Below are 56,269 nucleotides of genomic sequence, written 5' to 3' on the forward strand. Positions count from 1 at the left end.
GGATTGGTTCAACAATCGACGACTTCTGGAGCCCATCGGCAATATTCCACCAGCTGAAGCCGAAGAACGATACTACGCCATGCTGGACGAACCAGCCGTGGCCGCATAACTTAAACCAAACGGTCTCCGGCAAAGCCGGGGCGGTTCACAGGGTCAGCGGAGCTTGCCATCGACAAGGCCTTCGCCGACAGCGCGTACTCTGCATGTTACTCCTTTTCCCAGCGTGGTTTGTTCAGCAGGATGAAGGCATCGGCCGTCGTGGGCGCATAACCCGTCATCCTGGCGACACCATCGGTTACGCGATCTTCGCCGCCCTGCTCGATCTTTGCGTCCATCGCGGCGAGCATCTGCGCATAAGTTTCGTCCAAGCCGCCTTGCCGGTATCGGTCCGCGAGTTGCTCAACGGTCAGGTTGACATGCTCTATCCTGCGCCCGAGCGCCGTGGAGAGCTTGGCGGCCATGTCTGCATATGACAGCGTTTCCTGCCCGGTCAGAATGAAGTCCGCGTTCCATGACCTTTCGGCAAGAAGCGCGCCGACGGCCGCGTCGGCTATATCGCTCGCGTCAATGAATCCGACCCTCCCGGCACCCGTCGCAGAGTATATCGCGTTGTTGTCCCGGATGGTCGCAAGGTGCTGCTGCTCAGAGAAGTTCTGCATGAACCAGGTAGGGCGCAAGACCGTCCATTCCGGGGCCTTCCGTTGCAGATAGGCGTGAATCTGTCCCATCATCGGCCCACCGGCTTCAAGCGACGACGCGCTCAAAAGCACGAAACGCTGAACGCCAGCAGAGCGCGCGATGTCGAGAATGGGCGGAACGATTGTCCCGTGGTCGCTGCTGTTCGTCGGCGCGACGATGTAAGCGGCTTCAACGGAGTCGAATGCGCGCTGGGCAAGCTCCGGCTGCTGCCAGTCGAAGGCAATGTCTGTTTCAGTAGTTGGCGTTCGCGTGCCGATCCGGTGCGCGACGCCACGTTCCTTGAGCCCTTTGGCAACGAGGCGTCCGGTCTTTCCCGTGCCGCCGATAACGAGAACCTTAGCCGACATGTTTTGTACCCTCAGCCTGGGCTTCACCTGCTGCATACGCACCATCCAGAGCCGCCAGCACAATGAGCGGATTCCAGTAGTCGCGATAACGAGCGATCCGGCCGTCCTTCAGGTCAATTACGGAGACATAGTCCTGGTCATATCGAGCGCCAGTCTGATTGGCGTGCCCCTTGCAGCTGAACTCGATCACGGCTGCGTCGCGCTGGGCCGAAACAAGGACGCGGCCAAGCGTCATGGACTCAATCGTGATCAAACTTCCGACTGTCGGAAGATAGGCCTCGAGCGCCGCCTTGCCGTCGAGCCTCGCGGTCCCGCCATGCGGTGTGAAGGGGAATTCGAAGAGAATGTCGTCCGCACACATGTCGAGGAAGGTTTTGGCCTCAGGGGCGAGCAGGTCTCCCAGAGCTTGCCCCAACAGTGCCGAAAGACTGGGAAAGAGGTCGGTGTTTGTCGTCATGGTCTTTACTCCTTGCTTGTAGAACGATACCGTTCCGTCCATATAAGGAGATATCTGGATGGAACGCAATAGTATCGACGAAAAAAATAGAAGAAAGCCTACCGGGGCCGCCGTCATGCGATCCGAACTGACGGACGCGCTCTATCGCGCTTTCTTCGAAGAGTGGGCCGAACATGGATACACCGGATTGAGTTTGGAGCGTGTTGCGGCGCGGGCGGGTGCGGGAAAGGCCGCTATCTATCGTCGTTGGCCCTCGAAACTGGCTCTTGCCTCGGAGGCCGTCGAGCGGCTGGGCCTGGCCTTGACCGATGTTTCCGACCGGGGTGGGCTGGCGGAAGAACTGGAAGCCTATCTCCTGATGATGCGACGGGCGCTCAGGCATCGACTTATCAGGCGCATCCTTCCCGACATTTATGCCGAAGGAGCCCGCAGGAGCGAACTTGTCCCCCTGCTGGACAAGCTGGCAGGCGGACGACGCCGAGCCGGCATCGAAATGATCGAGCGTGCCGTCACACGGGGGGAGGTTCGCAAGGAGATCGATGCCGAACTGGCCTTGGACCTGGTCCCGTCAGCCCTCTACTGGGGAATGATCATTGTGCGGCGACGGATCACCAGAGAACAGATTGGAAGGCAGGTGGTAGCCCTTGTCGCAGGTTTGAAAGCGATATGAAGGCCAACGGCTGGCCATTCAGATTGAAGGCGGCCGCGCACCGGCTATGTGCCGAAGAATCTTGTGGAACGGCAGATGGCCGTGGGCACGCTCACACAGCTCCTCGAAAACTGGTGCCCAACAATCCAGCACGGACTTCACAAACGCGACAGCATCCTCCTGCAGCCCGAGATTTCCGGTAATCCAGGATTGAAAGCTTGGCATAATTCGAACGTGGAACACCGGGTTGGCCCATTGCGGACATGGGCAGTGACTGCACCGAGAATATCCCTCGGTGCAGTCGCTTGTCAGAAGGTGACAACCTCCACCGTCGTGAGCCAGTGCGAGCTACGACTTACTTCCGGCAACAGCACCGAACCGTAAACCGTCAATCAAGAGGCCGACCATGCTCGCCGTGTGCGCTACAGCGTCTTCACCGGAAGCTACAGTGAGGTTACCGATCGCACGGAGCAGATCGTAGGGCGCAATGTCGTTGCGAACATGTCCGGCTTCCGCCGCCGCGTTAAGCAGCGTTTTGAGAGCCGGTTCAAAACTCGACCTGAAATAGCCAGGCAGGGCATCGAAAGCCGGATCGCCTGAATGCAATGCGGCTGCGAGACCCCGTTTGGTGCTTATGAAATCCGTGTAGTGCTTCAGCCAGGCGATGAGTGCCTGGTCAGGGGAATGCGCGGACGCCAGCAAGGCAGCTTGCGCGGCACAGCTGTCAACTTCCCGGCGAAACACTGCTGCCACCAAGTCAGATCGATTTGGGAAACGTCGGTAAAGTGTGCCAACCCCAACGCCTGCTTTGGACGCGATCTCCCTGACTGGTGCATCGACCCCGGAGGTTTTGAATACCACCTTTGCAGCTTCCAGCACGGCATCCTCGTTGCGAAGGGCATCCGCGCGTATACGTCTGTGCTGCTGGCTGTTGTCAGCGTTCGCCGTCTCCACGTCTTCCGGCAGTTGTGCCTCCGTCATCGACTTTTTCACCAATGTCTTCGCCATGCACTTGTTAAGTGGATCAATGTTCCGTATATCATTTCATAATCGGAACGTTGATCCGCATATTTCCGGATCGCGGTTCCGATTATCATATATAGGCCGGCCGCTTCGGTCTCGCCACACGGAAACAGAGAGAATTTTATGAACAACCTGATCAACGAGGCCCGTCACATTCCCATCAATAACGCCGTTCCTACCGTCTCAGTGAGTCCTGTGACGCTGGCGGCCCCGGAACGCGGGCTGCCTCTCCAAATGCGTATCACCGCTCCGTTGTCGGGCAGCAACCTGCCCATCATTCTGCTATCACATGGACATGGGCCATCGCTCTATCTTCCATCGAAAGATGGCTACGGTCCTCTCGTCAATTTCTATGCAGAACACGGCTTCGTCGTTATTCAGCCCACGCATGCGAATTCAAAGGTAGCCGGACTTGGACCGGATGCACCGGGCGGGCCATTATTCTGGCGGTCGCGTGTCCAGGATATGAAACTTATCCTTGACCAGCTTGATGAGATCGAAGCTTCGGTTCCATTGATCGCAGGTCGCCTGGACCGGAGCCGGATCGCGGCGGTTGGACATTCTCTAGGAGGGCAAACGGTCGGCTTGCTCCTCGGTGCATTATTGACCGATACTAATGACGAGACGGCAACGAACGTAAGCATGATCGAGCCGCGTATCACAGCGGGTGTGCTATTGGCCGCACCCGGAAATGGCGGTGACAGTCTGAGCAAGTTTGCTGCCGATCACTATACGTCGATGAACCCCGACTACTCACACATGACGACAAGGACCCTGGTGGTCGTTGGTGATAGCGACGGTTCGCCGCATTTGACCGTACGCGGTGCCGAGTGGCACACCGACCCTTATTACCACGGTCCTGGCAGTGACGGCCTGCTTACCCTATTCGGCGCAAAACACGGACTGGGCGGGATCGCTGGTTATGACGCGAAAGAGACAGATGACGAGAACCCGGATCGACTGGCTGTGGTGCAGCGAATGACCTGGGCGTATTTGCATTCGGCGCTTTATGCAGAGGATTTTGCATGGTCGAATGCGTGCAAGGCACTCGAAATGTATGCAAGTTCGCAGGGTCGCGTCGAGGAAAAGTAACTATTTTACCCCGCGCCTTCGATCAGTCCAAAATGAAGGGAAGCAGGTAATCGGGCGGGACAGTTGCAGTCGGAGTGTGAATGCAAGACCAAGCGTGCACACGGCGTTGTCAGGTTGTCTGCAGCTTAATGGTTGACAGATTAATTGGGCTGCATTCGATCACAACTGTCGCTCCCACGATTGATCAAATCGGCATGCGGTAACCGTAGAATTCGTGGTCCTCATTGTAGCCGCCCTGCCCGGCGCCGAGGTCGGCAAAGTCATGAACGAACTCGATCGCCACGACCCATTTGACCATCTTGAAGCCGAGCTCGTTCTCGCAGCGTAGCCGCAGGGGCGCTCCATGCAGAATGCTGAGCGGCGCCCCATTCATCTCATAGGCGAGGATCGTCAGCTCATGCCGCATGTTCCCGATCTTATGAACGTCGTAGTATCGGCCGCCATCGGCGCCGTCAGCTAAGGAATAGAACACTGCGTAACGGGCATTCGGTGTCGGCTTCACCAGGTCGAGAATATCGCGCATGGGAACGCCACCCCATTCGGCGACGCCCGACCAGCCCTGAATGCAGAAATGCGTCGTGATTTGCTCCTGCTTTGCCATCGCCCTGAGGTCGGCCAACGAGAACTCCCGCGGCGCCCCAACAAGCCCGTCGACCCTTAGCTTGTAGCTCGCGAAGTTCTCGGCCACGAGATCGTCGAACTCTTTCGAGTTCGGCATGGTACCGTTCGGCCAGAAATAGGGTGAAATATCTTTCTTCGTGAGTTGGGAGCGTGGATCCCAGCCCTCGGTCAGCCCCATGAGCCAGCCGATCATGAAAGCGCCCGTACTCTGTACGAGACGTGCATGGCGGATGCTAAGAGGTGAGACAACAAGCCAGGCCGTTGTCATGATGGCCATCGCAAGTAGAAACAGGGGAAACCCCATCCAGGACGCATCATTGACGCCGCCGAACATATGATTGGTGTTCTGCCGAATACCGGTGACGAATACCATGGCGCCATGCGCCAGAATGAAGCCGACGAACCATGCGAACGAGATGAAGTGGATCGATCGCATCATCTGCCGGTTGAACAGCCGTCCGAACCAGCCCAACGCGTTGGAGATTGCCGGGCTCTGCATCAGCCCGGTGACGATCGAGGCGGGCGCCGCAACAAAAACGGTGATAAAATAGCTGAACTGCTGGAGGCCGTTATAGCGGGTCCAGCCTTCATCGACCGGAAAGTTTAGCGAGGCATATTGGATCGCCGTGGAGAGCGTCGCTGGGATGACCTCCCAGGTCAATGGCACGAGCCGGCGCCACTGGTCGGTTGAAAACAGCAGCGCATAAAACACGATGCCGTTGACCAGCCACAGCAGGTTGATCGAAAAGTGCCACCATCGTGACAAGCCGAGCGTATGGCGAAGGCCAGGAATGCCGAGCCAAGTCGGTAGTGTGACGGAATCATCCTTGGCGGTCCAAATCCGCCCCTTTGGCACCGGCACTTGGAAGCGGAACCAGTCGCTGCCCGGCGTGCAGTCACGACTCCAATAGAGTCGTGGGTGATCGGCCAGAATTTGCAGGCCGGCACGCATGATGAACATCATGAAGAACATGTTCAGGAAATGCTGGAGCTGCAGCCACCAGGGAAATCCCGAGTCGACCGACGGCGCCGATTGGGCGATGCCCGGATGGTTCTGAATGAAGACCGCGACGTTCGGAAGCTCGCGCAGGCTTTGCGCCAGCGCGATCAGGCAGAACAGCGCCGCCGCGCCAATCGGCAGTGCCCAGATCGTATTGAACCAATGGCTCCCGATCCGGATGCGCGGAAAAATCCCACGCTGCGGCGGCATCCAGTGGTCGAGATGGATGCGATTGTCCGCATCGCTGAGACGGGCACGAAGAGGTTCGGGCGAGGAAGGCCGGAAAGGCGTGGGCATGGGGCGATCGTTTCTGTCATCGATCACGCCTGGCAGGAGTGTCAGTCGCGAAGCTTGGTGAGCGCCGAGCTTGTGTGGAAGGCGACATGTTCGGTCTTGCTGCTCTTAATCTCATATTGCGGCGCGTCGACTGTCGCATGGTGCGTGTAGCCGTTGACATCGAACTCGCGCGCGTGGACGCGAGTGATTGTACCGCTGACGCGCCCGGCCTCGGAATTCCAGCCTACGCGGTCGCCGACTTTGAATCGATTCGCCATAAGTAAATCTCGCCAGCGCTGTCACGACGCGGAACATGTTACAGGCCTACCTGCTCAGTACCAACGTCCCCGACCATACAAGCCGCCGCCGCCAATTAATATAACTATGAGCACGATTACGAGAATTGTGGTGATATCCATGGAAGTCTCCTGGGAGTGAGCACTATCTTTTGCGCGGCTGCTCCAACTCAGATCAACGGTCGGCGTCTACTTTCGTTCCAGTCAAAGGGACAATTGCTCCTACGGAAATGCGTCCGTGCAGACCCGCCGCTTGCCGGACACCATCCAATGAACATATAGAGAACAAATCAAGTGCAATTTCGGCCGCGTTTCCGGCTATGGCATGAGGCTGCGTGACTTAATTTCAAATCGTGACCTGACGCAGGGTCTCCGACCGCGCAAGGAAAGAACCATGATCGCAAGCTGATCGTCTGTGCTCATCTGGCCGTCGTCGATGGCGAGACCCTCAAATGCGACGGACAGTTGGTGCGGCGGCTGCGCGAGAGTACTCCGTTCGTCTCCGGCATAGATACGCCTTAGTTGAGGACGTGGAAGTGCCAAAAGGAACGCAAGCTTGCGCATCTGGCCAGCAGAAGGGAGAGCGCGACGGGCAGCAGCAGCGCCGACCCGAGCAGCAATGCGCCGAGCACGGCGAGGCCTGCGATCAGTCCCGAGCCGAACTGGACGAGAATGGCGGCTGATGCCAGGAGGTGAGCGGCCGCGACAGCCTGCATCCGCCTGGTCCTGCCCGAGGCCATCGCCCATGCGCGAGGCCGCGCCGGCGCAAGCAGTGGCAGTCTCAAGACCTGCCACAAACTTCGCCCAGCGGGGCCCAAAGCGCCGAGAACCGCAGTGCCGAGCCCAGCCGCCGACCATTCCGGCCTGAGCGTCAACGTGCCCGGCAGCGTCGCTCCGTAGAGGCCCTGGAGCGTGGCGCCGCCGCCGGGTAGCAGGAGGGACGCATTAGATAGCCGAGCTCCACGCCGACCAGTCCTGCAAACACGGAGAGCACCAGCAGCTCGGCAATCGGCAGCCCCGTCAGCACCACCGCCGAAAGTCCGAGCGCGCGAAGCGTTCTGAATTTCGAGTAGCCTATTCCGGCGTGCGAACTGCCATCGATACCCGGAACGGCCGGCTTCGCCGCCTTGTTGAGAATTGATCGGTCGACCGGATGCTCTTTCAGAGCTGTTGACGGCAACACTTTTGACCGTTCATTCAACGCGATGGTTCCAAAACTGCGCTGCCAGGAGCATGATGCTTGAAAAGGAGATAGTCCATGGCCAAAGGATCGGACCTACTCGTCGGCGCACTTGAGAACGAAGGCGTCAAGTACGTCTTCGGAATTCCGGGCGAGGAAAATCTCGACTTCGTGGAATCACTTCGCGCATCCTCGATCAAGCTGGTGCTGACACGACATGAGCAGGCGGCCGCCTTCATGGCCGCGACCTACGGCAGGCTGACAGGCAAGCCGGGCGTATGCCTGGCGACCCTTGGTCCAGGTGCTCTCAACTTTACCACCGGAGCCGCCTATGCGCTTCTCGGCGCGATGCCGATGGTCATGATCACCGGCCAGAAGGGCATTCTTTCGTCGCGCCAGGCGCAGTTTCAGATCGTCGATATCGTCGCGACGATGAGACCACTTACCAAAGCTTCCCGTCAGATCGTCTCCGCATCAACCATCCCGACGGTCGTGCGTGAGGCGTTCAGACTTGCCCAGGAAGAAAGGCCCGGTCCCGTCCATCTCGAATTGCCCGAAGACATCGCTGCGGAGGATGGTGGTGATCCGAGCATGATTCCTCCACATGACCTCGAACTGCCGGTCGCCAGCGCCGCCGCGCTTGACCGGGCTGCCGCCATGCTGGCTGCCGCGGAACGACCGTTGGCAATGCTCGGCGCGGCAGCATCGAGGCCAAGATCGACCTCGGACCTTGCCGACTTTGTCGTGCGCGCAGGAATACCGTATTTCAACACGCAGATGGGCAAAGGCACGGTGCCGGGCGGCACTGAACTCTATCTCGGGACGGCAGCACTGACCGAAAAAGACTACGTCCACGAGGCGGTCGAAAGGGCCGATGTCATTTTGACAATAGGTCACGACACCGTGGAAAAGCCGCCCTTCATCATGGGATCCGGCGGTCCGAAAGTCATACATGTCGGCTATCAGCCGGCGCGCGTCGAAGAGGTCTACTTCCCGCAAATCGAAGTCGTCGGCGACATCGGCCCGTCGCTGAAGCTCCTCGGAGACCGTATCGACGGCAAGCTCAAGAATGCCCGGGCGCTTCTGTCCCTGCGAGAAAGAATCCTCGCCAGGATCGCTGACCGGGCGACCGAGGACCGGCCGACACCGCAGCGGCTCATTCATGACATCCGTGCAGTCATGCCCGACGATGGTATCGTCACGCTTGACAACGGAATGTACAAAATCTGGTTTGCGCGCAACTACCGTACGAGAATGGCTAACACCCTGCTGCTGGACAACGCATTGGCCACGATGGGCGCAGGCTTGCCGTCCGGCATGATGGCCTCCCTGCTTTACCCTGAGCGCCGCGTCATGGCTGTCTGCGGCGACGGTGGCTTCATGATGAACGCACAAGAACTGGAGACAGCAGTCAGGTTGAAGCTTAATCTCGTCGTACTGATCATCGAAGACAATGCCTACGGGATGATCCGTTGGAAGCAGGCTATCGACCACTTTCCCGACTTCGGCATGACATTCACCAATCCGGACTTCGTCGCCTTTGCCGAAGCACATGGAGCCAAGGGCACGCGCGTCAGCGATGTGAGGAATCAGAAGGCAGCGCTGGAGAACGCATTCGCCACTGGTGGAGTTCACGTTGTGGTCGTGCCCATCGACTATTCGGAAAACAAGCGCGTTCTGGTTGACGAACTAGCGGAACGCTTCGATCACCAACCGGCGGCAACCTAGAAAGTCATCGGCGAGCGACCCGCACTATGAAAGGTTCCATGCATCAAGCTTCCGAGGCGAAAACTGCGTGGTGGTGCAGTCCTTTGGAATGTTGGCTCAAGGATCTCGAGAGGAAATCGAAATGGACGACAGGGCAGTGCGGGAAGCGCTGGAGCGGCATTGGACGGCCGCCGATGAAAGCAACTTCGATGCCGAGCACAAAATCTACCACGAGGACGCCGTGCTCGATTATCCGCAGTCCGGCGAGCGCATCCGCGGTCGCAAGAATATTCAAGAGAGCCGACGCCTGCAACCAAACAAGAAGCGCTTTACGATTCGGCGGATCCTGGGCAGCGATGGTCTCTGGATAAGCGAATTCGTGCTGAGCTATGACGGCGTGCCCTCGTACGCGGTGAGCATCATGGAAGTCCGCAATGGACTGGTACTGCATGAGACGCAATATTTCGCCGACGCGTTCGAACCTTCGTCGACGCGTGCGCATCTGGTTGAACGCGGCGGTTAGATCACCGTGCGGCTGCCCGAGGTATCCAGACCGGAGCAGGCCCAACAGGTGACGCGCGATTGATCGACGTGGGAAAGATTGCCGTAACCGTTTGGCCGCATTGAAAATGAGAGCGTTCCTATCCAGGTCATCAGGCCAGACGTTTTGTTGTCCACCTCATCGTCGAGCGCGCAGTCAATCGTCTGATGACAGAGTAGCCGTGCAGCACCCCTCGACAAACGACATCCTCGACAAAGTCCAGCGCGCCACGATTTCCTACTTCTGGGAAGGCGGCCATGCAGCATGCGGGATGGCGTACGATCGTCGGCTCACGTATGGCCAACCGAGAAACGATCTCATCTCCATAAGCGGCTCGGGTTTTGCCCTCCTGGCGATAGTCGTCGGCACAAGCCGAGGATCTGGACGCCGTAATCCGCAGAAATTAACTCACCCGATTGCCCTGCGCATCGTGGAGGTAGCCCTCAAAATTGAGAAGGGAAAATTCGAAGCAAAACCCGGGAATGTGCGACTTTGGTAGAATAAGATGGAGATCTTCCTACTTGGAGCGACGTTCGCCACTTGACCGACAAACAATCGTTGGCAAAGCAAAACGTGACCAGCTCATAATGGCCCAAAATAATAGGAGGGAGTTTGAACCTTCGAACCTGCAATTCCTGCAACGAGCACCTGCAACCCATCATTCGACGAGAAATTTTTAGCGGTTGAAGGGAATCGAACCTGACGCCAATTTTGATCGACACCATCGAATTTTCAAGAATGCTCGGGTCTGGAGACTGAAGCGAAATTCCCGGGCGCTAATGCCACAATGCGGAAATTGGCACGGCGGATAGGCGTTCACCGAATGGAATCACCTTGTTATAGTCGTACAAGACAATGCCCGAAACAAAGCGCTCTCCAGATGCTTCGGCCAAAATTCGCAAACCCGAAAAATCGGAATTCGAGACGGATGCTGCCGCTTTTATCTCAATACCGACAATCCTCCCCCTTTGGTCTTCGATGACGATATCGACTTCGTTCTGTTGCTTGTCACGAAAGTGCGAAAACTCGAAGTGAGTTTGCCCCCCGCCCGCGAGTTTAAGGATCTCGCCAAAAACGAACGTCTCCAACAATGCCCCGAACTGACCCCTGTCGTCGCGCAGGCGGTCGAGAGAGAGGTCACGAAGGGATGCGAGAAGACCAGAATCGAGGAAATGTATTTTCGGTGTTTTGGTCAGGCGTTTCAGTTTGTTCGAAAACCAGGGTTGCACGGTTCGAGCGAGGAACAGGTTCTCGAAGATTCCGACATATTTTTGCGTTGTGATGTGGTTCATCCCGATAGCGGCGCCAATTCCGGAATAGTTCACGAGCTGTCCAGAATGCTCTGCCAGAATGCGTAGCAGGCGCGGCATTTGAGCAATCTGCTCGATTTGCGCGACATCGCGAACGTCGCGTTGAACGATCGCCTGGATATAATCCGCATACCAGTCCTGTCTGCGGCTCAAGGTTTTGCGGCCCAATGCCTCGGGATATCCACCGGCCAGAACCGCAGCCATCAGGTCGTCTCCGACGACGAGTTCTCCGGCCTTAGCTTCGTTTTGAAAGGCGTCGCGCAGGAAGCTGGCGCTGGCAGTTCTGATCTCGCTTTGCGCAAGCGGCAGCAATCGAACGACCTCTATGCGCCCTGCGAGCGAATCCGCCACGCGTGGCAGCATCATGAGATTGGCTGAACCGGTCAGGAGGAAACGCCCTGGGCGCTGGTCGGTATCCACGCTTTCCTTGATGGCCAGCAACAGCTCGGGAGCGCGCTGAATTTCATCGACGATGGCGCGATCCATACCTCTTACAAAGCCAACTGGATCCTGTCGCGCTGCGTCCAGGGTCGTCGCATTATCCAGCGTGTAGTACTCCATCCCCTCGTTAGCCATCTTCTTGGCCAACGTCGTTTTTCCTGATTGTCGGGGACCTACGATCAGTACGACTCGGGTGTCTGACAAGGCGTCGACAACCCGTTGCTCAACGAGCCTTGGATACAGCGCCACAGCTTCATTCCTTTCGATGACTGTTTGAAACTATGGTGATGACCGATTGAAAGTCAAGGCATGACCATTTGAAATCTAAACGGCGGCTGATTGAAACGAGAAACCAAAAGTAGGTGACATGCCAGATTGCGGCATGAGGGAGGCGAGAGGCCACGCAGGCGCTGCAGAACCTTTGCTATTTGGTCACCGGAACTGACCTACTGATGCTCAACGGAGGGGTATCTGATCAGGAGCGAAGCGAAAGCATATTTCCATCACACCGCCAACCCGACCAGCTCTTAACAAACGGGAGGAATGCAGCAGTTGAAGAGACTTGAACCGTCGACCTTGCCCCATTTATTCATATAGCACTGATTTCGTTCACGTTGCGGGAATAGCTGTGGGTTCAAGGATCGAACGCAGCTGTGTCGCAGCGACTGCCCGCTTTCTTTCATCAGGCGGAATTCCAAAATAAGGCGCGCCGGTCGGGGTGCGCGCGCACTCCGCTGGAGTCCAATCAGGATCCAGCAGGGCTAGGCGCTGCATTCGAACAAGCTCAAGCATTCGCGCCGACGTGAGCGGCATTGGCAGAGACTCTGTCGGCACGAAACAGAGATAGACCAGAAGCGGGTTCCGGCGCTCGCGGGCACGACTTCAGGATTCAGCATCTACTTGACAGGAAAGAAAAGTGATTTAACCTAATCGTACCGACCTGAGAAGAACGTTGTTGTGGAGGCAGCGCAGGTCGGAAACGCTCTTTGAGCCCTGGGAGGTATTCCATGAAGAGAAATGTATTGGCGCTCACCCTTGTCGCCGGCTCTGCCTTTTGCTTGCCGCTTGGCGCCCACGCGCAGGAAACCATTACCGGCGATACCGTCGGCCCGGCGGATGCGCCCAACAAGCTGGTGTTCCGCATGACCACCGACGGGCCGCGCAACAATGAACCCGTCTATGCGGCGGGCTATGCCAAGCTCTTCAACGCCTTCATCGCCAATCATCCGGGATGGCAGATCGAACTGCAGATGATGTCGGGCGATATAGGCCAGGAACAGGCCCGCATGTTGGAACAGGCAAAGGCCCGCACCGCTCCGGATTGTGCGGCGGTCGATTCCTTCGTCCTGCCGTTGTTCAAGAAAGCGGGCGTGCTGCAATCCTTCTCGCCCTATTTTAAGAAGGAGGAGATCGACCAGCTTTTCCCGTTCATTCGCGACGGCATTACTGGCACGGACGGCCAGATCTATGCTTGGTGGTGGTCCACGGACCTTCGCGTCCTCTATCGCAATACCGAAATCGTTCCGGATGCGCCGCAGACCTGGGACGAACTCAAGAAGGCAGCGCTTGCCTCGACTAAAAAGGGCATGGAAGGCGTGCTTTTCAACGGCAGCCGCTATGAAGGAACGACTTTCGATTGGCTCGCCAATTTCTGGGCCCAGGGCGGCAAACTCGTAGATGACGCCGGCAAGCCCGTCTTCGGCGAGGGTGCCAACCGCGACAAATTCATCAAGGCGGTCAACTATTACCGCGATCTGGTCGAATCCGGCGCCGCACCCAAGCGCGTTGCGACCATCGGCAATTATGACGACTTCAACGCCGCCGCCACGGCCGGAACCACCGCGCTATTCGTCGGCGGCAACTGGCAATATGCGCAGCTCAAGAGCGCGCTGGAGCCGGCGGAATTTGCAAAGTGGGCCTTTTCGCCCCTCCCCGGCCCGACGAAAGACGAGCGTTCGACCGGCACCGGTGGCTGGACGGTCGCCTCGTTCAGCAAAGACCAGGCCAAGGTCAAGATGTGCGCCGATCTGACCCGTGAGATCTATATGGGTCCGGCAAACGAGCTGCAGGAACAGCTTCCGACGCGGGCCGATTTCTATGAGAAATACAAGGTGTTTTCCACCGAGGCGAACAAAACCTTTGCGGCTGCGCTCAAGTTCGGCCAGGCTCGTCCCGGCGCACCCGTCTACCCTGAAATCTCCAACCAGATACAAATCATGATGGGCAAGGTGCTGACCGGCACCCAGCCGACCGACGCCGCCGTCGACGAAGCATTCAAAGCCTCGCTCGACGCCTTCGGCCGGTCGTAACAATATCCGGCGGCGTAGCGGATATTCAACCTGCGCCGCCGGGCTTCATGCATGTCTGATAATCGGATGGGCCGATGACGAACATTAGCGCCGAAGCTGCGAGTCCAGTCATGGTTTCCAGCATTGCGACCCGGCACACACCCGCCGTCATGCCTTGGCTCATGCCGCTGATCCTGGTTCTGGGGATCTTCTATCTCTACCCGATGCTCGACGTGTTTCGCTTGGCCTTCACCAACATGACGCTGCTTGGCGGCGACGGGCGATACACGCTGAATACCATCGTCGATACGCTGATGCGGCCTGAACTGCCACAGATTCTTGGGGTGACCTTCGTCTTCACCTCGGCAAGCGTCATCATCCAACAGGCGTTCGGACTCGCCATCGCCCTGGTGGTGGTGCGTTCGGAAGCGCGGCTGCTGTTCGGTACGACCATCGTGCGCACGACCGCGCTAATTGCCTGGGTCGTGCCGGGCATTGCGGGCGGCATCATCTGGAAAATGCTGTTCAACGAGGCGCCGTTCGGCGGGCTGAACAGCATCCTGCGCGCCGTGGGCATCGCGCCGGTTCAATGGCTGTCCGATCCGGACATGGTGATCTGGTCTGTCGTGCTCTCGAATGTCTGGCGTGGCACGGCTTTTTCAATGGTCGTCATGTATGCGGCGATCAAGGCGATCGATCCGGTCCTTCACGAGGCCGCCGAGGTGGATGGTGCCAGTTCATGGCAAAAGCTCGTTCATGTGACGCTGCCGCAATTGCGTGCGGCCATTCTCGTCAACATGATCCTGATCACGATCCAGACGCTGAACACGTTCGACGCCATCATTTCCCTGACCGGCGGCGGACCAGGCCGGGCGACGGAGGTTCTTTCGCTTTACACATTCAACGCCGTCTTCCGCAATTACGACCTTGCCGTCGGCTCGGTCCTCTCTATCCTGATGCTGGTGATCAGCCTTGCATTGGCGCTGATCTATGCCCGGTTCCTGCCGAAAGGAGACGGCCGATGAAGGTATCGACGCAAAACCGCCTCGGCGATGCGCTCAGCTATCTCTTTCTGGCAGCGACCTTCCTGTTCTTTGCCTGGCCGCTGCTCTGGCTGCTGTCTCTGGCCCTGCGGACACGCAAGGAAGTTTTCCTTGGCGTCAGCCGGTTCATACCCAAGGCGCCGACGCTCGACAATTTCATCACCATCCTCTCGTCCGAAAAATTCGCCGGCTATCTCTGGAATGCCTTGAAACTATCGTCCGCCAGCGCGATCGGCTGCCTGATCGTGGCGCTTCCGGCGGCCTACGCCTTCTCCCGGTTCGAATTTCGTGGCAAAGGCCCGTGGATGATGGTCCTGCTCGCCTTCCAGATGATCTCCCCCTTGGTGATCATGGTGCCGCTCTATCGCTACATGGCCGCCATCCACCTGACCGACAGCCATTTCGGCGCGACGATGGTGTATATCGCCCTCGTCGTCCCCATGGTGACCTGGATCCTGAAAGGCTTCATAGACGGCATTCCCAAAGATCTTGACGAGGCCGCACTGATCGACGGCTGCAATCGCTTCGGTGTGTTCTGGCGGATCATCCTGCCGCTCTCGACCCCTGCCATGGCTTCCGCATTCATTATCGCCGTCATCGCCGGCTGGTCGCAGTTCCTGGTTCCGTTCCTGCTGATCACCAAGGAATCGCTGACGCCGATCGGCGTTGGCATTTTCCAATATGCCGGCACGCAGAACGATTCCTCCATCCAGCTTCTGGCAGCTGCCTGCCTCGTCTCCGTCGTTCCGGCGATCGTCGCCTTCCTATCCCTGCAACGCCTCATCCTCAGCGCCATGACCGCAGGCGCGGTCAAGGGCTGACCCCTATCACAGCATCAGGATTTCATCATGACTTTGACCTCATCCCAACGCCTCGAACGCCTTCAGAAGCGTGCCCAGGAGCTGGAATTTTGGCGCGCACGGCAGACGGCGCATATCGATGGATGGAGCTTTGAGGGTCAGTCGATCGCCATCGGTTCGGCCTGGCCGCGAAAGGATGGGGCCGTGCATTTTGCCTGTGCCGCCGAGGCTCCCTCTGACTGGCCTTTGAGCGAGACCCGCCTCGTCCTCGATCTTGGCGGCGAAAGCCTGATTACTATCACCGATGCGGACGGCGCTGGCAAAAGCTATGGGCTCGACCCCTATCATCGTGAATTCCCGATCCCGTCGCGAAACGTTCGCATCTCCTCCGAAAGCGTTGCTCGCCTGCCTTTCGGCGAACCTGTGCGCGAGCCAAAGCTGGCGCGTGCCGAATTCATCTGGCTGGATGACGCCGTGGACCGACTGTGGCTGCTGTTGCGGCAGATCGCCGAAGCGGTTTCCGTGCTGGAAAACCACGATGTCGTGCCGCATCTCCTCGACGCGGCGGAAGATGCGCTCTATAGCCTCGACTGGCCTTCGGCGACCGCCGCCTACATCGCCCGCATGGCTCCATCGCCCATGCAGCAGAAGGTCTGGCAATTGCCGGCGCTGGAAGCATCGCCCGAAGGGTTGGACGATGCACAGCGCCGAACCGCGATCGCAGCCTATGAGGCACTGATCGAACGATTGAAGGGGTTGCGCGAGCGCTTCCCACCGCAAGGCAAGATCGCCCTGACCGGTCATGCCCATATCGATCTCGCCTGGCTCTGGCCCTATGGCGAGACGCGGCGGAAAATGCGCCGCACCTTCTACACCGCGCTCTCGCTGATGGAAGGTTCGGACGATTTCCGCTTCAATCAATCGACCGCGCATTACTATGCCCAGCTTGCCGAAGACGACCCGCAACTGCTGGAAAAGATTGTCGAGCGCGTGCAGGCCGGGCAATGGGAAACGGTCGGCGGAACCTGGGTCGAGCCCGACACCAATATGCCGACCGGGGAGAGCCTCAGCCGCCAGATCCTTTACGGGCAGCGCTATTTCGAAAAAACCTTCGGCACGCGCCACACGGTTTGCTGGCTGCCGGATTGTTTCGGCTTTTCCGGAGCCCTGCCCCAGCTTCTGCGCCAGGGCGGTATGAACAGCTTCTTCACGATCAAGGTCAACTGGTCGGAAACCAACCGCTTTCCCGCCGATCTCTTGTGGTGGGAAGGCCTGGACGGCAGCCGGGTTCTGGCACACACATTCGACAATCCGATGCATGGCTATAACGGCTTCGTGCAGCCCGACTGCTTCGTTCCGACCTGGAAGAATTTCCGCCAGAAGGACAAGCATGACACGACCCTGCTTTGCGTCGGCTACGGCGATGGCGGTGGTGGCGTGACGCCGGAAATGATTACGCGCGAGAAACAGCTGCGTGTTTTTCCGGCTCTTCCCGAAGCGCGCTGGACCAAGGTTCACGATTTCTTCGACGCCGCACATCAGAGCGCAAACGAAAAGACACTGAATGTCTGGCAGGGGGAGATCTACCTGGAACTGCACCGGGCGACGCTGACCAGTCAGAGCGCCGTAAAGCGCCTGCATCGCAAGGCCGAGCGCAGCCTGATCACGGCCGAGACGCTGGCCGGCCTCGCCCATCTCATCGGCAGCGAGCGCCCTCGGTCCATGGAGCGGGAATGGCGAACTGTGTTGAAAAACGAGTTTCACGACATCCTGCCCGGCTCGTCGATCGCCGAGGTTTATGACGACGCCAGGCATGAACTCGAACAGGCGATTGCCGACGGAAGCGCGGCGCAGGATGCGGCAATGGCGGCGATCGCCAGTCGGTTACCGGCCGGTGCGGGCGGTTCTCTGCTGGTGGTCAATCCGTCACTGTCCGAACGGCCGCTTCGCCTGACCCTCGCCGACGGCAGCACGATCTCGGCCGAAGGCAGTCTTCCGCCACTCGGCATTGCTGTCCTGCCGAACGAGGCGCTTGCGCCGCAATCAGGCGTTTCGGCGAGCCGGGAGCACCTCGAAAACGATGTGCTGAGAGTCGTACTCGCCGCCGATGGCTCGATTGCGAGCATCCTGCACAAGCCCACCGGGCGCGAGGCCTTGGACGGTGTCGGCAACCGCCTGCTCGCCTATCCTGCCGACAAGCCGCGCAACTGGGATGCATGGGATGTCGAGGAGGATTATCCCAGGCGCTCTGAGGAAATCACCACATTCGACAGTCTTGAGATCATCGAATCCGGTCCTCATCGTGCCGCGATCAAGATTGTCCGGACGTGGCGCCATTCGCGCATCACCCAGATCCTGTCGCTCGGCGCCAATTCCCGCCGGCTCGACATCCTGACCGAGCTGGACTGGCACGACCGGCGCGTGCTGCTCCGCAGCGAGACCGGCGTTGCCGTCCGCAATGCCCGCGCCACCTGCGAATGCGCATACGGCGTGGTCGAGCGCCCGACGCATTCCAACACGTCATGGGATGCAGCGATGTTCGAAGCACCGGCGCACCGCTTCGTCGATCTTTCCGAGCCCGGCTTCGGTCTTGCGTTGTTGAATGATGCCAAATACGGCCACAGCATGCGGGGCAATGTCCTCGGCCTGTCCTTGGTCCGAGGGCCGATCTATCCGGACCCGATGGCCGACGAGGGCTTGCAATCCTTCACCTATTCACTGATGCCGCACGCAGGCACATGGTATGAAGGCGCTGTGAGGGAAGAAGCCGAAGACCTGAACCAGCCGCTTCTTGCCGTTCCGGTTTCGGGCCGTGCAGTCGGCGCCTGGCAACCGCTGACCGTCTCCGGAATCGATGCGGCCCTTTCCGCCATCAAGCCTTGCGAGGACGGAGACGGACTGATCGTGCGCGTATACGAACCCGCAGGACGCCGCGGCGATTTTGCCCTCGGTCTGCCCAAAGGCTGGCGCCTTGAGGGACCGGTGAGCATCCTTGAGGAAACCATGCCTGATGTGCCAACCGAAGGCCTCCGCCCGTTCGAGGTCAAGAGCTGGCGGATTTCGAAATCCTGATCTGTTGTGGGCGGCTGGCACTCAGGTTCTCCCGATGAATATCTTTTCTGGCAATGAAGGCTTAGTTTGCCGGGACCGTGGCCGCTCACAGCGGCGAGACAGAAGGCTGAGAGGCGGATTTGAAATTTGCGGGTTCGAACACGGAACAAGCGGCGGTACAGAACCGCACGATGATCCTGAGTGCTATCCATCGAAGCGCGCCCATCTCGCGCACTGAACTGGCGCGTCAGTCGCGGCTGACGAAGCAGGCGGTCACCCGCATCGTCGATCGCCTGCTGGATGAGGGCCTGATCGTCGAGGCCCGCCGCCGCCATGGCTTGCGCGGCCAGCCGGCGATCGAGCTGGAGATTGATCCGGAAGGCGTGTTTTCGATCGGCGCCAACATCGATCGCGATCACCTCACGATTGTCGCCGTCGATGCCACCGGAGCGGTTCGCGGCCGGATCCACCATGAGCAGCGCTTCATCATGCCGGATACCTTTGTCAGCCTGATGGAGGATGCGCTCTCCTCGTTCCTGCGTCGCAGGGTCGTCAGCGAGGCGCGTCTGGCCGGCATCGGTCTCGCCATCCCGGATTGGCTCGGCGAGGTGCAGGTGATTGGCCTGCCGCCGAACTACCGCCGCTGGAGCGGCTTCGATGTGCGCGGCGCCCTGGAAGCCATGTCCAACCATCCGGTCTTCATCGACAATGACGCGAACGCCGCCGCCTTGGGCGAAATCGAATACGGACTGGGCACCGAAATCCGCAGCTTCTTTTATATCCTCGCCAATGCCTGCCTGGGCGGCAGCCTGGTCATCGACGGCATTCGTCACAAGGGCGCCAGCGGCCTGGGCGGCGAGATCGGCTGGCTGCCGGTCGTGTTCGACGATGGACCACTTGCCGGGCAAAGCCGACCGCTTGGCGAGATGTTCTCGCTGTTCATCCTGCTCGATTACCTGAAGAACAACGGCTTCGACGTGGCAACACCGGCCGATCTGCTTGATCTCGACGACAATGGCCGGCGCCTTCTCAGCACTTGGCTGCGCAAGGTGAGCGTGAAGATCGCCGAAGCCATCGTGCATATCGGCATGATCGTCGATCCGGAGGGCGTGCTGATCGGCGGACGGTTCCCGGTGCGGCTGATCGACGAATTGCTGGTCTATGTGCACGAAGAAATCATGCATCTCGGCGCACAGGCGCCGTCCCTGCACCGCGCCGCAAGTTCGGAAGATGCCGCAGCCCTTGGTGCCGCCGCCATCCCGCTGGCGCACAAGCTGGGCCTGCCCTCCGCCGAGGCGGCGCAACGCTTCCGGGTTCCGCTCAGCAGCCCACCCAAGGAACAGCAGGCCGGAGCGCACTGACCGTCCGATGTTCAGGCCGGGTTGAGCGGCTGCGGAAGCACCTTTGGCAACAGAATCTCCAGGAAGGGCTGAAGGGCCGCGCCAGCGGCAATGCCGGCCCCCGGCAGAGAAGTGCGATTGACCGGAGGGATCCAGGGCGCAGCCACGAAATAGGCGCTTTGCTTTTCCCTTTCCCGCATCATCCGGGCGATGATCATGTCGATCACATGGTCCGGCAGCGAACCGCCGATCAGCACGGCGCCCGGGGCAACGAAACCCGATATGGCGACGATCGAGTCGAGAAGATGGCTGGCGGCGGTCATTGCCCAGTCTTCGACGGATGCGGGGCCTTTTTCGGCGATATGGCGCTCGAGAGAGGTTACCGTCGCCACCTCGTCAAGGCTGGCATGCCTCTGTCCCGAGCGCATGGCGCCGATCTGGCCGGCGCGTCTATGCATGCCGCGAAAGATCTTCCCACCGATCAGCAATCCGGCCCGCACGGTCTCGTCGATCAGGATGACAACGAGACCGCCCTCGGGTTCCCCAATGCCGAGCATGCGCTCGGCAATGACGGCGGCTTCCGTGTCATCGAGAAAGAAAACAGGAGCTGGCGCAAGCGATGCCCTGATCGCCTCCCGATCGACAACGGTTCCCGCACCAAGCGCAATGCCATTGCCGATCGTGCCGCACTGAATCCCGGCATCCCTGAGCATGGCGGCAACAGTCCCGCCGATTTCCGCACTGTCGCCGATCTTACGCCGGCTAACCACGACACCGGCCAGATTCATGATGACGATTTCGGTACCCGATGTGGTCAGATTGACACCGACCGAATGGGCGCCATCGGCCAGGAGCATGAATTCCACGGCGCTGTATCTGCCACCGGTTTGCCGCTTGCGCTCGCCGATGAGGCCGGCATCCTGCAAACGCCGCATGATGCCGGTGATCGCCGGCTCGGTCAGCCCGAGACGTGCTGACAATTCCTGCCGCGTGAGCGGTCCGAAGCGGCGCAGCATGGCAAGCGCAGTGCGTGAGTTGTGGTCGGCGATATCCACCGGGCTTATTCCGGGAAGATCATCTCGCGCCTGTGCCCTGCGCCCGATTGAAGCCGAAAGCCGCCGTCCCGTCTTCACGATTGCATCCTCGAGTCGCTCATGCATACGCGCATGTTTTCATGAAACGATTAAAACTGAATCCCATCAATTTCAATCGGTACCCACGTTGGCGGGAGGCGGGCGTCGCGTGAATGGTGGGGCAGAGTCTGTCGCAGTGGGCTTGTCGCGAAGATATTTACGGGCCGCAAGGCATAGTCAACTTAACGAATCGTGGATTTCGATGTGAGAAGACGGGTCATGACAGACCGTGACCCGCTCTACCGCCGCCATCGCTTTCCCGCTGAAATCATTGCTCACGCGGTGTGGCTCTATTTCCGTTTTCCTCTCAGCTTGCGGATGGTCGAGGACATGCTGGCGGCGCGAGGGATTATTGTCTCACACCAGACTGTCCGCCTTTGGGCAGAGAAGTTCGGCCGCGCCTTCGCCAGCGAAATTCGCCGCCGCTCAGCCGGTCGGCTTGGAGACGAGTGGCACCTCGACGAGGCAGTCGTTTCGATCGGCGGCAAGAAGCACTGGCTTTGGCGCGCCGTCGATCAGGATGGTTTCGTCCTCGACGTTCTGGTTCAGAGTCGCCGCAACGCCAAGGCAGCCAAGCGCCTGATGCGCAAGCTGTTGAAGGGCCAAGGCCGCCCCCCGCGAGTGATGATCACCGATAAGCTGCGATCTTACGCCGCCGCGAAGCGAGAGATCATACCGGGTGTTGAACACTGTTCGCATAAAAGCTTGAACAATCGGGCGGAGAACTCCCACCAGCCATTCCGGCGACGGGAATGGATCATGAACGCTTCAAGTCACAGCGATATCTACAGCGCTTCGTCTCCATCCATGATCCGATCGCCAACCTGTTCCACATCCCCCGCCACGACATCTCACCCAGCCATCATCGCGAACTGCGTTCAGAGGCGATGAACCTGTGGGCAAAAATCGCTCGGGCGTGAACCGCCATGGTGCAACCGGGCTACTACGACTGCCTCGTGCCCGTTAAGTTTACGATGCCGCTGGGCGATATCCAGACCAATCGTGGTAATCTTCTCCATGGACGGCTCTCCCTTATGTGACTTTCGACAGCCGCACTTTGGCACATTGCGATGCCGGGAGCAGAGGCCGTCCATCACATCAGGTCAGCTTGGCCTCAGGAAAGAGCCGCCACGAATTGTTGGGCACGGCATTTCGACGTCGTTCTAGGGAGAGACCTCAGGCAAATCCTGTCTCCGAACATAATCCTGGCTGTTTCAATGACCACGCTGCCGCCCAACGTCTACACTGTCAATCAAGTCCGGCGGTAGTCTCGCCGTGCGGATGGACAGCCACAGGCCGCCTGAGGTCTGTTTAGGGTACCGTCTGAAGTTTGATCACTTCTGCTTTCGCACGAACGATCAAAAATTGGAGTTGCGGATCGCCTTGCCTGACCGACAAAGCGGCATTTAATGCCAGCAGACTTTGCTCGGCGTATTCCTTTTTATGAGTTGCGATTGCAAGCTGCAGAAGTGATGTACCAAGCTGACTGTTCGCGCGGACATAATATTGCGGAAGATGCCCGGGCGAAAAGACTCCCAACGCGGCGCGAAATGCGGCATTGGCGGCCAGGAAGCGGTCTGGGAGTCGATATATCACCGCGAGCTTCAGAAGTGCATCGGCGTACGACGCCTGGGTCAAAGCCCATCTGTCTGTGTCAATTTTCGGCGGCCAGTCATGAAGGCTCGCCTCATAGGCCGCCACCGAATCGTAAAGAAGTTGAGGCTTGACGCTAATGATTGCTTGCTCTTCTAAAGCCAGCCCAAGATCGGCCTGCAATTGTGTTCGTAGTGCAGCATTAAACTGCATCGACGGGGTGACGCCATCAGGCAGGTTCCTTGTCAGCCCATGGCGAAGAACCTCGGCGGCCTCGTCGAGCTTCTTTACATCTCGCTCACGGACTCCAAGCTCGGTCAGGGCCTCGCCGAGCGTTGCTGCCCAACTGACATACTGACGCGCTTCAAATTTGATGTCACGCACTTCCAGCACAGCGCGTTCTATGTCGACAGCTTGACGCACATATTCGTCGTTCTTGGTGAGATTTCCCAAAGAGAAGTATGATGCCGCAAGAACAGCCCGCGTGATGACCCAGTTTCTTCGGTCTTGTACACGCTGCCAGGTGTCAAGCGCTGCTTTTGCCGAGACGATCCCTTCCTGAAGCCGCCTCGGCGTATGTTCCATTGCCCCAAGCTCAAACAGCGTTTCTGCCAAATCGTTCTGCGCACCCGCGTACTGACGGGCATGCCGTGTCGGAGTAAATACCTCAAGCGCAGCGTGATAAGCCTCGACCGCCATTTCCAGATGATGGGCTTCAGTCCTGTTTTCACCGACGGCCATTAGGGCGTCGGCGCGGCTGAGTTGGGTCATGCCCCAAAGTTCGCCATCGGTTTTCTTTGTCCACACTTCGAGCGCAGCATCGAAGTCTGCAACGGACTTCTCAAATAAACCAATTTCTCGCGTGAGGGTCGCCAGCCGGAAATGCTCATGACCCAGCTTCGAATTAAGCGTGGCGCACGTATTCGGATTTTTCTGACGATTACATGCGGCCAGTGCTAACTGGTCCTCTTGGATGGCCGCCCTAAGGGCCGTTATCACATTCTTTGTATCGACTGCTTCCAGGTCTGCTGACGCGGACTGCGCAATGGCAAAAAGCATGAGACCTGTGACAAGAACCGAAATCTTAAAGATACGCAAAGTGCCCTCTTGAATGCCTTTGGTCTGCGCTAAGACAACCGAGCCGCAGCGTGTCACAGCCGAGAGTGCTCACTTTCGTCCCACGCGCAATTCAACTCAATGGTTCAAATAAGTCCACCCACAAGTCAACGCCATCTAGTTTCGACCCTGGACCGCGCGACCAAGCTCTCCGACACCAGTACAACCGCGACGACAGATGGCCGCTTTTTTTATCCCCATGGCTTCATGTTCGTCATGCCGGTCAGGAATCTGATCGGCGCCCCGAAATGTTTCCGTCAGCCTCGCCAGCACGCTGAAAAACAGGCTCGCGGCTGATAGTCGAAATTCGTGTCGAAGGGGAAGACGGGCCGCATCCGGCGCCGGCTTGTCAGACCTTCAATATCCTGGCTGACGACACCGGCAGTCAGCGCCATGAGGTTCGGATTGGCAATAGGGGCAAGTTCCGGCGAAAGATAGCCGGACTTGACGACAAGCAGGCGCACCGAGCGGGGGTCGAGGCCGAGCCGCGTGAAGTCAGCGAGATCATGATAGGGGCGCCTGCGGGCGGCAAGAACGATGGTCGCGCCGCCAGCCCGGATGACTGCTTGACGTTCGGCCGGAGGCCCCGGATCGTCGAGGCGAAGCACCTCGGTTTCTAGACGAACTGGCACGCTTGCTGGATCGAGACTGCCGCCGATCGACAAAGGCACCGTTGCACCCCGACCGGCGGCAAAGCAGATCTCAACCGCTGGCCGGTCCGTGATGCCGGCAAACAGCGCATTGCCGAATTTGCGGGCCAGCACGGCCCGAAGGACGTCGGCGCGATCACCGACGCCGCCGCCGGTTGGATTGTCGGCGGAGTCCGCCACGATGACCGGAGCAGTTCGTGTGCTGGCAGCGATATCGAGCATCTCTTCAAGCGGTCCGGTCACTGGGCCGAAACGGAAATCGCTGCGGGCATTCCAATAAGAAAACGCAATCTCTTCGGCGACCCTCGCAGCCTCGGCCTTGTCGGTCCCCGTTACTACGGCACACGCCGTCGCACGCGGCTCATCCGCCCAGACATAGCCGACCATCAAATTGGCGTCCAGAATGCCCTTGCGTCGATCGCAATCTACAAGCCTGCGGTAAAGGGTTCTTGCCGGTTCGTCCTCGGTCGAGGTTCGCTCCCCCGGCAACAGCACGGGGACCGGCGCCCAAGCGATCCCCGGTCGCGTCCCGCTTTTCAGCGCCCTAACAAGCATTGACCAAGCGCGCACCATGGTTTCACGGACATCGACGTGCGGTGCAGTGCGATAGGCTGCGAAGATATCAAGCTGATCGACGATCGTCTGGCTGACGTTGCCGTGGAGGTCATAGCTTGCCGCCACGATGCAATCCGAACCGACCACGGCGCGGGCCGCCGATATCCAATCGCCTTCGGCGTCGTCCACACCCTCGACATTGATCGCGCCATGCATGGCAAGATAGAGCCCATCGACCGGCAGGACAGCCTTCAGGCGCTGCAGGAATTCGGCCTTGAACGCCTCGTAAGCGAGCCGCGACACCGGCCCGCCGGGAACCGCCCGCGCATGCAGAAGCGGCAGATGATCGATCCCCTCCGCGTCCAGAAAACTGAAATAGTCGGAGGCGAGGAGATCCGGTCCGCGTAGGACGCGAAAATCCTCAATCGTCATCAGCACCGGCGAATAGGTACTGCATTCCGTGTGAATTCCGCCAACGGCTATTCGCACCATGTAAACCTCGGCTCAGTGAAAATCGGCTTCATATCCAGCACTGCTTTCGTTCATGGCTTCAGTAATGCTCGGACTGTGAAAATGTGCGCGCCAGCTCGGCCTGGCCGGCTGTCAGGCCGCAGTCGACCGGCAGGCAAACGCCGCTGATCGCAGCCGCCTGCGGACCGGCGAGGAAGGCGACCGCATTGGCGACCTCCGTGGGATCGACGACCCGCTGCAACGGATACCATCGGCGTGCTTCCTCAAACACATCGGGATTGGCGGCGGCGCGCGCTTCCCATGCATGTGTCCGCACCGTGCCGGGGGCTACGGCGTTGGAGCGAATGCCGAACTTGCCATATTCGACGGCGACCAGCCGGGTAAAATGCAGGAGCCCTGCCTTGGCTGCGCTATAGGCCGGATGGCCGAAGACAGCCATGCCGTTGATCGATGCGATGTTGACGACCGAGCCCCTGGAAGCCTTCAGCATGTCTTCCACGGCGCGGAAGCACAGAAACGCCGCTTCCAGGTTGAGCGCATTGTCCATGCGCCAGATCGCCGGGGTCGTATCGTGCAGGCTGACGGCGCGCGCCGCACCGGCATTGTTGACGAGCGTCCTCACCAGGCCGAGTTCAGTGGCGCGTTTTGCAAGTCCGGCAACACTTGCCTCGCTGGTAACGTCGCATTCCACCGCAACGAACTGCCTGTTGTCTCCCAGCGCCGCTGCGACCGTTTCGGCTGCCTTCAAGTCGATATCGGCCAGCAGCACGACATCATGATCATCGCCCATCCGCGCCGCGATGGCAGAACCGATGTCTCCTGCGGCGCCTGTCACGATGGCGATCGAATTCGTCATGCGTCCTCTCCTTTTCAGCGATCCTAATCCCCAAGCAACTGGCGGTCGTCGCCGTCACGGTGTGTCACCAGTTGTTGTTTGATGCGCCGGAGCGTCACCGTGGCCTTTGGCTGGATCGCATAGGCAACCAGACTCGCGAGAATATCGACCGTCGCGATGTAGGCGATGCGGGTCGAGGTGGGGCGGTAGATATTGTTGCCCTCCGGCAGATCGATTGGCACGACGATCTCGGCCACATCCGCGACCGGGCTGCCGCTCTGCGTGAGCGCGATCGTCGTCACCTTCGATTCGCGCGCCAGCGCAAAGGCACGCACCAATTCGGCGTTGCGTCCCGAGAAGGAGGAGCCGATCAGCACGTCGCCTGGCCGGGCTGCGGCAGCCATCATCAGCTGCATGCTGTGATCGGAACTGGCAGTGATCCGCAGTCCCAGCCGAAAAAGACGGTTCTGGAACTCTTCGGCAATCATCGACGAATTGCCGCCGGATCCGAAGGCATAGATCATCTCCGCCTTGGCGATCCGTTCGGCAGCGCGATTGATCGCATCGATATCGAGTGTACGATGCAAGAGAAAAAGGGCGTTCTGCGCCTTGGTAATGATGTCCTGCGCGACATCCGCGGGATCACTGCTCTTCGGCTCCGGCTTCAGGTAGCGCACGCCGATATGAGCGGTGCGGGCAAGCTGGACCTTGAAGTCCGAGAAGCTTTCACAGCCGAGCCGGCGGCAGAAGCGGGTAACGGTTGGCGGAGAAACTTCCGCTCGCTCTGCCAATTCAATGATCGACGCATTCACCGCAAATTCGAAATCGCTGACGATGATCTCCGCAATGCGGCCCTCCGCTGGCGAGAGCTGTCCTCTGTCTTCCTGCAATGCGGAAAAGATATCCAACCCAACCCCCAATGACCGCCCGCTATCGATCCTTCTTCTTACAGGCGATGCCGCCGATTCTCACCCTGTAACCTGCCGTCCTCGAAAACTGCATCGGAACGGCAGCGACCTGCCAGTTCACCCGATGTGAACAATGCCACGACGTCGATGGCATCAGGCAAGTCTTGCAAATTATTTTCTTATCAAGTTGACAAATCACCACAAAAGCCCGAATTTGACCAGCGAAAAAGCTATATCATGAAAAGGATTTCAATGAAGGCCGAAAATGCGTGATCCCTTCCTCAATCCTTTTCCATCCTCCGACGCGGCGCGCCACGCTATCTGGGAGATGCTCGTCCCGCGTGATATCGACGCCTTTCTGGCTGCCGACTGGTCCATGGTCGCGGGCGATTTCGTCGAAGAAGGTTTTATCGGGATTGACGGCCGCAAGCAGATAAGCCCAGACAAATGGCGGCTTGCCTATCCGACGCTGACTGCTTACCGCGATGAATGGCTGCGCCAGGCCCAGGACTTCGCCAAGGAAAGCCTTGCGGAAGATGCACGGACTGCGATTTTTACGACGACGACGCTCGAGGATATCGAGATCGAAGGTGAAGTAGCGCTGGTGCGCAAAAAATTCGATGGCTCCCTCACCAAGACCGATGGCAGCCGCGACGTGATGCAGTGGCAGACGCTCTATTACTGCCGCCTGCATGAGGGCCGGTGGAAGATTTCCGGCTTCACGGGCTACTTACCGAACCCCATGGGCTGACAAAAAGGGCCAAGCTCTTGCGTATATTCACAGCAGCACTGGCGACCGAGACGAATACCTTCTCGCCGATCTGCGTCGATCGCCGCGCATTCGAGGCCTCGCTCTATGCACCGCCCGGTCAGCATCCCGCAACGCCAACGCTTTGCACGGCGCCGATCACCGTCGGCCGTCGGATCGTAGCTGAGAGGGGCTGGCAGTTGATCGAAGGGACGGCTGCCTGGGCGGACCCCGCTGGTCTGGTCAATCGCGCCACCTATGAGGGCTTACGCGACGAGATCCTTGGGCAGCTGCGCGCTGCCATGCCGGTCGATGCCGTCGTTCTCGGGTTGCATGGAGCCATGGTGGCGTCCGGTTACGAGGACCCGGAAGGCGATTTTCTGGCACACATCCGCGATATTGTCGGGGCGGATATCCTCGTATGCGCAGCACTGGATCCACATAGTCACTTGACCGCCAAACGGGTCGGAGCCTTGGATTTCGCCGTTTGTTTCAAGGAATTCCCTCACACCGACTTCGTCGACCGCGCCGAAGACCTCTGGCGTATTGCCGTCGACGCGCTGGAAGGCGGGGTGAAGCCAGTAACCTCGGTTTTCGACTGCCGCATGATCGACGTCTTTCCGACCTCGCGCGACCCTATGCGCTCCTTCGTCGACAAGATTGTCGGCATCGAGAAGACTGATCCTGATGTGCTGTCAATCTCGGTCATTCACGGCTTCATGGCCGGCGATGTTCCGGAAATGGGAACGAAAATGCTGGTCGTGACCGACAGCAAGCCAGAGAAAGGGGCAGCGCTCGCCCGCGAATTGGGCCTGGAGCTGTTTTCCAAACGCGGCACGTTCATCATGCCGCAGATCGATGAAAAAGTGGCCGTGTCACGTGCATTGTCTGCAACCGCGTGGCCGGTGGTCATCGCCGATGTCTGGGACAATCCCGGTGGCGGCACGGCAGGCGACGCAACGATTATCCTGGACGAGTTGATCGCACGCGGCGCGACGGACGCGGCGATCGGCACCATCTGGGACCCGATGGCGGTACAGATTTGTTTTGCTGCGGGCGAAGGGGCGGAGATCAGGCTGCGCTTTGGCGCCAAGTCCGCTCCTGGAACCGGCAATCCTGTCGACGGCATCGTCAAGATCGTCAAGCTGGTGCAAAATGCTGAGATGCAGTTTGGCGAGAGCCTTGCACCCTTCGGCGACGCAGCTCACATCACGCTCGATGGCATCGACATCATCCTAAACTCGACGAGAGCCCAGAGTTTCGACCCGAGCTTATTTACCGTCATGGGGATTGATCCAGCCCAAAAGAAGATCCTGGCGATCAAATCCACCAACCACTTTTTCGCATCCTTCTCCAGAATTGCCGCCGAAATCCTTTATTGTTCAGCCGGGACGCCTTATCCGAACAATCCGGCCAAAACCCCCTATCTGCGTGCGCCAAAAGACATCTGGCCGATGGTGGCCGATCCTCACGGACTTGAACGTTAGACGACCGATGCCGGGTCGAGTACACTCATATCGATTTCCGTGAGGGTCACGCGGCGCTCGGACGCAGTGCCGGTCTCGTCGAAGAGATGGCAGTCGGCGGCACTGATGCCCATTGCGACCGGCACATCGGCGCGTATGCCGACACTTCCGGGCAACATTGCGCAGAAATTCTCGCCCTCGCCGCCGTTGAGCGAAGCATACGCGACGGTGTTGGCTCCCAGGCGTTCGATGAGCGATGGCGTAAGGGTGAGCGAAATATCGCCCACACCGAGCTGTACATGCTCAGGTCGGATGCCGAGCACCAGTGGCTTCCCAATCATGCCCTCACGAGGCGCGACCGGGAGGGTGACGGTCTGCCCGTTATAGACGACCGTAACGCCGGCATCGCTGATGCCCTTGCAGGCGACGGGCAGGAAGTTCATCTTGGGATTGCCGATGAAGCCAGCGACGAAGCAGTTTGCCGGCTTATGATAAAGTTCCAGCGGCGCGCCGGTCTGCGAGATGTTGCCAGCGTCGAGGACCACGATGCGGTCGGCCATGGTCATGGCCTCAACTTGGTCATGCGTGACATAGATCATCGTTGCCTTCAGCTGCCGGTGGAGTTTGGCAAGCTCGATGCGCATGTCGGCGCGCAAGGCTGCATCCAGATTGGAGAGCGGCTCGTCGAACAGGAATATCTTTGGCTCCCTCACGATTGCGCGGCCGATCGCCACACGCTGGCGCTGGCCTCCGGAAAGCATGCCCGGCTTCTGTTGCAAGCGCTCCTCGAGATGCAGGATGCGTGCGGCATTCTCGACCTTGGCCTTCAGTTTCTGCTCTTCCATCTTCTCGACACGAAGTGGAAAGGCGATGTTCTCGAACACCGTCATATGCGGGTAGAGCGCATAGGACTGGAAGACCATGGCAATACCACGCTTGACTGGCGGCAGATCATTGACGCGCACGCCATCGATGACGATGTCGCCGGCCGTGGTCGCGTCAAGGCCGGCAATCATGCGCAAAAGCGTGGATTTGCCGCAACCCGAGGGGCCAACGAAAACCACGAATTCGCCGTTCCTCACTTCGAGACGAACGCCCTTGAGAACTTCATAATTGCCGTAGGATTTCCGAACATTGTTGAGAATAAGCTGTCCCAAAAACCTGTCTCCGGTCGCTGTCACATCGAAAGGGACCGCAGGCCAACGCCCGCGATCCCCCAAGCATCGCTTATTTGAAAGCTTCGATTTCGCTTGCCGCCTTCTTGATTGCAGCTTCCGGTTCAGCCTTGCCGGTGATGACCGACTGGACCATCTCGATCATCGAATTTTGAAAGCCCTTGTAGTCGGTGAACAGCGGTTCGGGGCCGCCATAGCTGATGCCTTCGATGAATGGCTTCCAGAACGGATCCTTGGCGACGAATTCATCGACTTTTGCCGATGGACGTAGCGGCGTCAAGCCGGCGCCGCCCTGCAGCTCGTATTCGGCCTGGATGTCGGGTGAGGTTATGTATTTGGCGAATTCGGTCGCCTTTTCCTCGACCCCGGAGCCCTTAAAGATCGCAAGGCTGTCGGTGATCAGTAGAGTGCCTGGTCCCTTTGCATCGGGTCCGAGCGGCAGGGTGGTGACGCCCCAGTTGATCTTTGTGTCCTTCAGGCGATAAGCGGCGCCCGAGCCCGCCTGGATCATGGCCACCTTGCCGTCGAGGAAGATGGCGCGGACTTCGTTCTGCTCATAGGCCGTTGGTCCCTCTTCGGCATAGGCAGAGATATCCTTATAGGCCTTGAGGGCAGCGAGGACTTGCGGGCTGTCGAGCGTGATCTTGCCCTCGGCGTCAATCACGCTGCCATTGTTGGCATAAACCCAATGCATGAACTGATGCATGGTGTTGTCGAAGGTCTTGGCCGAAAGGCCGAAACCGGGGATGCCGGTCTTTTCCTTGATGACCTTGGCATCGGCAATTTCCTCAGCCCAGGTTTTCGGCGGCTTTTCCGGATCGAGGCCGGCCTGTTTGAAGAGGTCTTTGTTCCAGTAGAGCGCCTTGGTGGAGAATGCGATCGGGACGCCCCATTGGTTTCCATCGAAGGTAACGGTGTCGACGATATGCGGATAGTAGGTCTTCTTTTCGCCGTCGGTCATCGGCACGGGAACAATCAGATCGTTCTGTGCAAACTCCTTGAGCGTGCGTGAACCGACATAGGCCATCGCCACCGGCGTGCCGGCGACGGCCAGCGTCGTTGCCTTGTCCTGGCATTGCGCCCAGCCGACAACTTCCGGCGTCACCTTCCAACCGGGATTCTTTCCTTCCCACTGCTTGATGTATTTGGTATGAATCGGATCGATCGTGTCGCCGCAATAGATCCAGCTTATTTCCTTGTCGGCGGCCTGGGCGATGCCCCCTGTCAATGCCGTCGAACCAAGCAGGGCAAGCGCCATGAGGCCAGTTTTCCAGGTAATGGTCACGTCGTAGTCTCCCGTTTTTGCGTTAGCTGTTCACTCTTATTGTTTTACCGCGCCGGCAGTCAGCCCGCCGACGAGATAACGCTGCAGGAAGAAGATGACGACCATCGCCGGCAGGATGCCGACGAAGGAAGCCGCCATCAATTCGTTCCAGACAACCTCCTGCCTGCCGAAATAGGCGAATAGGCCAACCGGCAAAGGCATATATTCAGTCTTCGAGTTGAAGGTCAGCGCGAAGATGAACTGCTGCGCGTAGGCGCCAATGAAGGTGGTGATCGCCACGACGGTGATGCCGGGCATAGCTATCGGCAGGATTACGCGTCGAAGCGTGTAGAAGTGGCTGGCGCCATCCATATAAGCCGCCTCATTCAGCTCCTGCGGAATGCGGATCATATAAGTCCTGAGCAACCAGATCGCCGAAGGAATAAGAAAGGCGACGCCGGGCACGATCATGGCGAGGTATGTGTTCAACACGCCCAAGCTGCGCATCAGCCGGAAGAGCGGGATCAGGAGCACCGCGCCGGAAAACATGTTGACCGTCAGGAAAGCGCCAAGAAGAATGCCCATGCCCTTGAATTCGAACTTGGCAAAGGCATAGGCCGCCGGGATGACCAGGCAGAGCACGATCACGGTGACAACGGTCGAGATGAAGAACGAATTGAAAATATAGCGGCCGAAGCCCGGAACGCTCACCCACATCGTTCGGTAAGCCTCGAAAGAGGCGTTCTTCGGCCAAAACCGGTAGGGAGCGGAAAACAGCTGGCTCAACGGCTTCAGCGAGACCAGGAAACCTTCCACGAAAGGCGCCAGCACGAAGATCAGAAACAGAGCGATCCCGCAATATATCAGCACGATCTCCCACCAGCGATAACGATCGATCATTGCCGGGCGGCTCATGCGCGCTTCTCCGGGTTGAGGCGACGGGTGATACGGAAATAGGCAAAGCAGAAAGTTGACAGGAAGATACAGATCAGCACGGCACGTGCGGCGCCCTCGCCATATTTCTTCGACCCGATGGCAGTCTGGTAGGTATCGATGATCATCGTGGTGGTTTCGCCGCTCGGGCCGCCTTGGGTCAAAATCCAGATAATGTCGAAGGAATTGAACGTGGCGATTAGCGACAGCATCGACATGGTAATAATCGCCGGCGTCATCAGCGGCAGCGTGATGCGACGGAAGCGATAGAAGCGACCTGCGCCATCGGTCCAGGCGGCTTCGTAGAGATCCTTCGGAATCGATTGGATCGCCGCCAGAAAATAGATGGTGACCAGGGGAACGCCGATCCATACGTCCGTCACGATCGTCGCCCAGAAGGCGGTGCTGCCATAAGCCAGAAAAGCCACCGGACCATCGACCAGTCCCAGGCGCTGCAGGACGCCGGAAATCATCCCGAACTCACCGTTATACATCCAGCCCCACATGAAGATGCCGATCGCCATCGGCACGATCCATGGCGGCATGGTCAGCAGCCGGAAGAGAGAGCGGCCGGGAACCGAGGCGTTGAGCATGGTGGCGCCAAAAGTGCCGATCACCATTTTCAGCGCCACCGAAAAGAACGTCCATATGAAGGTGCGGACAATGACCTCGGCAAATGTGGCGTTGAAGATCTTCTCGTAGTTGATCCAGCCGACCCAATGGGTGATCCTTCTCAACGAGGCATCGGTGAAGGAGAGGATGAACGTGTCGGCCAGCGGATAGGCGACAATGACGAGCACGTAAAGGACGGCAGGAAGGAGAAGGATCCAGGCGAAGATAACGTTGCTTCTCTGGACGCCCATCCCGCCCTCCTCCTTAAGCCGCCTTCGCGAGTAGCGCCTCGTCGAACCTGTCCCAAACAGGTCGAAGATCGACTACCGCCTTCTTCACGCGCGCTTCGTCCATAGCCAGAGCCAGAATGCCGGCTTCCAGTGCGTTGAGGGTCGACACCGGAAGATCGGATCCTGTTCGAACACTCTCCAGAATGTCCGCCGCCATCTGCTCGTCGGCGCCATAATGCTCGGAGAGTTCGGTCGCCGAATATTTGTTTTCGATCAGCTTCTTGCCGGTCAGTTGCTCATGCACGTCGAGATAGCCGCGGACGAAATCGCCTTCGGCCATGCCGCGCGAACCCATTATGGCGAAACGGCGGAACTGGTCGGGGACGTTGAGATTAGTGTGAAAATTCATGCCGACGCCATTGGCATATTCAACGATCGCAACTTGGTAGTCGATGATGTCGGCATCGCTGTCGAACACCTTGTCGGTCCCCATCCAGCCGCTTGGCTTGCGATGGAAAAGCTCGAGATCGTTTACCCCGTCGCGTGCCGGGTCGTTGGCCGGAATGAAGCTCTTGCGGCCGCCGAAGCTGGCGACCCGTTCTGGCCGCACACCGACGACACCGTTATAGAGGTCGAGATCATGGCAGCACTTTTCCAGCATGAAACTGCCGGAATAGCGCTCGTACCGCCGCCAGTCGCGCATGAAGAATGCGCCGTGATAAGGCTGGATATGCTCGCACGCTTCGATCGACACGATATTGCCGAGCTTGCCAGCGGCCTGAATGTTGCGAAGGTCCTTGTAGAGCGGCGAATAGCGCAACACCAGACCGACCATCAGCCGTTCATGACCGAACTGCGCCAGTAGCCCGGCGAGCTCGAGACTTTCCGCGGTCGTCGTGACAATCGGCTTTTCACAAAAGACTTTCAGCCCAGCTTCAAGCCCCTGCCTGATGTGATCGAGATGCATGTGGTTCGGCGATCCGATCATCAAGAGATCGAGCTTTTCGTTGGCAAGCAGATCCTGAGGCGTAGCGTAGGATTTTCCAGCCGAAATTCCCTTTTCGACCAGATTAGCAAGTCCCGCAGGTGCCGGATCCACATAGCCTACGATATCGAAGCTGGCATCGATCGTCCTGAAAACATAGCCAAGATAGCCGAGCCGGAATCCCAGCCCCACGATTCCCACTTTCATGACGATGCAGTTCCCCGCTTCGTAATTTATTTTCTTCAAACTGTGACAAAATTTGCATCCAGTCAACTGGGAACGTTGGAAAACTCGGAATCATGAAATTGATTTTCACGATTTCTAGCGTCACATAGACCTTGTGGCATGGACCAGGCATCGCAGGCTCAGCGGAAATCAGAAACACTGCATCAGCAATCTGCAAGCATGAGGCACCGGGATAACGAGCCCGCTTGCCGTGCAAATCAACCAACCCCTGGAAAAGACCAAGGATGAATTTACCGCCCGATGAACGGGATCATGTCCGCGACTTTTCTCGCCGAACCAAGCGCAAGCGTCCATCCCAACATGCCGTGGCCGGCATTGAGATAAAGGCCACGCAGTCGACGAGACGCTGCGATGACCGGCCTGGACGAAGGCGTCGTCGGCCGTTCTCCCGACCAGCGTATCAGTTCGTCCGGCTCCTCGAACACCTCCGGCAATACCGCCCAGGCGGCCCTGCGCATTGCGTCAAACCGGTCGGCATTGAAACCGGCAGAAGGCCGTTCGATATCGGCCAATCCTGCGACGCGAAATCGATCGCCGATGGCTGCGAAAGCGAGCTTGCGTTTGACGTCCGTCAGGCTTACCCGCGGCGCGGTCGCTGTTCTTGCCACGGTTAGTGAATATCCCCGCACCGGACGGATCATCCGCACCTCAGGCAGATGGGAGGCGAATGCGTGGACCAGTGGTCCTGCGGCGATGACAGCCGCATCGACGCAGATGTCGTCGCGATCGTCAAATCTCAACGCCGTGATCGCTCCGCCGTTCTGGGCGAAGCCAGTGACCCGCCTGCCGAAAATCGTCGAAACCCCATGACACCGGACCATATGTCCCGTCAGTTGGCGGCAGAAGCCCGCCGCATCGCCGAGCGCATCTCCGGGAGTGTAGACCGCTCCTGCGATCTCACTCTGATAGCCGGCAAGCGCCGGCTCGATCTCTTCCGCCTCCCGCCGGGTCAGGAGGCGCTGGTCGAGGCCGAGTTCGATCTTGCGGCCAACGATCTCTCGCGCGGCAGCAAAGCCTCGCGCATCCGGATAGAGATGCAGCTTGCCGGCGACGCGATAGTCGAAGGCGATATCCGTCTCGGCAAGCAGATGTCCAAGTTCTCGTCGGGACTGATCGGCGAGATCCAGGATGTCCCGCGTATTGCTCCACCAGCGCCCGAACGGTGTATTGGCGATGAAATTCAGGCCCCAAAGGAAGAAATCCGGGTCGAGCTGCCAGCGGATCCGGAATGCCGGGTCGCGGCCCAGGACGATGGCTGGCAACTGCCGCAACAAAGCCGGCGACGCCATGGCATCGCCATAGGCCCAGGACAGCTGAGCGGCATTGCCCGCGCTCGCGCCCCTGCCCGGTGCCGATTCCGCATCGACAAGGATGAGGTCATGGCCTGCCTTCGCCAGGAGATAGGCCGAGGAAACGCCCACGACCCCTGCCCCGATCACGGCAACGCGCGCCACCTTAAACCTCCTTCGTCACAAGTGCCGTCAGCTCGATCTCGACGGGCACGCCGCGCGGCAGCGACGAGACGCCGATTGCAATGCGCGCATGTGCCCATCGATCCGGAAAGAGTTCCCTGAGCAGCTCTGACGCACCGTCGATGACCGAACCGTGCCGGGTGAAATCGGCACTTGCCGCTACATAGCCCGCAAGCCGGACGAAGCCCCTCACATCATCGAGGCTACTTGTTATGGCTTCAAGTTGTGCAAGCGCATTGAGAAGAGACCAACGCGCGCAGTCCTGTCCCTCCTCGATCGACACGTTAGCCCCCAGATGGCCGGTCCGGACGACAAGACCGTCCCTGAGCGGCACCTGCCCGGAAACGGTGACCAGATCGCCGGTGCGGATGGCGCCGCTGAACGCGCCTGGCGGCATGGAGACCCTAGGCAAGGACAGGCCGAGTTCCATAAGCCGATCACGGACGAAAATGGCTTGCTTCGGTTCCGGCGCGAACATGCTTTTCACTTTGGCGGCCTCGGCGCTGTGCTCGACGAACGTTTTCAGGATATGCCTGTCGAATGCGGTCAGCCGGTATTCCGGATGCCATTGTATGCCAAGGCAAAAGCCATCGGCCGCGCCTTCGATCGCCTCGATGATCCCATCGGGAGCCCGTGCGATGACACGAAAGCGCCCTGGCCCGGCCAGCGCATGCCGGTGAAGGCTGTTGACGCGGATAGCCTCATTGCCGAACCCGGACGTGAGTGCGCTGTCCGGTTCGATGATGATGTCATGCGCCGGCTCGTCGGCAATATCGCGCGGCATATGGGGCAAGGCCGAAGCCGGAAGTTCCGTCAGGAATTCGCCGCCGAGGCATTCGCCGATCAGCTGCATGCCATGGCAGATCCCGAGAAGCGGCTTGCCCGCCTTCAATGCCTCTTCGATCAGCACCCGTTCGAAGGACAAACGCTCCCCGGCCACATCGGCGCCCGGCCGCGCGCCGGTCACCACTACCCCATCCGCAAGCGACAAGACCGTCGCCAGGCTGCTCGGATCATAGGGTACGATCAGCGGTACGCCACCGGCTTCGGCGATGGCCTCCGCATAGTTCGCCCGCACGACATATTCCTTTTCGGTCGGGGCATTTTGGCGATCGTTTAGGTCGGGCGTCATAAGGATGATGGGTGCACGATAAGCAGGCGGCCATGCCGCGTGCCGCGGTGCGCTGCTGCCGTTCACGGGCGTTTCAATGTTCATGATCTTGGCCTTATGGGAATGATCCAAGCAGGTTCCGGAAAGTGCGTTCCTCGACAAGAACCTGCGACAAACGAAGGACTAAGCGGATGCATCGTTGGCTTGCCGACGAAACGCCGCTTAGCGGCTGGCGGGCGTCGCGAGCCATCGGGAAAGAACCGAGAAGGGCCAGGCGATTGCAAAATAGCACAGCCCCACGGCTACGTAGATCTGCAGGGGCAGGAAGTACTCCGTCGCCATGGCGCGGCCGGTGAGTACCAATTCGTTCACCGTGATCAGCGAGGCGAGGGAGGAGTCCTTGAGCAACGAAACGAAGGTGATGATCAGTGGCGCAAGCACGATACGCACCACCTGCGGCAGAATGATCAGGAACAGGCTCTGCAGAGGCGTGAAGCCTGCGGCCAATGCCGCCTCGCTCTGACCGGCAGGGATTGCCTTCAGCCCCGCGCGCATCAATTCGGCTACCTGCGCGGCAAAGCACAAAGCCAGGCYGATGACAGCGGCGGAAAAAGCATCAAAGACGATGCCGATGCCGGGAAGCCCGAAATAGAGCAGGAAAAGCACGGCAAGCAGCGGCACGCCGCGAACCACAGTCACATAGAGCGCCGCGAAATGCCGCAATACCGGAAACCGGGATTTCTGGCAGAGAGAAAGCAGGAGCCCCAGAACGAGCGAGAGTGCGAAGGCTGCTACGGAAATCGCCGCCGTATTCATCATCGCTTTGAGGAGCAGTGGCAGCCATTCAGCGCCGTAGTCTGCGTAGGGTGCGAAAAAGCCGCTCATGCCTTCAGTCTCCCGTAGCGTCTTTCGAGAAAGCGCGTCGCCTGCATCAGGGGCAGGCTGAGCACGAGGTAGAGCCCGGCCGCCGTTGCATAGATCAGGGTGGTCTGGAACGTGGATGTAACCATGGAGCGCGCAAAGAACATAATCTCCGGCGCCGCGATGGCCGAGACCACCGACGTATCCTTGAGAAGTTGCACCGCATAGTTTCCAAGTGCGGGCAGCGCGATGCGCATGGCCTGTGGCGTCAGGATGGCGAAAACCGTCTGCAGCGGCGTCAAGCCTGCCGCGAGCGCCGCTTCCGCCTGCCCCCTCGGCAGGCTCGCGAAGCCAGCACGAAAGATGGCGCAGGTAATGGCGGCACCGATGAGCCCAAGTCCCAGCACGGCGGCGGCAATCGACGTCAGCCTCACACCGATGCTTGCAAGCCCGAAATAGAGAATGAACAAATGGGTTAGCGCCGGCACATTGCAGAGGATCTCGCAATAGGCGTCGATCGCGATGTTCAGAAGCCTCAGACCTACGAATTGGCGGATGAGCGCGAACAGAAATCCGAACGTGACGCCGAGCGCCAGCGCAGCAAGCGTGACGAGCACCGTCACGCCCAGCCCGGCTGCAAGACCCTGCGCGATAGAGATGAATGCAGAAAACCCGGTCACGGCACCATCTCCTCAATGCCGGATCTTGTTGAGGAAAGCCCGGGTCCGTACTTCTTGCGGCGAGGTGATCACCTGCCGGGCCGGGCCAGCCTCGACGATGGTGCCGCCATCGAGAAACAGGACACGGTCGGCAATATCGCGGGCAAAGGCGATCTCGTGTGTCACGATCAGCATCGTACGGCCTTCCGCAGCCAGTTCCTCCATAACCTTCAGCACCTCGTGCACCAGTTCTGGATCGAGCGCCGATGTCGGCTCGTCAAACAGCATCAGCTTCGGCTTCTGCGCCAGTGCCCGCGCAATTGCGACACGCTGCTGCTGTCCACCGGAGAGTTCCAGCGGCGAAGCATCGGCCCTGTGCGTCATATGGACCTTGGCCAGCATGTCGCGCGCCAGCTCACGCGCTTCCTTATCTTTCAATCCGCGCACCTTGCGCGCCGCGATCGCCACATTTTCCGTCACCGATAGATGCGGCCAGAGATTGAAGAGTTGGAAAACCATGCCCATTTCGGCCCGCTGAGGCGCGAGCTGCCGGTCGCTCATGACCCTGCCTTCGCGCATGCCGATCCGCTCGCCATCGAGACGGATTTCGCCGGCGCTCGGCTTTTCCAGAAAATTCATGCAGCGCAGGCAGGTGGACTTGCCCGAACCGGACGGACCGATCAGGGCGATCTTCTCGCCTGCGGCCACCTCGAAATCGATGCCCTTCAAGACTTCGATGGAACCATAGTTCTTGCGCAGGCCCGCAACGCTCAAAAGCGCGGTCATCGCCGTTCCCTTTTGTTGACGCATCTGGCGAGAGGTGGTGGCAGCAGCCGCGGTCACGCGGCTTCCGCCCCTTCGTTGCGATCAGCCGCCGGCTGCACAGGACGGCAGCTTGTAATCTGCCGGGCGGTCAACGCCGGCCCGGAAGTTTTTCCCCGCCGGCTGGTACCAGACATCGGCGGAGAGACCATATCGGGCGCCGATTTCCTTCATTTCGCAGTTTTTCCACATCTCGGTGATAATCGCGTCCATCTTCCGTCGCAGGTCGTCGTTCTTCTGGTTGAGGCCATAGACCACCTGACCGAGACCGGTCAGCAGCGGAAAGTCGGCGCTGTTGTCGGTGAAGGCGAGGAAATGCATGTTCCAGGCGGGGTTCTGCTTGATGGCATAGGAGACGACCGGCGGGTCGCCGATGACCGCCTCGATGCGACCGGCGATCAGATCGCGCACCGCCGCATCGGACGTGTCGTAGAGCGACAATTCGAGACCCTTGATCTTCTTCAGTTCAGGCACGAAGGAAAATCCGGTGATCGTGCCGACCTTCCTGCCTTCGAGGTCCGAAAGCGTGTTCCAATTGGTCTTGTTCGATTGCATGATGCCGTTCTTGAAGTAGTGGATCGGCTCGGAAAGCGTCATGATCTTGGTGCGCTTTTCGGTCCAACCCATCGTGCCCAGCATCACATCGACGCGGCCTGCCTGCACGGAGGCAATCGTGCCGGACCATTCCATCAGCGCCGGCTGTATCTTGAGGCCGAGCTTGTCGGCGATCCTCTGCATGATCTCGCCGTCATAGCCGATCAGCTTGCCGTCCTGCCAGCCGGAGCCGGGCATGTCGCCGGTAAAGGCAACCGTCAACTTGCCCTGTTCGGCCAGTTCGAATGCGTTCGCCAGCGACGAAGACACCATGAAGCTGCCTGCCAGCAGCGCGCAAACCATCATCCTTCTCGAAAGAGAAAGTCCCATTGTCGTGATCCTCGATTTGTTTGGTTCCCCGATCCAGCGGCTCTGCCACCGGATGTCGTGTTCGACGAACATGAACTTGCCACCGAAGCGTGATCTTGAATTTTAGATTTCGGACATTTTCTTTGAAAATACGACATGCCCGGCCTATCATGCCCCCGGAGGCATGACATGATCACCGATACAGGACAGGCTGGACGCCCGACCGACAGCGAAACCGACTATGTTCGCTGGCTCGACGACCTTTGGTCGGAACGATTGCTCGCCACACGCGACCGCAAGGCAGACCTTTCCATTGGCATCCTTCTCTGGCCGACGTTCCCGATGATGTCGCTGTCCGGTGTCGTAGAACCCTTGCGGCACGCGGCGGACTTTGCCGACAATTCGCGCCCGCTCCAATGCCGCTGGTCGATCATGGGACCACAGGGCCAAGCCGCGGTGGCGAGCTGCGGCATCCGAGTGCAGGCCGACGCGCCCTATATCAACCCAACCGACTTCGACTATGTCGTAGCGATCGGTGGGCTCCTTCCGCATCTGCGGGCAGCGCCGAGCAAACATCGAGACTATCTCCGGGTGGCGGCGTCCGCCGGCGTGCCAGTGATCGGCGTCTGCACGGGCGTCTTCGTCCTGGCCCAGGAAGGCCTGCTGGCGGGGCGAAAGGCTTGTGTCCACCCCTTCCACGCAGAGGATTTCCGGATCGCCTTCCCACGTCTTTCATTTTCGACACGCGACGATTTCCTGATCGAGAACGGCCGCATCACCGTACCCGGCGGCGTGTCGATCCTGTCGCTGATGACGGAACTTATCCGCAGCCATTGCGGACCGGACCGGGCGGCCAAGGCCGTGCACCAGTTGTCGCTGACCGAACAGAAAAGCATGAGCGCCTTCGACCACGGGCGCGCCACGACGTTTCGCCATGTTGAGGATTCGCGTATCCAGCGCGCCATAGTGCTGATCGAAAGCCGCAAGGGCCGTGATGTCTCACCCGAACAGGCTGCCAAGCTCGTTGGCCTGTCGCCACGCCAGTTCGCGCGTCTCTTCAGGGACAATATCGGCATGACGCCGAAGCGCTTCATCGTCGAGACGCGGTTGCGCTACGCCCGATTCCTGGTCGAAAATAGTGCGCTGTCGATGACGGCCATCGCTTTCGAAACCGGCTTCTCCGATTCCGCCCATCTCGCGACCAGCTTCCGCAAAAAGTACGGCAAATCACCCAGAGCCTTGAGGTAAGACAACCTCCGGAGCGCTGCAGTTGAAAGGTTTTGAACCCCGGCCCCTGTCGACGCCTTTGAGCTGGCTGAATGTCTTCTCAGCGAATTCAGGCGCATAGCCGTTCCGGATCATTCCCGAGACGGCCTTGTCCATGAATCGTGAAACGCCACCCGTAAACTTGAAGGTCGCCACGGTTTTCCGGAGCTGGTAGGCCTCACAGCCTGTGAACTCCCGCACAGACCATCGCCACCTTCATTGCCGACTCCTTGGAATAGCGGCCCGCCCGGCGTCTTGTGGGAGGTCAGCCTCCAAGTTGGGTGTCGGATATCCCTTCAAACGGTCCGTGCGCCTGTTGGGTGTAACACTGTCGTCGCTGACCAACGATCAGGCCGGCGACGCGACCGCGGGACAGCCGCAACTCGATCTCAATCTGTACAAGGAACAAGGCCCCGAGAACGAAAAAGCCTGCCGCGGGAGGAGGTGCGGCAGGCTTTCCGAAAAGAACCGAACAGCGACTTGGGAGGAGGAGTGCCGCTGTTCCGACAGACGTCCCTGGGAGGAGGAGTGCGCCGTCTGAAAATCGAAGCTTTGCGAGGGGAGGTGCATCGCTTCGATAGGTCCGATCATACACCGATCACGGACAGGGCCAACGTCTCATGCTGCACTGCAGCTATGCAAGGCACACAAGTCTGAAAGGCCACTGAGCGAACGACCATCCAAGCGACCTAGACGTGCGAACTCGACGCAAAAACGCCCGCATCATCAGCGGGCGTCGAGCAATCTTAGAGACCAGATGCTACGCTGTTAACGCGCGATCGAAGCGCGGGCAACGCTGCGGATGTCGGCGCGGTCGATGCCGAGGTCCTGGAGTTCGCGGCCAGTCAGGCGTCCGAGTTCGGTGACGGCCTGACGATACTTACGCCAATTGTTGAAAGAGCGTGCTACGTTCATGATAATCCCCTTCCTGAGGGCTATGTGACGTCACCAACCCTGCTTGGTTCCGGCGTCGTTTCGATGATTGGAATATAGTTATTTCAATCGATTTAAGACAGCAACAATCTCTCACCTCACCTATGCGCGGTGCGCATAGGAACTTCCCTTCATCGGGACATCCAGGCTTTCGAGCCCAGAAATCTGTGCCTTCCTTAATTCAGAAGGCCTTGGCGAGCGGCTCGCCATTTGTCGGATCCGCGGTATGGTGGCGCCGCTGGCCATTGATACAGCTTCGTTCTCATCCCCGTCTCGTTCGTAAACTCCAGGAAGCGCTCGGTGACCGGCTGTGTGCCGCGCTCGACGGCTGCAGTATCGCAATCCGGCCACCACGAAATTCCGGTCCGGCTCCAGGCAGGCTTGCAAATCGAATAAGTGTATGCTTATGTGTCGTAATGATCGAACATGATATTTTCCGCGCGCTGGCGGATCCGACCCGCCGCACGATTTTCGAAAAGCTGGCGAACGGCAGCATGAATGCCAGCACGCTGCGCCAGGGCATGGATATCAGCCAGCCGGCGATGTCCCAGCATCTCGCCGTATTGCGAGCGGCAAGGCTGGTGCGTGAGCAAAAGGAGGGCCGGTTCGTGAACTATGAAGTCGATCCGGACGGATTGGCCCTTATCGCGCAATGGCTGGCGAAATACCGCGCCTACTGGCCGGYTCGCATCGACGCTCTCAAGCTCTTGCTGAAGGATATGGATCAATGAACGACGTGAAAGTCGAGGCGCAGGAAAGCGGTTTCGAGCAGAGATACGAACTGGACGCGTCGCCGGAGAAGGTCTGGCGGGCGATCAGCATCGCGGAATTCCGGGAGAAGTGGCTGCCCAGGGAGGCGCTTGCCGATCCACAGTCGCTCTCCAAAACGCCGGGCAAGGAAATCCGCTACAAATTGCGCGACGATACCCCGCCCCATCTCGAAAGCACCGTCACCTTCACGATCGCCCCGAATGGATCGGGCGGAACCAGCCTGCGGATCGTCCACGAGCTGACCGGCGCGACCTTCGAGCGGCTGGCGAAAACGATAGCGAACGGCAACAGCCCGACCCTCATGCTCGCCGCCTGACGCGGCAGGCCTTCCCGAAAATCTCGAATGATTGGAGTTCGCCAATGCGCGAAGCAATGCAACTCGTCCCTATGGTCGTCGAACAATCCAGCAGAGGAGAGCGGTCCTTCGACATCTATTCCCGCCTGCTTCGTGAGAGGATCATCTTCCTCAACGGGGAGGTGAACGATACTGTCTCGGCGCTTGTCTGCGCACAATTGCTGTTTCTCGAAGCCGAAAACCCCAAAAGGCCTATCCATCTCTACATCAATTCGCCAGGTGGCGTCGTAACCAGCGGTCTCGCGATGTACGATACGATGCGTTACATCCACGCCCCGGTGCATACGCTGTGCATGGGGACCGCCCGCTCGATGGGCTCGTTCCTGTTGATGTCCGGTCAGCCGGGCGAACGCACGGCACTTCCCAATTCCAGCATCCATATTCACCAACCGCTGGGCGGATTTCAAGGACAGGCATCGGACATGCTGATCCATGCCGAGGAAATGCAGAAGACCAAGCATCGCATGACACGGCTCTACGCCGAGCATTGCGGCCGCACCTACGAAGAATTCGAGCAAGCGATGGATCGCGACCGCTTCATGACGGCGGAAGAAGCATTAGAGTGGGGCCTTATCGACCGCATTCTGCAGGTTCGGGAAGATGCCACCGACCACGCCGACGCGACGTAAAACGAGCTCGGCGCAATCCGACGCGACCGCCACTTCGCGAACGCACGTTATGCGCGGGGTTTCGATCGAACCTCACTGCATTCATCGGTCTTGAGTGGAATCGAACCGTCGGCCCCTCTCTTGATTTAGATAAGGTTCTGATCCGTCTCCCAGTTTAGTTGCATAGGGTCTAGTAGCTACCAAACGTGGTCTGACCGTCGCGAAATGCCCCTGGCTCAATGTAGGTACGAGACCCTTTGCCCTTCGTCACATACCGCCTCTTGACATGTGAGGTGGAGGGCAGTTCCTCGGTTACCGGATACAGTCCAAGGTACTCCTGCCCAGTGAAGCCGCTCGAGTCTGACGCAACCAGAGGCATCACTGTTGATTGCCACTGAGAACTGACCCAGTTTGACGGGATATTTCCATCTGTCCCGGATCAGCACCCTTGAGACAGAACTGGTTTAATTGAGAAGAGAGGATCTTCGGCTCATCGTAGCTCATTCAAAGGAAGTGAGGACGAGACAAAATTCCGGGCCGCAGGCATCGTCGGCCTAGAAGACGATCAAAGACATCCGCCGCGCCACGTGCAAGCACCATTCGGCGGAGGATAAGATCCGCATCGTGCTAGAAGGGCTGCGGGGCGAAGACTGCGTATTCCACTGATCGCCCGCACGGCAGCCTAAACGCAAAGCCGCCCATCAGTCGCCTCGCCCTATCCGAGGACTACCTGTTGAGGCTCCACATCTAGTCGTTTACAGAGAGCACCATGATCGGATCGGCGATCTTTTCCGGTGCGATTTCCTCGCCGAGCGGCAGGACGGCGGTGCCCACGGCGAAAAACTCGATCACATGGGTCTGCCAGCCATGGCTGCCTTCATGGATTTCAAGGCCGACGACGCCCTCGGCTTTCGCGGCGGAGGCTTCGGCCTGCATGCGCTCGATGGCGATTTCCCGGGCTTCGTACATCGCAGCCGTATAGTTTTCCAATTCGACATTGCTGCCGGCGGTTTTCATCGTCTGTAACATGCCGCGATGGGCGACGTGATAGACGCAGGACCCCATCACCAGTTCCACCGGGCGATATCCGGCATGCAGCAGCGACCAGAAATCCTGGCCCGAGAGATCGGAGGTGAATGGGCCGCCATCATGGGCACGGAACCCTTGATGTCCCGCGGCATGGACGACACCTGTGCCTATGGCGATGAATTCCAGTATGTGCTCGTCCCACTCCATCCGCTTGATGGTCAGTTTGACGCCCACGATGCCATCCGCGCCCATGGCCGTTGCCTCGGCGCTCATGCGTGCCATCGCCAGTTCGCGGGCATGATACATGGCTTTCGAAAGCACGGTCAGTTCCTGGTTCTGGCTCCAGGAGCCATACTGGATGCCGACATGATAGACGCAACTGCCGACGCAGAGTCCGATCGGCTCAAAGCCGGCTTTGCGCACCAGCAGGAATTCGTTGACGCTGAAATCCGATGTGAACACCCCGGTCGAGTGTGCTGAGGTTCTGAGGCCTTTCAGCCGCTCGACGGCATGGGCGGGAAGTGCGCTTGTCATGGTCAGATGGCTCCCTCGTCTTCATAGGTTGAATAGGATTGATGGTGGCGGGACCGGCCTTTGAGCGGCGTGCCTTCGCCCTTCAGGTCGACGGCCATGGCGAACTCGAGCGGCATTGCGTCTGCCAGCCGCAGGCGGGCGCCGGTCTTCGATCGAAAATCGAGGTGCGGTTCGGCGGGCACATCCACCGTGGTTGCGACCACGATATGGCGGGCAAGGTATTTCTTGGTATCGTTACTGTCTTCGACCTCGAACATCTGGCTGAAATTGACATGCGCCAATGCGCCGCCGCCGGATTTTTCCAGTCGCCGCCGCAACTGCGCATGGGCACTTCGGCGCACCGTTTCCCAAAGTGTCGACAGCGGCTTGGACTCAAGGTTGCCTGCGAATGCCAGGTTGGTGCGACCGCGCCAGTCGTTGAGCCATTCATAGTGCGCGCCCACCGCAATACCGGTCGGAACGATGCTGGCATCCAGCAATTTGACGAATTCCAGTGCCGGCACGGTGGCGACGATCGGGTTTTCGCCCGGGGGAAGGCCATCGATTTTGACGGCAGTGCCGATGAGCGTGAAATCCATGCTGGCTTCGATGTTCAAGGGCACGGTGCGCATCTTGACATCGACGACGGCGTTGGCGCCGGCAGCCTTGGCTTCTGCCCGCAGCCTTTCAATCGCCGCGTCCCACCCCTGCATATGCCCTTCCGTCCAGGACCAGCCGTAATGCAGCCAGCAGGTGGCCGAAACTGCGGCAACGGGCTTGATGCCGTGCGACCGCATGATCAGCAGTTCCGACGGCGTCATGGTCGCCGTCCACGGCACCGTGCCTTCACGGCTGTTTTTCAGGCGGTCGATGAGGTGGGCCGGCAGGCGCCCGTTGCTGAGTGCGGTGACGGTCTGCTCGTAACGGGCCTCTGCGGCAGCCTGTTGCGCCTTGGCCTCTGGATCGGATTTCTTGAAGATGTCGAACAGGCCCATCGGGCACTCCTATGACGACATGAAGGACGACAGGGATTGGCTGAGATTTTTGGCGTGATCGGTGGCTTTCTGCGTCTCGTCGGCAAGCTGCCGGAACCACTCTGCAGGCTCGAGGCTCTTTGTGTTGAGCGTGATGTCGCGCACCACCATCGCCACGTTCGCCCGGAGCTGACCCTTGACGATTTCCAGCGTGTATTTCCGCTCGCCGATCACGATGCTGACGCCGGTGATCTTGGCCGAGCCAAACAGAAACGGCTTGGTTTCCAGAACCGTCACATGGTCCGGCATCGCTTCCTTCAGGCGTAAGGCGAAGGCTTGCAGATTGCTCTCGGCATCGTCCTTGAAGCGCCGCAGCCAGGCTGTTTGAATGTCGAAATCGATATTCTTGCCCATGTCGTTCATTTGGCAGGGTTCTCCAATACGCGGTGGCTGATGCCGCGCATGCCGACGGCGAGCTTGTCGCGGATCTCGGCGAGCTTGGCCTCGCGGTCGCGGTCGCCGGCGGCCACTTCGCGTTCGATATCGATGACCTCATTCATGGTCCGTATGGTTTCGTCGGCGACCTGGGCCAGAACGTCGATATTGCGCTGGTCTCCGCCCAGCGAACGCGCCGCGCTGACGGCGGCATCGTGTGCGCCTTTCGAAGCCAGCATGGTGATCTGGCGGGCCGCATCGTCCAGCTTTTCCGCCTCATCCGCCGCGCGGCGAATATCGACCTGCACCACGGCCTGTGACGCCACGGCCATCAGCCGCGGGATGACCACCAGCATGCCGTTGGAAATCTTCATCAGGCGTGTCTCTGCCGCCTTGCGGTTCTGGCCGATGATCGGGATGAGCAACGCTGAGCCAACCAGGTTTTCACGCATCTCGGCGATCTTGCCGCGAAAATTCGCCAGCGCATTGCGAAATTCCATGACGTCCGCGGCATCGGCCGGATCGCCGGACTTAATGGCGTTGAGCCGCAACGCTTCGAGTTCTTCCTGGCCGCGATCGAGGGCGATTTGTCCGCCGGCGATTTCCAGCTTGAGGCCATTCAGGCTCTTCTTGATGGCGGCGGCCTGCTGGTCCAGAAGCTCGATGGCAACAGCCAGATCGGCCTTGATCCGCCGGGCTCGTGCCTGCTCCTCATCCATCAATGTCAGGAACTGCTTGCGATTTTCCTGAAAGCCCTTGAAGGCGGTATGCGCATCGGCAACGGTGCCGAGCAGCTTGGCGAACAGCCCCTTGCGTGGCGCCGCCTGGCCCGATGCCGATTCCGCCTGGAGATCTTCGATGCGCAGGATCTTGACGCCATCGATCACCGCGGCAGCAATACGGCCCACTTCGCCTGCATCACCGAGGCGCACGCCCGCCAGCAACTGGCGCGAGGCCTGGGCGATATCCGCCAGCACGTTGTCACCATGCGCCAGCAGGGTCGCAGTTTTCCGGAAATCGACATTGCTCGCCGAACGCTGAGCAACAGCAAAATCGTCGTTGCTCAGATTGTCGATCTCGACCAGGCGCGACGGCGTCCGTTGCGGCTCGAGCCCGGGGGCGGGCGCACTGCCTTGCAGGGGCTCCAGACTTTGGGACTGTGACAACACGGAAGAGGGCCTGGCGACGTCTTCGCTGCCGTAGTCGAATGCGGAAAGATCAAGCGGTTTGGATTCAGGTTCTTCAGCCATCAATCATCCCTCCCAAGAACGGCTCGCCCACTTTGCTGGCCATCTCGCTTGCCGCTTGCGAGACGATCGGGGCCGGCCGATACAGCAGACATATATCAACCTTGAACGGCCAACGCCCTTGCAAAATTCTCATATCGTTGGCGAGAAAGGGGGTTTTAAGCCGAAAGACATGCGTCAACCGGTCGCAGGGTAGCTCGGTTCGGCGGCGTCAGCACGTCTGCAAGTCCGATTCTCACGCTGCTGTCAGCGTCCGGACACCAGACACTTCGATCTCACGTTCGGCGTTACAAGTGCCATAAGCCGCCTGCATCCGGACCCAAACCGCCGGGGCCATTGCCGATCCCTCCGTTCGGATCAGTTTGCCGTTTTCAGGGCACCAGAATGTCAAATATTGACATCGCTGCTTGCGTGCGGAACAATCCGCCTAGAGCATGTCGCCCGAAAGGGTAAAGCGGTTTCGGGATAACGACATGCAAGAACAAAAGCTTAGAGCGCGGTTCTGATTCCATCAGAATGCAAAGCGCTCTAAGAGTCTGAAAAGGAGGGCGTGGTCATGACCAGCAGCCTGCATGTAAGTTTACCCGACGAAATGCGCGCGTTCGTCGATATGCGCGCCAATGGAAAGAACCAGTACACAACTCCAAGCGAATATGTGCGCGCCCTTATTCGAGCGGATATGGCACGCGAAGAGGATCGCCGGTATGCGATCCGCTCCCTGTTGCGAGCGAAAGATGAGTTTCGTCGCGGAGAGGTGCTGCCATTGTCCGCCCTCGATGCCGTCGATGCCGAACTGGATGAAGAGCTGCGGTAGTGGCTCCTCGCGTTTTGATCTTGCCGCTGCCGTCGACAATTATCGTCTCGCCGTTCGCGAAACCGCGCGGAAATGGTCCCCTGAACAAGCCAAGATATATGGACGCCTGCTGCGGGCAGGTTTCGATTCCATCCCGGAAGCATACGCGCGAGCGAGCCGGAAAAAAGATGAGCGGGTTGGCAATTCTCTGTTCCGGCTTCACAAGATCGAGCACCACTACGCCGTCTATATGGTTGTAGACGAAGCAACGTTCGTCATTGCCGCCGTGCTGCACGAGCGAATGGATATTCCCACACAGGTGCAGGCGATCGAACGATTGACTGACAGAGATTATGAAGCCCTGATGGGACATCCTCGACGGGAGTGATGAACAAGTAATCCCGGCCGAAAGCGAACGCAGGACAGCGGTTCACGAAGACTATGGCGCTCACGCGCCGTCGCCTCCGAAGGCGATCTTGATGTCAGCAGGGATCAGCACCTAGTCTCAATGCGGCTCCTGCGCACGGCCAATTTCTATGCCAATATCGTACAGCTCGCGCGCGAAGAGGATATAGCGCGCGTCTTCGACATGGTGGGGCAGTCCGCGGCGCGCCTGCTCAAAATGCCCTACGGCCTGTTTGTCGGCGGCGACGCAACCATCGTGCTCGTTGGCTCCTCAGGCCCGAAGTCCGCCATACGTGAAATTGCCCGAGTCATCGCTGGCTGGAAAAATGGAGCCAAGAGCTTCGACAATGGGCGCCCGCAGCTCCACAAGCCAGCCACGAAAGGTACGCGCCCATGATAACGAATACCGACCTCAAGCATCTCTACCGCTGCGTCGAACTCGCAAGTGAAGCCGTGGACGCCGGCGACGAACCGTTCGGCTCCGTGCTGGTCGACGCCGACGGAAGCGTGCTTGCAGAGGATCGCAACCGTATCCACACATCGGGAGACGGAACGCAGCATCCGGAATTCACCCTGGCACGCTGGGCGGCCGAACACTTGGCGCCCGAGGCGCGGGCGCGGGCCACGGTCTACACCTCGGGCGAACATTGCCCGATGTGCGCGGCGGCGCACGGCTGGGTCGGGCTCGGCCGCATCGTCTATGCCAGCTCGTCGGAACAGCTCGGCCAATGGCGGGCGGAAATGGGCGTTGCCGAATCGCCGGTTCGCCGTGTCGCGATCGAGAAGATCCTGACCAGAGCCATTGTGGATGGGCCGGCGCCAGAACTTTCAGAAAAGGTGCGAGCGCTGCATGCCAAGCGACGTGGGATGGTCTAGCATCGGATACTAGCCGCAATAGATGCCCATAAAAATCCTCCACGGGTAGGCGGTCTTTGACGCTTCATGATGGGATCGGAGCCGGAGAACCCGATCTTTCGTAGTTCGGCAGCTGAGAGGATTCGAACGCCAGACACCGGGAACGGCAAGGCAGTTATTCGAAACGCCAATTCGACCAGGGTCGCCGCCTGCTCGCCGAAAGCGAGCGAATTAGAAAACCGCACACGCTTTAAGTAAGAATTTACGTGTTTTCCACACAATAATTTCATGAGGGAAGCACAAGGTAATAATTCTTTAAGTATCTCTGATTTTGTTGCGCGCTGGTCAGATCGAGAAGGCGGGCAAGAACGAGCGAATTATTCTCTTTTCTTGACTGAGCTTTGTGATGTCCTTGGGGTGGCGCATCCCGACCCCGCCAGCGCCTCCCATGAACTGAATGATTATGTCTTCGAACGCCGCGTCGAGCGTCAAATGGCAGACAACAGGCCAGAAGTGGGGCGGATCGACCTATACAAACGTGGGCATTTTATTCTTGAGGCAAAGCAAAGCCGCCAGCGTTCTGTATCGGACGCGCCGGCTAACTCTCTGCGGGTCGACGTTGCGTCATGTAACGGTCGTCCAATCCTCGTTATCATTTCGCCTTCAGCTTCTTCCCGAACTGATCGTGAGTTTTGTGTCGGTTGCGCCAAGCCTCGAGGCTGCTTGTATCGTGGCGAGGGGCCGTCTTCAACTGCGACACCTCCGTTTCGGGTTTAACCCGGACAATCATTCCATTGATCTCGATCTCGACGACGACACCGTGCTTCTTGGCGGTCATCGCCATGCGGTTGAGGTCAGATTGTCTGATCGTAGCTTTCTCGGTCACGCGAGCGTCCGGCGTTGTATGGCGGGAGCACATAACGCAAGCGATCACCCTTTGGCGAGGGCGAAGCGGGTGATAAATGACGTTCTTATCAGGGGTTCTGACTCGTCGCAGTTCGCGCCCTCAGTTCCTCAAGATCGCGCTTCAAACCGGCAACCTTGATGAGTGTGTCGAACTGGTTCATCGCCACAGCTGCAGCGAAGGCGCCTATTGCGATTGGCGCCGACTCATACGCCAGGTAGCCGACGGATAACCCGACCACAGCGGCCACAAGGTAGAGATATATCGGCTTCATTTGCCCATCCTTAAGCCCACATGACTTCTCGGCTGCAACCTGTCAGAGCTGCAGTCAAGACGCAAGCATTCGCCCTTTGTCGCGTTATCCATGTTGCATCCATGTCGCGTGGATTTGCCGAGCACAGTTTGAAACCGCTGGAAATCTCGGAAACTCCGTTGCAACATGAACGCGACATGAAAACCTGAAATCGAGAGCTCAGGATCGGCGCAAAGTGGTGTAAATCTCGGGGTTTATTATGGTGCCCAGGGGCGGAATTGAACCACCGACACGCGGATTTTCAATCCGCTGCTCTACCAACTGAGCTACCTGGGCATCTTTGCTTTCAGGCCCTTTCCAGACCTGCCGGGGAATGGTTCGCCCCGGAAGCGAGCGGGGTTATAGCATCTTGCCGGAGAGGTGCAAGCCCTGTGACAGATTTTTTTCAGTTTCTCACAAGGCCATGAAAAATAAGAATTTTCAGTCGCGATCGCTGGGCTGCGGAGCGTTCTCGTCATCGGCTTTGGTCTCGTCTTCGGAGACGGGAATGGCGTAAGAGCCGGAGAGCCAGCGGGAGAGATCGAGGTTGCGGCAGCGCTCGGAACAGAAAGGGTAGCTTTCGCGTGTCGAGGGACGCTCACATTCGGGACAGGGGCGTGTCTTGCGCAAAGGCGCGACGTTGGAGGCGGTCACAGGGCACCCTCCTTCCATTTTTCGTGGAACGCGAATCCCTCCCCGACCAGCAGGTTGACCGTCTCATAGAGCGGCAGGCCGACGACGGCTGTGTAGGAGCCGACGAGCTTCTGCACGAAGGTGCCGGCAAAGCCCTGGATGCCGTAACCGCCGGCCTTGCCGCGCCACTCGCCGGAATCGAGATAGGCGCGCAGTTCCATCGTCGTCAAACGCTTGAAGCGCACCTTGGTTTCGACCACCTTGATGCGCGCCTGGCTCGAGGGCGTCATCAGGGCGATGCCGGTATAGACCCAGTGGCTGCGGCCGGAGAGCAGGTGCAGTGCCGCGGATGCCTCTTCCAGATATTCGGGTTTGCCGAGAATGCGGCGGCCGACGGCGACCACGGTATCGGCGGAGAGAATGTAGCTGCCGGCCCATTGCGGATCGAGGCGGACCTGCTGGAAGGCAGCCTCGGCCTTTTCGCTCGCCAGACGGCGGGCGAGCGAGCGCGGATGCTCGGCGCGCCGCGGCGTCTCGTCGAGATCCATCGGCATGAGCTTATCGGGCTGGATGCCGGCCTGGGCCAGGAGATCGAGGCGGCGCGGCGAGCCGGATGCCAATATCAGCCGTTGTGTCAACACGTCCGCTATCCCGCGAGTTCTGGGCGTGGATTACTTGAAGCGATAGGTGATGCGGCCCTTGGTCAGGTCATAGGGCGTCATCTCGACCAGCACCTTGTCGCCGGCGAGAACACGGATGCGGTTCTTGCGCATGCGGCCTGCGGTATGGGCGATGATCTCGTGCTCGTTTTCCAGCTTCACGCGGAAGGTGGCATTCGGCAACAATTCGGTCACCACTCCCGGAAATTCCAGAACTTCTTCTTTCGGCATATACGCGATGTCTTCCTAGATGTTTTGAAGGGATGCCGAGCGGCTCCCTGAATTGGCGCGGAAACTACACAAGATGGGCGGCCTTGTGAACTGTTCGGGTGGCGCTATTTAGGCCTAAATCGCGCCATGTGCAAGGAAAGCACAGGATTTTTACGCCTGCTCGGTATTGGCGGCGGCGATATTCCTGAGGATGCGGCGCGTCAGGTGATCGCGCACCTCACGATAGGCGTTGAGAATCTGCTCGCGCGTGCCCGTGGCAACGGTCGGGTCAGGCGTTGCCCAGTAGACGACATCGGCCGCCCAGGAGCGGGTCAGGTCGAGGGCGGCGTGATGGGCTTCGGGCGCCAGTGTCACGATCAGGTCGAAATAGTCGTCCTCGAGATCATCGAGCAGATGCGGCTGGTGGCGGCCGAGCGTCAGCCCGACTTCCGCCAGTACCGTGTCGACGAAGGGGTCGCGCTCGCCGCGACGGACGCCGGCGGAGGCGACATAGACGCTCTGTGGCAGGTGATGGCGGGCAATTGCCTCGGCCATTGGCGAGCGGATGGAATTCATGCCGCACATGAAGAGCACCGCACCGGGTAGCTTCGGAGGGCAGATGTCGCCGGCGGCGTCCATGACCGTCAGCCCCGCCAGTAGAGCACGCAGACGAGCGTGAAGAGACGCCGGGCGGTGTCGAAATCGAGCTTGATCTTGCCCTTGAGCCGCTCTTCCAATGTCTCCGAGCCTTCGTTGTGGATGCCGCGGCGGCCCATGTCGATGGCTTCGATCTGGCTCGGCGTCGAGGTGCGGATCGCCTCATAATAGCTTTCGCAGATCATGAAATAATCCTTGATGATCCGGCGGAACGGCGTCAGCGACAGGATATGGGTGGCGACCGGCTCGCTCTTCTCGGTCAGGATCGTCAGCACCAGCTTGTGGTCGAGCAGCGACAGTTTCAGATGATAGGGGCCGCCCGCATGGCCAACCGGCTCGAAGAAATTCTCCTCCAAGAGGTCGAAGATCGCCACGGCACGCTCATGCTCGACATCGGGCGTCGACCGGCCAATCGATTCGTCCAGCGTGACATCCGAAAGCCGGTGGACCCCGTTCGCCGCCATCTTATCGCTCCGGATTGAGCCGGATGGCGACGGAGCGGGCATGGGCGTCGAGCCCTTCGCATTGCGCCAGCGTGATTGCCGATGGCCCGAGTTCGCGCAGCGGCTCCGGACTGAGCTTGAGGATGGAAGACCGCTTCATATAGTCGAGCACCGACAGGCCGGAAGAGAAGCGGGCCGACCGCGCCGTCGGCAGGACATGGTTGGAGCCGCCGACATAATCGCCGATCACTTCCGGCGTGTGGCGGCCGAGGAAGAAGGCGCCGGCATTGCGGATCTTGCTCATCAGCGCCTCGGGGTGTTCAATGGCGATCTCGACATGCTCGGCGGCGATGCGGTCGGCGATCGGCGCTGCCGCATCCATGTTCGGTACGAGGATGATGGCGCCGAAGTCGCGCCAGGAGGCTGCGGCGGTTTCGGAGCGGGAGAGCTGTTTCAGCTGGCGCTCGACGGCGCCTTCCACGGCGCGGCCGAAAGCCTCGTCATCGGTGACCAGGATCGATTGGGCTCCGGTATCATGCTCGGCCTGGGCCAGGAGGTCGGCGGCCAGCCAGTCGGGATCGTTGTCGGCGTCGGCAATGACGAGCACTTCCGAGGGTCCGGCGATCATATCGATGCCGACCGTGCCAAAAACCTGGCGCTTGGCGGCGGCGACATAGGCATTGCCGGGACCGGTGATCTTGGCAACCGGCTGGATTGACTCGGTGCCGTAGGCGAGTGCGGCAATCGCCTGGGCGCCGCCGATGCGGTAGATCTCGTCAATGCCGGCAATGCGGGCGGCGGCGAGCACGGCGGGATTGATGGTGCCTGCGCGCGCCGGCACGACCATGACCAGGCGCGGCACGCCGGCGACCTTGGCGGGCACCGCATTCATCAGCACCGAACTCGGATAGCTGGCCGAGCCGCCCGGAACATAAAGGCCGACCGCCTCGATCGCCGTCCAGCGCGAACCCAGCGTCACGCCGAGTGCATCTTCGTAGATGTCGTCCTTGGGCAATTGGCGGCGGTGGTGCTTTTCGATCCGGTCGGCGGCGAGAAGCAGGGCCTCGCGGACTTGCGGGTCGATGGCGTCGAAGGCCTCGTCCAGTTCATGCGGCGCAACGCGCATCGCCGTCTTGTCGAAATCGAGCGCGTCGAAGCGCAGCGAATAATCCTTGAGCGCCGCATCGCCGCGGGCAACCACATCGGCGATAATGGCACGGACGGCCGCATTGACGTCCTCGGAGACTTCCCGCTTGGTGGTGAGAAAAGCCGCGAACTCCTTCTCGAAATCCGCGGATTGCCGGTTAAGCCAGATCGCCAAGGAACGCCCTCATAGACTGCAATGGAATGATAGGCGGCGCACCACCGTCAGGCCGCG

At 59.4% G+C, this 56,269-nt stretch carries 56 protein-coding genes, 1 tRNA gene and 4 pseudogenes (1 of these 61 cut by a window edge); 21 read left to right on the forward strand and 40 right to left on the reverse strand.

Annotation, left to right across the window (positions count from 1 at the left end; genetic code table 11):
* Positions 1–206 precede the first annotated feature (206 nt).
* Both AC1DYF_RS28555 and AC1DYF_RS28560 read right to left on the reverse strand, forming a co-directional pair.
* Entirely contained in the window at positions 207–1,082 is an 876-nt protein-coding gene (locus AC1DYF_RS28555) for an NmrA family NAD(P)-binding protein (protein WP_477880751.1), read from the reverse strand.
* Positions 1,036–1,503 (reverse strand): nuclear transport factor 2 family protein, encoded by a 468-nt coding sequence (locus AC1DYF_RS28560; protein WP_477880753.1) that lies wholly within the window; start codon positions 1,501–1,503, stop codon positions 1,036–1,038. Before AC1DYF_RS28560 ends, AC1DYF_RS28555 begins: the two co-directional genes overlap by 47 nt.
* A 115-nt stretch (positions 1,504–1,618) precedes the next feature.
* On the opposite strand from AC1DYF_RS28560, the gene AC1DYF_RS28565 reads away from it, so the two are divergent.
* The gene (locus AC1DYF_RS28565; protein WP_477880755.1) at positions 1,619–2,173 is read left to right on the forward strand and encodes a TetR-like C-terminal domain-containing protein; all 555 of its coding nucleotides are present in this window, start codon (positions 1,619–1,621) and stop codon (positions 2,171–2,173) included.
* A 327-nt stretch (positions 2,174–2,500) separates the two neighbouring features.
* Here the strand turns inward: AC1DYF_RS28565 and AC1DYF_RS28570 are convergent, their stop codons facing one another.
* Positions 2,501–3,160: a TetR/AcrR family transcriptional regulator gene (locus AC1DYF_RS28570; RefSeq protein ID WP_477880757.1), complete on the reverse strand. Its 660-nt coding sequence runs from the start codon at positions 3,158–3,160 to the stop codon at positions 2,501–2,503.
* Between the two features lie 138 nt (positions 3,161–3,298).
* On the opposite strand from AC1DYF_RS28570, the gene AC1DYF_RS28575 reads away from it, so the two are divergent.
* The gene (locus tag AC1DYF_RS28575; protein WP_477880759.1) at positions 3,299–4,267 is read left to right on the forward strand and encodes an alpha/beta hydrolase family protein; all 969 of its coding nucleotides are present in this window, start codon (positions 3,299–3,301) and stop codon (positions 4,265–4,267) included.
* Positions 4,268–4,451: 184 nt separating this feature from the next.
* Here the strand turns inward: AC1DYF_RS28575 and AC1DYF_RS28580 are convergent, their stop codons facing one another.
* From AC1DYF_RS28580 to AC1DYF_RS28595, 4 genes are all read right to left on the reverse strand, one after another.
* On the reverse strand, positions 4,452–6,185 hold the full coding sequence (locus tag AC1DYF_RS28580; protein WP_477880761.1) for a molybdopterin-dependent oxidoreductase: 1,734 nt from the start codon (positions 6,183–6,185) through the stop codon (positions 4,452–4,454).
* Between the two features lie 41 nt (positions 6,186–6,226).
* The gene (locus AC1DYF_RS28585) at positions 6,227–6,442 is read right to left on the reverse strand and encodes a hypervirulence associated TUDOR domain-containing protein (protein WP_477880763.1); all 216 of its coding nucleotides are present in this window, start codon (positions 6,440–6,442) and stop codon (positions 6,227–6,229) included.
* A 536-nt stretch (positions 6,443–6,978) separates the two neighbouring features.
* Complete coding sequence (locus AC1DYF_RS28590; protein WP_477880764.1) at positions 6,979–7,176, reverse strand: hypothetical protein; 198 nt, start codon at positions 7,174–7,176, stop codon at positions 6,979–6,981.
* A 155-nt stretch (positions 7,177–7,331) separates the two neighbouring features.
* A complete protein-coding gene (locus AC1DYF_RS28595) occupies positions 7,332–7,661 on the reverse strand; it encodes a hypothetical protein (protein ID WP_477880766.1) in 330 nt (109 codons plus the stop codon).
* Positions 7,662–7,718: 57 nt separating this feature from the next.
* Here AC1DYF_RS28595 and AC1DYF_RS28600 point away from each other — a divergent pair, with 57 nt between their 5' ends.
* Together AC1DYF_RS28600 and AC1DYF_RS28605 are read left to right on the forward strand one after the other, a co-directional pair.
* Positions 7,719–9,368: an acetolactate synthase large subunit gene (locus AC1DYF_RS28600; RefSeq protein WP_477880768.1), complete on the forward strand. Its 1,650-nt coding sequence runs from the start codon at positions 7,719–7,721 to the stop codon at positions 9,366–9,368.
* A gap of 121 nt (positions 9,369–9,489) precedes the next feature.
* Positions 9,490–9,870, forward strand: coding sequence for a nuclear transport factor 2 family protein (locus tag AC1DYF_RS28605; RefSeq protein WP_477880770.1), 381 nt, complete (start codon positions 9,490–9,492; stop codon positions 9,868–9,870).
* 794 nt (positions 9,871–10,664) lie between these two features.
* Here AC1DYF_RS28605 and AC1DYF_RS28610 read toward each other — a convergent pair.
* Complete coding sequence (locus AC1DYF_RS28610) at positions 10,665–11,888, reverse strand: ATP-binding protein (RefSeq protein ID WP_477880772.1); 1,224 nt, start codon at positions 11,886–11,888, stop codon at positions 10,665–10,667.
* A gap of 758 nt (positions 11,889–12,646) precedes the next feature.
* Here AC1DYF_RS28610 and AC1DYF_RS28615 point away from each other — a divergent pair.
* The 5 genes from AC1DYF_RS28615 (at position 12,647) to AC1DYF_RS28635 (ending at position 20,182) form a co-directional block, all read left to right on the forward strand.
* Positions 12,647–13,948 (forward strand): extracellular solute-binding protein, encoded by a 1,302-nt coding sequence (locus tag AC1DYF_RS28615; protein WP_477880774.1) that lies wholly within the window; start codon positions 12,647–12,649, stop codon positions 13,946–13,948.
* Positions 13,949–14,022: 74 nt separating this feature from the next.
* Complete coding sequence (locus AC1DYF_RS28620; protein ID WP_477880776.1) at positions 14,023–14,952, forward strand: carbohydrate ABC transporter permease; 930 nt, start codon at positions 14,023–14,025, stop codon at positions 14,950–14,952.
* A complete protein-coding gene (locus AC1DYF_RS28625; RefSeq protein ID WP_477880778.1) occupies positions 14,949–15,791 on the forward strand; it encodes a carbohydrate ABC transporter permease in 843 nt (280 codons plus the stop codon). The genes AC1DYF_RS28620 and AC1DYF_RS28625 overlap by 4 nt, the downstream gene beginning before the upstream one ends.
* Before the next feature lie 27 nt (positions 15,792–15,818).
* Positions 15,819–18,842 (forward strand): alpha-mannosidase, encoded by a 3,024-nt coding sequence (locus AC1DYF_RS28630; RefSeq protein ID WP_477880780.1) that lies wholly within the window; start codon positions 15,819–15,821, stop codon positions 18,840–18,842.
* Positions 18,843–19,012: 170 nt separating this feature from the next.
* Entirely contained in the window at positions 19,013–20,182 is a 1,170-nt protein-coding gene (locus AC1DYF_RS28635; RefSeq protein ID WP_477880859.1) for an ROK family transcriptional regulator, read from the forward strand.
* 11 nt (positions 20,183–20,193) lie between these two features.
* Here the strand turns inward: AC1DYF_RS28635 and AC1DYF_RS28640 are convergent, their stop codons facing one another.
* On the reverse strand, positions 20,194–21,294 hold the full coding sequence (locus AC1DYF_RS28640) for an ROK family transcriptional regulator (protein ID WP_477880782.1): 1,101 nt from the start codon (positions 21,292–21,294) through the stop codon (positions 20,194–20,196).
* A gap of 219 nt (positions 21,295–21,513) precedes the next feature.
* Here AC1DYF_RS28640 and AC1DYF_RS28645 point away from each other — a divergent pair.
* Positions 21,514–22,214 (forward strand): annotated as a pseudogene (locus AC1DYF_RS28645) (IS6 family transposase).
* 391 nt (positions 22,215–22,605) lie between these two features.
* Here AC1DYF_RS28645 and AC1DYF_RS28650 read toward each other — a convergent pair.
* From AC1DYF_RS28650 to AC1DYF_RS28665, 4 genes are all read right to left on the reverse strand, one after another.
* A complete protein-coding gene (locus AC1DYF_RS28650; protein ID WP_477880783.1) occupies positions 22,606–23,985 on the reverse strand; it encodes a hypothetical protein in 1,380 nt (459 codons plus the stop codon).
* Between the two features lie 275 nt (positions 23,986–24,260).
* Entirely contained in the window at positions 24,261–25,697 is a 1,437-nt protein-coding gene (locus AC1DYF_RS28655; protein ID WP_477880860.1) for a M81 family metallopeptidase, read from the reverse strand.
* 61 nt (positions 25,698–25,758) lie between these two features.
* Positions 25,759–26,535: an SDR family oxidoreductase gene (locus tag AC1DYF_RS28660; protein ID WP_477880784.1), complete on the reverse strand. Its 777-nt coding sequence runs from the start codon at positions 26,533–26,535 to the stop codon at positions 25,759–25,761.
* A gap of 23 nt (positions 26,536–26,558) precedes the next feature.
* The gene (locus AC1DYF_RS28665; RefSeq protein ID WP_477880785.1) at positions 26,559–27,422 is read right to left on the reverse strand and encodes a MurR/RpiR family transcriptional regulator; all 864 of its coding nucleotides are present in this window, start codon (positions 27,420–27,422) and stop codon (positions 26,559–26,561) included.
* A gap of 265 nt (positions 27,423–27,687) precedes the next feature.
* On the opposite strand from AC1DYF_RS28665, the gene AC1DYF_RS28670 reads away from it, so the two are divergent.
* Both AC1DYF_RS28670 and AC1DYF_RS28675 read left to right on the forward strand, forming a co-directional pair.
* Positions 27,688–28,173 (forward strand): hypothetical protein, encoded by a 486-nt coding sequence (locus AC1DYF_RS28670; RefSeq protein WP_477880787.1) that lies wholly within the window; start codon positions 27,688–27,690, stop codon positions 28,171–28,173.
* Between the two features lie 17 nt (positions 28,174–28,190).
* A complete protein-coding gene (locus AC1DYF_RS28675; protein ID WP_477880789.1) occupies positions 28,191–29,657 on the forward strand; it encodes a M81 family metallopeptidase in 1,467 nt (488 codons plus the stop codon).
* Here the strand turns inward: AC1DYF_RS28675 and AC1DYF_RS28680 are convergent.
* The 11 genes from AC1DYF_RS28680 to AC1DYF_RS28730 all read right to left on the reverse strand — a co-directional run bounded on the left by AC1DYF_RS28680 (position 29,654) and on the right by AC1DYF_RS28730 (position 40,930).
* Positions 29,654–30,793 carry an ABC transporter ATP-binding protein gene (locus AC1DYF_RS28680; RefSeq protein ID WP_477880790.1) on the reverse strand — a complete coding sequence of 380 codons (1,140 nt, stop codon included), beginning with the start codon at positions 30,791–30,793 and terminating at the stop codon, positions 29,654–29,656. The two genes, AC1DYF_RS28675 and AC1DYF_RS28680, sit on opposite strands and share 4 nt — an antisense overlap.
* Positions 30,794–30,863: 70 nt before the next feature.
* The gene (locus tag AC1DYF_RS28685; RefSeq protein ID WP_477880861.1) at positions 30,864–32,069 is read right to left on the reverse strand and encodes an ABC transporter substrate-binding protein; all 1,206 of its coding nucleotides are present in this window, start codon (positions 32,067–32,069) and stop codon (positions 30,864–30,866) included.
* A 63-nt stretch (positions 32,070–32,132) separates the two neighbouring features.
* Positions 32,133–32,990 (reverse strand): carbohydrate ABC transporter permease, encoded by an 858-nt coding sequence (locus AC1DYF_RS28690; protein WP_477880792.1) that lies wholly within the window; start codon positions 32,988–32,990, stop codon positions 32,133–32,135.
* Positions 32,987–33,871 carry a carbohydrate ABC transporter permease gene (locus tag AC1DYF_RS28695; RefSeq protein ID WP_477880794.1) on the reverse strand — a complete coding sequence of 295 codons (885 nt, stop codon included), beginning with the start codon at positions 33,869–33,871 and terminating at the stop codon, positions 32,987–32,989. The genes AC1DYF_RS28690 and AC1DYF_RS28695 overlap by 4 nt, the downstream gene beginning before the upstream one ends.
* A gap of 13 nt (positions 33,872–33,884) precedes the next feature.
* Positions 33,885–35,042, reverse strand: coding sequence for a Gfo/Idh/MocA family protein (locus AC1DYF_RS28700; RefSeq protein ID WP_477880796.1), 1,158 nt, complete (start codon positions 35,040–35,042; stop codon positions 33,885–33,887).
* Positions 35,043–35,311: 269 nt separating this feature from the next.
* A complete protein-coding gene (locus tag AC1DYF_RS28705; protein WP_477880798.1) occupies positions 35,312–36,535 on the reverse strand; it encodes an FAD-dependent oxidoreductase in 1,224 nt (407 codons plus the stop codon).
* Between the two features lies 1 nt (position 36,536).
* Complete coding sequence (locus tag AC1DYF_RS28710) at positions 36,537–37,769, reverse strand: Atu1372/SO_1960 family protein (protein ID WP_477880799.1); 1,233 nt, start codon at positions 37,767–37,769, stop codon at positions 36,537–36,539.
* Positions 37,770–37,886: 117 nt separating this feature from the next.
* Entirely contained in the window at positions 37,887–38,549 is a 663-nt protein-coding gene (locus tag AC1DYF_RS28715) for an amino acid ABC transporter permease (protein WP_477880801.1), read from the reverse strand.
* The gene (locus AC1DYF_RS28720) at positions 38,546–39,205 is read right to left on the reverse strand and encodes an amino acid ABC transporter permease (protein ID WP_477880803.1); all 660 of its coding nucleotides are present in this window, start codon (positions 39,203–39,205) and stop codon (positions 38,546–38,548) included. Before AC1DYF_RS28720 ends, AC1DYF_RS28715 begins: the two co-directional genes overlap by 4 nt.
* 12 nt (positions 39,206–39,217) lie before the next feature.
* A complete protein-coding gene (locus AC1DYF_RS28725; protein ID WP_477880804.1) occupies positions 39,218–39,970 on the reverse strand; it encodes an amino acid ABC transporter ATP-binding protein in 753 nt (250 codons plus the stop codon).
* 81 nt (positions 39,971–40,051) lie between these two features.
* Complete coding sequence (locus tag AC1DYF_RS28730) at positions 40,052–40,930, reverse strand: ABC transporter substrate-binding protein (RefSeq protein ID WP_477880806.1); 879 nt, start codon at positions 40,928–40,930, stop codon at positions 40,052–40,054.
* Between the two features lie 168 nt (positions 40,931–41,098).
* Here AC1DYF_RS28730 and AC1DYF_RS28735 point away from each other — a divergent pair, with 168 nt between their 5' ends.
* Positions 41,099–42,157: a GlxA family transcriptional regulator gene (locus tag AC1DYF_RS28735; protein ID WP_477880807.1), complete on the forward strand. Its 1,059-nt coding sequence runs from the start codon at positions 41,099–41,101 to the stop codon at positions 42,155–42,157.
* A 54-nt stretch (positions 42,158–42,211) separates the two neighbouring features.
* Here the strand turns inward: AC1DYF_RS28735 and AC1DYF_RS28740 are convergent.
* Both AC1DYF_RS28740 and AC1DYF_RS28745 read right to left on the reverse strand, forming a co-directional pair.
* A pseudogene (locus AC1DYF_RS28740) lies at positions 42,212–42,466 on the reverse strand (hypothetical protein); the annotation flags it as partial.
* A 477-nt stretch (positions 42,467–42,943) separates the two neighbouring features.
* Positions 42,944–43,090: a DUF1127 domain-containing protein gene (locus AC1DYF_RS28745; protein ID WP_080581738.1), complete on the reverse strand. Its 147-nt coding sequence runs from the start codon at positions 43,088–43,090 to the stop codon at positions 42,944–42,946.
* Between the two features lie 434 nt (positions 43,091–43,524).
* On the opposite strand from AC1DYF_RS28745, the gene AC1DYF_RS28750 reads away from it, so the two are divergent.
* The 3 genes from AC1DYF_RS28750 to AC1DYF_RS28760 are packed head-to-tail and all read left to right on the forward strand — an operon-like array spanning position 43,525 to position 44,863.
* On the forward strand, positions 43,525–43,839 hold the full coding sequence (locus tag AC1DYF_RS28750; protein WP_477880808.1) for an ArsR/SmtB family transcription factor: 315 nt from the start codon (positions 43,525–43,527) through the stop codon (positions 43,837–43,839).
* Positions 43,836–44,195, forward strand: coding sequence for an SRPBCC family protein (locus AC1DYF_RS28755; protein ID WP_477880810.1), 360 nt, complete (start codon positions 43,836–43,838; stop codon positions 44,193–44,195). Before AC1DYF_RS28750 ends, AC1DYF_RS28755 begins: the two co-directional genes overlap by 4 nt.
* A 44-nt stretch (positions 44,196–44,239) precedes the next feature.
* Entirely contained in the window at positions 44,240–44,863 is a 624-nt protein-coding gene (locus tag AC1DYF_RS28760) for an ATP-dependent Clp protease proteolytic subunit (RefSeq protein WP_477880812.1), read from the forward strand.
* A 726-nt stretch (positions 44,864–45,589) separates the two neighbouring features.
* Here AC1DYF_RS28760 and AC1DYF_RS28765 read toward each other — a convergent pair.
* The 4 genes from AC1DYF_RS28765 to AC1DYF_RS28780 are packed head-to-tail and all read right to left on the reverse strand — an operon-like array spanning position 45,590 to position 49,043.
* Positions 45,590–46,405, reverse strand: coding sequence for a heavy metal-binding domain-containing protein (locus AC1DYF_RS28765; RefSeq protein ID WP_477880813.1), 816 nt, complete (start codon positions 46,403–46,405; stop codon positions 45,590–45,592).
* A gap of 2 nt (positions 46,406–46,407) precedes the next feature.
* Entirely contained in the window at positions 46,408–47,379 is a 972-nt protein-coding gene (locus AC1DYF_RS28770; protein ID WP_477880814.1) for a heavy metal-binding domain-containing protein, read from the reverse strand.
* A gap of 9 nt (positions 47,380–47,388) precedes the next feature.
* A complete protein-coding gene (locus AC1DYF_RS28775) occupies positions 47,389–47,781 on the reverse strand; it encodes a hypothetical protein (protein WP_477880815.1) in 393 nt (130 codons plus the stop codon).
* Positions 47,778–49,043: a toxic anion resistance protein gene (locus AC1DYF_RS28780; RefSeq protein WP_477880816.1), complete on the reverse strand. Its 1,266-nt coding sequence runs from the start codon at positions 49,041–49,043 to the stop codon at positions 47,778–47,780. The genes AC1DYF_RS28775 and AC1DYF_RS28780 overlap by 4 nt, the downstream gene beginning before the upstream one ends.
* A 553-nt stretch (positions 49,044–49,596) precedes the next feature.
* Here AC1DYF_RS28780 and AC1DYF_RS28785 point away from each other — a divergent pair.
* The 5 genes and pseudogenes from AC1DYF_RS28785 to AC1DYF_RS28805 all read left to right on the forward strand — a co-directional run.
* Positions 49,597–49,854, forward strand: coding sequence for a ribbon-helix-helix domain-containing protein (locus AC1DYF_RS28785; protein ID WP_477880818.1), 258 nt, complete (start codon positions 49,597–49,599; stop codon positions 49,852–49,854).
* A pseudogene (locus AC1DYF_RS28790) lies at positions 49,854–50,221 on the forward strand (type II toxin-antitoxin system RelE/ParE family toxin). The gene AC1DYF_RS28785 and the pseudogene AC1DYF_RS28790 overlap by 1 nt, the downstream one beginning before the upstream one ends.
* Positions 50,222–50,341: 120 nt before the next feature.
* The gene (locus AC1DYF_RS28795; RefSeq protein WP_477880819.1) at positions 50,342–50,635 is read left to right on the forward strand and encodes a hypothetical protein; all 294 of its coding nucleotides are present in this window, start codon (positions 50,342–50,344) and stop codon (positions 50,633–50,635) included.
* A complete protein-coding gene (locus AC1DYF_RS28800) occupies positions 50,632–51,114 on the forward strand; it encodes a nucleoside deaminase (protein WP_477880820.1) in 483 nt (160 codons plus the stop codon). The genes AC1DYF_RS28795 and AC1DYF_RS28800 overlap by 4 nt, the downstream gene beginning before the upstream one ends.
* A gap of 267 nt (positions 51,115–51,381) precedes the next feature.
* A pseudogene (locus AC1DYF_RS28805) lies at positions 51,382–51,663 on the forward strand (type IIL restriction-modification enzyme MmeI); the annotation flags it as partial.
* A gap of 82 nt (positions 51,664–51,745) precedes the next feature.
* On the opposite strand, the gene AC1DYF_RS28810 reads toward AC1DYF_RS28805, so the two are convergent.
* From AC1DYF_RS28810 to AC1DYF_RS28855, 10 genes are all read right to left on the reverse strand, one after another.
* A complete protein-coding gene (locus tag AC1DYF_RS28810) occupies positions 51,746–51,979 on the reverse strand; it encodes a hypothetical protein (RefSeq protein WP_477880866.1) in 234 nt (77 codons plus the stop codon).
* A gap of 88 nt (positions 51,980–52,067) precedes the next feature.
* Positions 52,068–52,271, reverse strand: coding sequence for a hypothetical protein (locus AC1DYF_RS28815; RefSeq protein WP_477880821.1), 204 nt, complete (start codon positions 52,269–52,271; stop codon positions 52,068–52,070).
* A gap of 239 nt (positions 52,272–52,510) precedes the next feature.
* A tRNA-Phe gene (locus AC1DYF_RS28820) sits at positions 52,511–52,586 on the reverse strand.
* 144 nt (positions 52,587–52,730) lie between these two features.
* Positions 52,731–52,961 (reverse strand): DNA gyrase inhibitor YacG, encoded by a 231-nt coding sequence (gene yacG, locus AC1DYF_RS28825; protein WP_477880822.1) that lies wholly within the window; start codon positions 52,959–52,961, stop codon positions 52,731–52,733.
* Complete coding sequence (locus AC1DYF_RS28830) at positions 52,940–53,563, reverse strand: Maf-like protein (protein ID WP_477880823.1); 624 nt, start codon at positions 53,561–53,563, stop codon at positions 52,940–52,942. The genes yacG and AC1DYF_RS28830 overlap by 22 nt, the downstream gene beginning before the upstream one ends.
* Positions 53,564–53,593: 30 nt before the next feature.
* The gene (gene infA, locus AC1DYF_RS28835) at positions 53,594–53,812 is read right to left on the reverse strand and encodes a translation initiation factor IF-1 (RefSeq protein WP_004117876.1); all 219 of its coding nucleotides are present in this window, start codon (positions 53,810–53,812) and stop codon (positions 53,594–53,596) included.
* Positions 53,813–53,962: 150 nt separating this feature from the next.
* Positions 53,963–54,430, reverse strand: coding sequence for an arsenate-mycothiol transferase ArsC (locus AC1DYF_RS28840; RefSeq protein ID WP_477880825.1), 468 nt, complete (start codon positions 54,428–54,430; stop codon positions 53,963–53,965).
* A gap of 5 nt (positions 54,431–54,435) precedes the next feature.
* Positions 54,436–54,912, reverse strand: a complete 477-nt coding sequence (locus AC1DYF_RS28845; RefSeq protein ID WP_477880826.1) for a UPF0262 family protein — start codon at positions 54,910–54,912, stop codon at positions 54,436–54,438.
* A gap of 1 nt (position 54,913) precedes the next feature.
* A complete protein-coding gene (gene hisD / locus AC1DYF_RS28850) occupies positions 54,914–56,212 on the reverse strand; it encodes a histidinol dehydrogenase (protein ID WP_477880827.1) in 1,299 nt (432 codons plus the stop codon).
* Positions 56,213–56,259: 47 nt separating this feature from the next.
* Positions 56,260–56,269: the 3' end of a DUF2948 family protein gene (locus AC1DYF_RS28855; RefSeq protein ID WP_477880828.1), read on the reverse strand. 428 nt of this gene lie beyond the right edge of the window; 10 of the gene's 438 nt are visible here — the last part of the coding sequence; its start codon lies beyond the right edge, outside the window; the stop codon is at positions 56,260–56,262.

It is taken from the genome of Rhizobium sp. P2_G9, assembly GCF_056403475.1.

Excerpts from the sequence above, each read along its gene's own strand:
- AC1DYF_RS28555 (WP_477880751.1), bottom strand. The coding sequence starts at position 1,082 with ATGCAGCAGGTGAAGCCCAGGCTGAGGGTACAAAACATGTCGGCTAAG.
- AC1DYF_RS28560 (WP_477880753.1), bottom strand. The coding sequence starts at position 1,503 with ATGACGACAAACACCGACCTCTTTCCCAGTCTTTCGGCACTGTTGGGG.
- AC1DYF_RS28565 (WP_477880755.1), top strand. The coding sequence starts at position 1,619 with ATGCGATCCGAACTGACGGACGCGCTCTATCGCGCTTTCTTCGAAGAG.
- AC1DYF_RS28570 (WP_477880757.1), bottom strand. The coding sequence starts at position 3,160 with ATGGCGAAGACATTGGTGAAAAAGTCGATGACGGAGGCACAACTGCCG.
- AC1DYF_RS28575 (WP_477880759.1), top strand. The coding sequence starts at position 3,299 with ATGAACAACCTGATCAACGAGGCCCGTCACATTCCCATCAATAACGCC.
- AC1DYF_RS28580 (WP_477880761.1), bottom strand. The coding sequence starts at position 6,185 with ATGCCCACGCCTTTCCGGCCTTCCTCGCCCGAACCTCTTCGTGCCCGT.
- AC1DYF_RS28585 (WP_477880763.1), bottom strand. The coding sequence starts at position 6,442 with ATGGCGAATCGATTCAAAGTCGGCGACCGCGTAGGCTGGAATTCCGAG.
- AC1DYF_RS28590 (WP_477880764.1), bottom strand. The coding sequence starts at position 7,176 with ATGCAGGCTGTCGCGGCCGCTCACCTCCTGGCATCAGCCGCCATTCTC.
- AC1DYF_RS28600 (WP_477880768.1), top strand. The coding sequence starts at position 7,719 with ATGGCCAAAGGATCGGACCTACTCGTCGGCGCACTTGAGAACGAAGGC.
- AC1DYF_RS28605 (WP_477880770.1), top strand. The coding sequence starts at position 9,490 with ATGGACGACAGGGCAGTGCGGGAAGCGCTGGAGCGGCATTGGACGGCC.
- AC1DYF_RS28615 (WP_477880774.1), top strand. The coding sequence starts at position 12,647 with ATGAAGAGAAATGTATTGGCGCTCACCCTTGTCGCCGGCTCTGCCTTT.
- AC1DYF_RS28620 (WP_477880776.1), top strand. The coding sequence starts at position 14,023 with ATGACGAACATTAGCGCCGAAGCTGCGAGTCCAGTCATGGTTTCCAGC.
- AC1DYF_RS28625 (WP_477880778.1), top strand. The coding sequence starts at position 14,949 with ATGAAGGTATCGACGCAAAACCGCCTCGGCGATGCGCTCAGCTATCTC.
- AC1DYF_RS28630 (WP_477880780.1), top strand. The coding sequence starts at position 15,819 with ATGACTTTGACCTCATCCCAACGCCTCGAACGCCTTCAGAAGCGTGCC.
- AC1DYF_RS28635 (WP_477880859.1), top strand. The coding sequence starts at position 19,013 with ATGATCCTGAGTGCTATCCATCGAAGCGCGCCCATCTCGCGCACTGAA.
- AC1DYF_RS28660 (WP_477880784.1), bottom strand. The coding sequence starts at position 26,535 with ATGACGAATTCGATCGCCATCGTGACAGGCGCCGCAGGAGACATCGGT.
- AC1DYF_RS28670 (WP_477880787.1), top strand. The coding sequence starts at position 27,688 with ATGCGTGATCCCTTCCTCAATCCTTTTCCATCCTCCGACGCGGCGCGC.
- AC1DYF_RS28685 (WP_477880861.1), bottom strand. The coding sequence starts at position 32,069 with ATGGCGCTTGCCCTGCTTGGTTCGACGGCATTGACAGGGGGCATCGCC.
- AC1DYF_RS28690 (WP_477880792.1), bottom strand. The coding sequence starts at position 32,990 with ATGAGCCGCCCGGCAATGATCGATCGTTATCGCTGGTGGGAGATCGTG.
- AC1DYF_RS28695 (WP_477880794.1), bottom strand. The coding sequence starts at position 33,871 with ATGGGCGTCCAGAGAAGCAACGTTATCTTCGCCTGGATCCTTCTCCTT.
- AC1DYF_RS28700 (WP_477880796.1), bottom strand. The coding sequence starts at position 35,042 with ATGAAAGTGGGAATCGTGGGGCTGGGATTCCGGCTCGGCTATCTTGGC.
- AC1DYF_RS28710 (WP_477880799.1), bottom strand. The coding sequence starts at position 37,769 with ATGAACATTGAAACGCCCGTGAACGGCAGCAGCGCACCGCGGCACGCG.
- AC1DYF_RS28725 (WP_477880804.1), bottom strand. The coding sequence starts at position 39,970 with ATGACCGCGCTTTTGAGCGTTGCGGGCCTGCGCAAGAACTATGGTTCC.
- AC1DYF_RS28730 (WP_477880806.1), bottom strand. The coding sequence starts at position 40,930 with ATGGGACTTTCTCTTTCGAGAAGGATGATGGTTTGCGCGCTGCTGGCA.
- AC1DYF_RS28735 (WP_477880807.1), top strand. The coding sequence starts at position 41,099 with ATGATCACCGATACAGGACAGGCTGGACGCCCGACCGACAGCGAAACC.
- AC1DYF_RS28745 (WP_080581738.1), bottom strand. The coding sequence starts at position 43,090 with ATGAACGTAGCACGCTCTTTCAACAATTGGCGTAAGTATCGTCAGGCC.
- AC1DYF_RS28755 (WP_477880810.1), top strand. The coding sequence starts at position 43,836 with ATGAACGACGTGAAAGTCGAGGCGCAGGAAAGCGGTTTCGAGCAGAGA.
- AC1DYF_RS28760 (WP_477880812.1), top strand. The coding sequence starts at position 44,240 with ATGCGCGAAGCAATGCAACTCGTCCCTATGGTCGTCGAACAATCCAGC.
- AC1DYF_RS28765 (WP_477880813.1), bottom strand. The coding sequence starts at position 46,405 with ATGACAAGCGCACTTCCCGCCCATGCCGTCGAGCGGCTGAAAGGCCTC.
- AC1DYF_RS28770 (WP_477880814.1), bottom strand. The coding sequence starts at position 47,379 with ATGGGCCTGTTCGACATCTTCAAGAAATCCGATCCAGAGGCCAAGGCG.
- AC1DYF_RS28775 (WP_477880815.1), bottom strand. The coding sequence starts at position 47,781 with ATGAACGACATGGGCAAGAATATCGATTTCGACATTCAAACAGCCTGG.
- AC1DYF_RS28780 (WP_477880816.1), bottom strand. The coding sequence starts at position 49,043 with ATGGCTGAAGAACCTGAATCCAAACCGCTTGATCTTTCCGCATTCGAC.
- AC1DYF_RS28785 (WP_477880818.1), top strand. The coding sequence starts at position 49,597 with ATGACCAGCAGCCTGCATGTAAGTTTACCCGACGAAATGCGCGCGTTC.
- AC1DYF_RS28795 (WP_477880819.1), top strand. The coding sequence starts at position 50,342 with ATGCGGCTCCTGCGCACGGCCAATTTCTATGCCAATATCGTACAGCTC.
- AC1DYF_RS28800 (WP_477880820.1), top strand. The coding sequence starts at position 50,632 with ATGATAACGAATACCGACCTCAAGCATCTCTACCGCTGCGTCGAACTC.
- AC1DYF_RS28815 (WP_477880821.1), bottom strand. The coding sequence starts at position 52,271 with ATGAAGCCGATATATCTCTACCTTGTGGCCGCTGTGGTCGGGTTATCC.
- yacG (WP_477880822.1), bottom strand. The coding sequence starts at position 52,961 with ATGGAAGGAGGGTGCCCTGTGACCGCCTCCAACGTCGCGCCTTTGCGC.
- infA (WP_004117876.1), bottom strand. The coding sequence starts at position 53,812 with ATGCCGAAAGAAGAAGTTCTGGAATTTCCGGGAGTGGTGACCGAATTG.
- AC1DYF_RS28840 (WP_477880825.1), bottom strand. The coding sequence starts at position 54,430 with ATGGACGCCGCCGGCGACATCTGCCCTCCGAAGCTACCCGGTGCGGTG.
- AC1DYF_RS28845 (WP_477880826.1), bottom strand. The coding sequence starts at position 54,912 with ATGGCGGCGAACGGGGTCCACCGGCTTTCGGATGTCACGCTGGACGAA.